The organism is Sulfuritortus calidifontis (genome assembly GCF_003967275.1).
In the GTDB taxonomy this organism is placed as follows: Bacteria; Pseudomonadota; Gammaproteobacteria; order Burkholderiales; family Thiobacillaceae; genus Sulfuritortus; species Sulfuritortus calidifontis.
This window is the reverse complement of the sequence record NZ_AP018721.1, coordinates 2,463,003-2,520,363: the sequence shown is the minus strand read 5'-3', so window position 1 is coordinate 2,520,363 and position 57,361 is coordinate 2,463,003. Positions and strand designations below refer to the sequence as shown.

Annotated in this window: 49 protein-coding genes (2 of these 49 only partly in view); 33 read left to right on the top strand and 16 right to left on the bottom strand. The window is 66.5% G+C overall.

Features of this window, described 5'->3' with window-relative positions; translation table 11 throughout:
• From EL388_RS12700 to grxD, 9 genes are all read right to left on the bottom strand, one after another.
• Window positions 1–384, bottom strand: partial view of a CheR family methyltransferase gene (locus EL388_RS12700; RefSeq protein ID WP_126463754.1) — the start only. Its footprint begins 483 nt before the window's first position; the window shows 384 of its 867 coding nt (coding positions 1–384); the start codon lies at window positions 382–384; the stop codon falls past the left edge of the window.
• 85 nt (window positions 385–469) lie between these two features.
• A complete protein-coding gene (locus EL388_RS14370) occupies window positions 470–3,277 on the bottom strand; it encodes a methyl-accepting chemotaxis protein (RefSeq protein ID WP_165919141.1) in 2,808 nt (935 codons plus the stop codon).
• An 86-nt stretch (window positions 3,278–3,363) separates the two neighbouring features.
• Window positions 3,364–5,706 carry a methyl-accepting chemotaxis protein gene (locus tag EL388_RS14365; RefSeq protein ID WP_126463753.1) on the bottom strand — a complete coding sequence of 781 codons (2,343 nt, stop codon included), beginning with the start codon at window positions 5,704–5,706 and terminating at the stop codon, window positions 3,364–3,366.
• A gap of 13 nt (window positions 5,707–5,719) precedes the next feature.
• Complete coding sequence (locus tag EL388_RS12675) at window positions 5,720–6,205, bottom strand: chemotaxis protein CheW (protein ID WP_126463752.1); 486 nt, start codon at window positions 6,203–6,205, stop codon at window positions 5,720–5,722.
• Window positions 6,206–6,219: 14 nt separating this feature from the next.
• Window positions 6,220–8,550, bottom strand: coding sequence for a chemotaxis protein CheA (gene cheA, locus EL388_RS12670; protein WP_126463751.1), 2,331 nt, complete (start codon window positions 8,548–8,550; stop codon window positions 6,220–6,222).
• A gap of 39 nt (window positions 8,551–8,589) precedes the next feature.
• Window positions 8,590–8,955, bottom strand: coding sequence for a response regulator (locus tag EL388_RS12665; RefSeq protein ID WP_126463750.1), 366 nt, complete (start codon window positions 8,953–8,955; stop codon window positions 8,590–8,592).
• 32 nt (window positions 8,956–8,987) lie between these two features.
• On the bottom strand, window positions 8,988–9,767 hold the full coding sequence (locus EL388_RS12660; RefSeq protein WP_197721789.1) for an IS1595 family transposase: 780 nt from the start codon (window positions 9,765–9,767) through the stop codon (window positions 8,988–8,990).
• Window positions 9,768–9,824: 57 nt separating this feature from the next.
• Entirely contained in the window at window positions 9,825–10,991 is a 1,167-nt protein-coding gene (locus EL388_RS14440) for a methyl-accepting chemotaxis protein (protein WP_126463749.1), read from the bottom strand.
• Window positions 10,992–11,230: 239 nt separating this feature from the next.
• Complete coding sequence (gene grxD, locus EL388_RS12650) at window positions 11,231–11,545, bottom strand: Grx4 family monothiol glutaredoxin (RefSeq protein ID WP_126463748.1); 315 nt, start codon at window positions 11,543–11,545, stop codon at window positions 11,231–11,233.
• 343 nt (window positions 11,546–11,888) lie between these two features.
• Here grxD and EL388_RS12645 point away from each other — a divergent pair, with 343 nt between their 5' ends.
• From EL388_RS12645 to EL388_RS12630, 4 genes are all read left to right on the top strand, one after another.
• A complete protein-coding gene (locus EL388_RS12645) occupies window positions 11,889–14,507 on the top strand; it encodes a PD-(D/E)XK nuclease family protein (RefSeq protein ID WP_126463747.1) in 2,619 nt (872 codons plus the stop codon).
• A 118-nt stretch (window positions 14,508–14,625) separates the two neighbouring features.
• Entirely contained in the window at window positions 14,626–19,080 is a 4,455-nt protein-coding gene (gene gltB / locus EL388_RS12640) for a glutamate synthase large subunit (RefSeq protein ID WP_126463746.1), read from the top strand.
• 4 nt (window positions 19,081–19,084) lie between these two features.
• Window positions 19,085–20,488: an FAD-dependent oxidoreductase gene (locus EL388_RS12635; RefSeq protein ID WP_126463745.1), complete on the top strand. Its 1,404-nt coding sequence runs from the start codon at window positions 19,085–19,087 to the stop codon at window positions 20,486–20,488.
• A gap of 92 nt (window positions 20,489–20,580) precedes the next feature.
• Window positions 20,581–21,306, top strand: coding sequence for a DUF3108 domain-containing protein (locus EL388_RS12630; RefSeq protein ID WP_126463744.1), 726 nt, complete (start codon window positions 20,581–20,583; stop codon window positions 21,304–21,306).
• A 3-nt stretch (window positions 21,307–21,309) separates the two neighbouring features.
• Here the strand turns inward: EL388_RS12630 and EL388_RS12625 are convergent, their stop codons facing one another.
• The 5 genes from EL388_RS12625 to gpmI are packed head-to-tail and all read right to left on the bottom strand — an operon-like array spanning window position 21,310 to window position 26,697.
• Window positions 21,310–22,059, bottom strand: a complete 750-nt coding sequence (locus EL388_RS12625; protein WP_126463743.1) for a HesA/MoeB/ThiF family protein — start codon at window positions 22,057–22,059, stop codon at window positions 21,310–21,312.
• Window positions 22,060–22,096: 37 nt separating this feature from the next.
• Window positions 22,097–22,492, bottom strand: a complete 396-nt coding sequence (locus tag EL388_RS12620) for a hypothetical protein (protein ID WP_126463742.1) — start codon at window positions 22,490–22,492, stop codon at window positions 22,097–22,099.
• A gap of 28 nt (window positions 22,493–22,520) precedes the next feature.
• Window positions 22,521–23,912 carry a S41 family peptidase gene (locus EL388_RS12615; protein WP_126463741.1) on the bottom strand — a complete coding sequence of 464 codons (1,392 nt, stop codon included), beginning with the start codon at window positions 23,910–23,912 and terminating at the stop codon, window positions 22,521–22,523.
• 23 nt (window positions 23,913–23,935) lie between these two features.
• A complete protein-coding gene (locus EL388_RS12610) occupies window positions 23,936–25,105 on the bottom strand; it encodes a murein hydrolase activator EnvC family protein (protein ID WP_165919142.1) in 1,170 nt (389 codons plus the stop codon).
• An 8-nt stretch (window positions 25,106–25,113) separates the two neighbouring features.
• Window positions 25,114–26,697 carry a 2,3-bisphosphoglycerate-independent phosphoglycerate mutase gene (gene gpmI, locus EL388_RS12605; protein ID WP_126463739.1) on the bottom strand — a complete coding sequence of 528 codons (1,584 nt, stop codon included), beginning with the start codon at window positions 26,695–26,697 and terminating at the stop codon, window positions 25,114–25,116.
• A gap of 134 nt (window positions 26,698–26,831) precedes the next feature.
• Between gpmI and EL388_RS12600 the strand changes: the two genes are divergently transcribed.
• From EL388_RS12600 to EL388_RS12560, 9 genes are all read left to right on the top strand, one after another.
• Window positions 26,832–27,146 (top strand): ArsR/SmtB family transcription factor, encoded by a 315-nt coding sequence (locus EL388_RS12600; RefSeq protein WP_126463738.1) that lies wholly within the window; start codon window positions 26,832–26,834, stop codon window positions 27,144–27,146.
• 401 nt (window positions 27,147–27,547) lie between these two features.
• The gene (locus tag EL388_RS12595; RefSeq protein WP_126463737.1) at window positions 27,548–28,879 is read left to right on the top strand and encodes a TolC family protein; all 1,332 of its coding nucleotides are present in this window, start codon (window positions 27,548–27,550) and stop codon (window positions 28,877–28,879) included.
• A 14-nt stretch (window positions 28,880–28,893) separates the two neighbouring features.
• On the top strand, window positions 28,894–29,913 hold the full coding sequence (locus EL388_RS12590; protein ID WP_165919143.1) for an efflux RND transporter periplasmic adaptor subunit: 1,020 nt from the start codon (window positions 28,894–28,896) through the stop codon (window positions 29,911–29,913).
• A 15-nt stretch (window positions 29,914–29,928) separates the two neighbouring features.
• Entirely contained in the window at window positions 29,929–33,213 is a 3,285-nt protein-coding gene (locus EL388_RS12585; RefSeq protein WP_126463735.1) for an efflux RND transporter permease subunit, read from the top strand.
• A gap of 86 nt (window positions 33,214–33,299) precedes the next feature.
• Window positions 33,300–33,524, top strand: coding sequence for a YgaP family membrane protein (locus EL388_RS12580; RefSeq protein ID WP_126463734.1), 225 nt, complete (start codon window positions 33,300–33,302; stop codon window positions 33,522–33,524).
• 15 nt (window positions 33,525–33,539) lie between these two features.
• Window positions 33,540–33,950 (top strand): rhodanese-like domain-containing protein, encoded by a 411-nt coding sequence (locus EL388_RS12575; protein ID WP_126463733.1) that lies wholly within the window; start codon window positions 33,540–33,542, stop codon window positions 33,948–33,950.
• Window positions 33,951–34,001: 51 nt separating this feature from the next.
• Complete coding sequence (gene grxC / locus EL388_RS12570) at window positions 34,002–34,259, top strand: glutaredoxin 3 (protein WP_126463732.1); 258 nt, start codon at window positions 34,002–34,004, stop codon at window positions 34,257–34,259.
• A 75-nt stretch (window positions 34,260–34,334) separates the two neighbouring features.
• Window positions 34,335–34,796: a protein-export chaperone SecB gene (gene secB / locus EL388_RS12565; protein ID WP_126463731.1), complete on the top strand. Its 462-nt coding sequence runs from the start codon at window positions 34,335–34,337 to the stop codon at window positions 34,794–34,796.
• 21 nt (window positions 34,797–34,817) lie between these two features.
• Window positions 34,818–35,807: an NAD(P)H-dependent glycerol-3-phosphate dehydrogenase gene (locus EL388_RS12560; protein ID WP_126463730.1), complete on the top strand. Its 990-nt coding sequence runs from the start codon at window positions 34,818–34,820 to the stop codon at window positions 35,805–35,807.
• 309 nt (window positions 35,808–36,116) lie between these two features.
• On the opposite strand, the gene EL388_RS12555 is transcribed toward EL388_RS12560, so the two are convergent.
• Window positions 36,117–36,581: a tRNA (cytidine(34)-2'-O)-methyltransferase gene (locus tag EL388_RS12555; RefSeq protein ID WP_126463729.1), complete on the bottom strand. Its 465-nt coding sequence runs from the start codon at window positions 36,579–36,581 to the stop codon at window positions 36,117–36,119.
• Window positions 36,582–36,636: 55 nt separating this feature from the next.
• Here EL388_RS12555 and EL388_RS12550 point away from each other — a divergent pair, with 55 nt between their 5' ends.
• The 18 genes from EL388_RS12550 to EL388_RS12465 all read left to right on the top strand — a co-directional run bounded on the left by EL388_RS12550 (window position 36,637) and on the right by EL388_RS12465 (window position 55,104).
• Complete coding sequence (locus tag EL388_RS12550) at window positions 36,637–38,340, top strand: GspE/PulE family protein (RefSeq protein WP_338057660.1); 1,704 nt, start codon at window positions 36,637–36,639, stop codon at window positions 38,338–38,340.
• Between the two features lie 6 nt (window positions 38,341–38,346).
• Entirely contained in the window at window positions 38,347–39,570 is a 1,224-nt protein-coding gene (locus tag EL388_RS12545) for a type II secretion system F family protein (RefSeq protein ID WP_126463728.1), read from the top strand.
• 107 nt (window positions 39,571–39,677) lie between these two features.
• Window positions 39,678–40,127 (top strand): type II secretion system protein, encoded by a 450-nt coding sequence (locus EL388_RS14355; protein WP_126463727.1) that lies wholly within the window; start codon window positions 39,678–39,680, stop codon window positions 40,125–40,127.
• Window positions 40,124–40,546 (top strand): GspH/FimT family pseudopilin, encoded by a 423-nt coding sequence (locus tag EL388_RS12535; RefSeq protein ID WP_165919144.1) that lies wholly within the window; start codon window positions 40,124–40,126, stop codon window positions 40,544–40,546. Before EL388_RS14355 ends, EL388_RS12535 begins: the two co-directional genes overlap by 4 nt.
• On the top strand, window positions 40,536–41,042 hold the full coding sequence (locus EL388_RS12530; RefSeq protein WP_126463725.1) for a type II secretion system protein: 507 nt from the start codon (window positions 40,536–40,538) through the stop codon (window positions 41,040–41,042). Before EL388_RS12535 ends, EL388_RS12530 begins: the two co-directional genes overlap by 11 nt.
• A complete protein-coding gene (locus tag EL388_RS12525; RefSeq protein WP_165919145.1) occupies window positions 41,026–41,877 on the top strand; it encodes a prepilin-type N-terminal cleavage/methylation domain-containing protein in 852 nt (283 codons plus the stop codon). Before EL388_RS12530 ends, EL388_RS12525 begins: the two co-directional genes overlap by 17 nt.
• Entirely contained in the window at window positions 41,867–42,292 is a 426-nt protein-coding gene (locus tag EL388_RS12520; RefSeq protein WP_126463723.1) for an agglutinin biogenesis protein MshP, read from the top strand. The genes EL388_RS12525 and EL388_RS12520 overlap by 11 nt, the downstream gene beginning before the upstream one ends.
• 2 nt (window positions 42,293–42,294) lie before the next feature.
• Window positions 42,295–45,504 carry a DUF6701 domain-containing protein gene (locus EL388_RS12515; protein ID WP_126463722.1) on the top strand — a complete coding sequence of 1,070 codons (3,210 nt, stop codon included), beginning with the start codon at window positions 42,295–42,297 and terminating at the stop codon, window positions 45,502–45,504.
• Window positions 45,505–45,546: 42 nt separating this feature from the next.
• Complete coding sequence (locus EL388_RS12510) at window positions 45,547–46,458, top strand: type IV pilus biogenesis protein PilM (RefSeq protein WP_126463721.1); 912 nt, start codon at window positions 45,547–45,549, stop codon at window positions 46,456–46,458.
• Window positions 46,455–47,105, top strand: coding sequence for a PilN domain-containing protein (locus tag EL388_RS12505; RefSeq protein ID WP_126463720.1), 651 nt, complete (start codon window positions 46,455–46,457; stop codon window positions 47,103–47,105). The genes EL388_RS12510 and EL388_RS12505 overlap by 4 nt, the downstream gene beginning before the upstream one ends.
• Window positions 47,102–47,740: a hypothetical protein gene (locus EL388_RS12500; RefSeq protein ID WP_126463719.1), complete on the top strand. Its 639-nt coding sequence runs from the start codon at window positions 47,102–47,104 to the stop codon at window positions 47,738–47,740. Before EL388_RS12505 ends, EL388_RS12500 begins: the two co-directional genes overlap by 4 nt.
• Window positions 47,725–48,078 (top strand): hypothetical protein, encoded by a 354-nt coding sequence (locus EL388_RS12495; RefSeq protein ID WP_126463718.1) that lies wholly within the window; start codon window positions 47,725–47,727, stop codon window positions 48,076–48,078. Before EL388_RS12500 ends, EL388_RS12495 begins: the two co-directional genes overlap by 16 nt.
• The gene (locus EL388_RS12490; RefSeq protein WP_126463717.1) at window positions 48,075–49,763 is read left to right on the top strand and encodes a secretin N-terminal domain-containing protein; all 1,689 of its coding nucleotides are present in this window, start codon (window positions 48,075–48,077) and stop codon (window positions 49,761–49,763) included. Before EL388_RS12495 ends, EL388_RS12490 begins: the two co-directional genes overlap by 4 nt.
• Complete coding sequence (locus EL388_RS12485; RefSeq protein WP_126463716.1) at window positions 49,763–50,596, top strand: ExeA family protein; 834 nt, start codon at window positions 49,763–49,765, stop codon at window positions 50,594–50,596. Before EL388_RS12490 ends, EL388_RS12485 begins: the two co-directional genes overlap by 1 nt.
• A complete protein-coding gene (locus EL388_RS14350; protein ID WP_126463715.1) occupies window positions 50,593–51,627 on the top strand; it encodes a tetratricopeptide repeat protein in 1,035 nt (344 codons plus the stop codon). Before EL388_RS12485 ends, EL388_RS14350 begins: the two co-directional genes overlap by 4 nt.
• Before the next feature lie 62 nt (window positions 51,628–51,689).
• On the top strand, window positions 51,690–52,988 hold the full coding sequence (gene gshA, locus EL388_RS12475) for a glutamate--cysteine ligase (RefSeq protein WP_126463714.1): 1,299 nt from the start codon (window positions 51,690–51,692) through the stop codon (window positions 52,986–52,988).
• An 8-nt stretch (window positions 52,989–52,996) separates the two neighbouring features.
• Complete coding sequence (gene gshB, locus EL388_RS12470; protein ID WP_126463713.1) at window positions 52,997–54,073, top strand: glutathione synthase; 1,077 nt, start codon at window positions 52,997–52,999, stop codon at window positions 54,071–54,073.
• On the top strand, window positions 54,064–55,104 hold the full coding sequence (locus EL388_RS12465) for an FAD:protein FMN transferase (RefSeq protein WP_126463712.1): 1,041 nt from the start codon (window positions 54,064–54,066) through the stop codon (window positions 55,102–55,104). The genes gshB and EL388_RS12465 overlap by 10 nt, the downstream gene beginning before the upstream one ends.
• Here the strand turns inward: EL388_RS12465 and EL388_RS12460 are convergent.
• Window positions 55,037–55,657, bottom strand: coding sequence for a TlpA family protein disulfide reductase (locus EL388_RS12460; protein WP_126463711.1), 621 nt, complete (start codon window positions 55,655–55,657; stop codon window positions 55,037–55,039). The genes EL388_RS12465 and EL388_RS12460 overlap by 68 nt on opposite strands.
• On the opposite strand from EL388_RS12460, the gene EL388_RS12455 reads away from it, so the two are divergent.
• Complete coding sequence (locus tag EL388_RS12455; RefSeq protein WP_338057659.1) at window positions 55,645–57,210, top strand: THUMP domain-containing class I SAM-dependent RNA methyltransferase; 1,566 nt, start codon at window positions 55,645–55,647, stop codon at window positions 57,208–57,210. The genes EL388_RS12460 and EL388_RS12455 overlap by 13 nt on opposite strands.
• Window positions 57,211–57,265: 55 nt before the next feature.
• Window positions 57,266–57,361: the start of a bifunctional diguanylate cyclase/phosphodiesterase gene (locus EL388_RS12450; RefSeq protein WP_126463710.1), read on the top strand. It continues 3,036 nt past the right edge of the window; the window shows 96 of its 3,132 coding nt (coding positions 1–96); it begins with the start codon at window positions 57,266–57,268; the stop codon falls past the right edge of the window.

Genomic DNA, 57,361 nt, shown 5'->3' with positions numbered 1-57,361 from the left:
GATCGAATAGGGCTCCTCGCCGGTCGACGAGGCGCAGCACCAGATGTTGATCGGGCGCTCGCGCCGCTGCTTGAGGAAATCCTTGAGGATGGTGAAGTGGTGTGCCTCACGGAAGAACGAGGTGAGGTTGGTGGTCAGGGAATTGACGAAGGCCTCCCATTCGGCCTCGTCGTTGCCCCTGAGCAGCGCCAGATAATCCTGGAAGGTGGTCAGGCCGGTCGCCCGCAACCGGCGGGCGAGGCGGCTGTAGACCATGTCGACCTTGGCATCCGACAGGCTGATGCCGGCATGCGCATAGATCAGCTTGCGCACCTCTTCGAAGTCGCGCTGGGTGAAATCGAACTCGCGGTCTGCCCGGTTGCCGGGGAAATTGCTGATCGCCATGGCTTAGCTTCGCTAGCAATAGGTTCGAATCGATACGAGCTGTCGGGCCAAGGCCTTGGCCCGACAGCGACTGGGTGCGGCTAGCTCAGAACTCCTGCCATTCATCCTCGTCGGTGGCGGCCGTGGCGGGACGGGAGGCCGGCCTGGGCGCGGGGCGGGACGGCTGGGGCGCCCGGGTCACGGCCTGACGCGGGGCGGCCAGGCTGCCGGCACCGCCGCCGACCTTGAACACCGCCACCGCCTGGGCCAGGCCGTCGGCCTGGTCCTGCAAGGACTCGGCGGCAGCGGCCGCCTGCTCGACCAGGGCGGCGTTCTGCTGGGTCATCTCGTCCATCTGGGCCACCGCCGCATTGACCTGCTCGATGCCCTGGCTCTGCTCGGTCGAGGCCGCGTTGATCTCGGCCATGATGTCGGTCACCCGCTTCACCGACTGCACGATCTCCTGCATGGTGTTGCCGGCCTGCTCGACCACCTTGTAGCCGGCATCGACCTTGTCCACCGAGTCGTTGATCAGCTGCTTGATCTCCTTGGCGGCGGCCGCACTCCTCTGGGCCAGATTGCGCACCTCGCCGGCGACCACGGCGAAGCCGCGACCCTGTTCGCCGGCCCGGGCCGCCTCCACCGCCGCGTTCAGCGCCAGGATGTTGGTCTGGAAGGCGATGCCGTCGATCACGCTGATGATGTCGGCGATCTTGCTCGAGCTCTCGGAGATCGCGCTCATGGTCTGCACCACCTCGCCCACCATCTCGCCGCCCTTGACCGCGATGTCGGAGGCACCCTGGGCCAGCTGGTTGGCCTGGCGGGCGTTGTCGGCGTTCTGTTTCACCGTGCTGGTCAGCTCGTCCATGCTGGAGGCGGTCTCCTCCAGAGAAGAGGCCTGGCTCTCGGTCCGGCTCGAGAGGTCGGCGTTGCCGGTGGCGATCTCGCGGGCGGCGGTGTTGATGGCGTCGGTCGCCTCGCGAATCTGGCCGACGATCTCGCGCAGGCGCGAGCTGGTGGTGTTGGCGCTGTCCTTGAGCTCGGCGAACAGGCCTTCGTAGTCGCCTTCCATCTGGCGGGTCAGGTCGCCTTCGGACAGGGCCTTGAGCACCTCGGCCACGTCGTTCATGCCGCGCTCGGAGGTCTCGACCAGCTTGTTGATGCCCTCGGCCAGTTGCAGGAAGAAGCCTTCCTTGCCGGCCGGGTTCAGCCGGCGGCTGAAGTCGCCGGCCGCGGCGGCGTTGACCAGCTCGGCCACTTCCTTCTCCACCGCCACTTCGGCCGTGCGGTCGGTCCACTCGGCCACGGCGCCCAGGCGCTGGCCGCGCTCGTTGATCACCGGGCTGGCGCGCACCACCATGCTGCGCGGACCGATGGTCAGCGCCGCGCTGTGGGTGCCGTTCAGGTTGGCCAGTAGCTGGGCTTGGTGGGCCGGGTTCTTGTGGAACACGTCGATGTTGGTGCCGACCAGGGTCTTGGCCGAGAAGTTGGGCAGCTGCTTCTTGATGTCGTCCTCGGCGCGGGACAGGATGTCGACCACCGACTTGTTCACGTAGATGATCTTGCGCTCGGTGTCGGCAATCATCACCCCAGTGCTCACGTTGTCCAGACCAATCTTGATCCGAAGCGCCTCGTCGGCGACGCGCTGGGTCTCGGCCACGTCGAAGCCCATCTTGGTCTGCATCGAACGCAGGGCGTTGAGCACGCTGCCGACCTCGTCCTCGTGCTCGATCTCGATATGGTTCTTGTAGTTGCCGCCGGAGATGTTGTTGAACACCTCGACTGCGCGGTTGAGCGGCCGGGTGATGACGCGGATCAGGATCGCGCCCATGGCGACCAGCAAGGTCAAGCCTAGGACGATGGCGGCGATGCTCAGGTTTCGGATCGTGGCATAGCGCTCGCCGGAGGCCTCATGGGCGGCGTTGGCAGCTTCGAGCTGCCGGTCGATCAGGCCATTGATGCTCTTGCGTACCGGTTTGAATAGCTCGTCGAGCTTGCCATAGAGCTGGCGCGCTTCGTTGATCTGGCCTGCGCGCAGGGCTTCCATGGTCGGCCGCAGGCCTTCCTTGACGAAACGTGTCCGATCGGCGGCGAACTGCTCGGCCGCGGTCCTCTCCTCCGGTGGCCGGTCGACGGCCATGTAGGCCTCCCAGGTTTTGTTGATCTCATCGATCCGCTTTTCGGTGTCGGCCAGGTGACTGCGGACGCTCTCGGGGCTGGGGTCGAGCAGGGTCTCGGCCATGTTCAGCCGGTTGTTGACCAGGTTGCGCGTGATTCGATCGAGTTGGCCGAGGGCGATGGTGTGGTCCTCATAGACACCGCGCAGATCCTCGTTTGACTGGTTGAGGCCGAACAGGCCGAGGCCGCCGACCGCGAGCAACAGCAGACTGGCCAGACCGACCATGCTGGCCAGGCGGCCCTTGATGCTGATGTTCTTGAGCAGCTTGAGCCTGGACAGCGGGGTGTTCTTCTCGACCCGGCCGTGCACCACCTTCCAGGTTTTTTCGCCGGCCTTGATCGAGGCGTAGATACGGCTGGCCGCTTCGATCTGCTGCGGGGTGGGCTTGCTGCGTACCGACATGTAGCCGACCACCTGGCCGCCTTCGCGGATCGGCGCGGCGTTGGCCAGCACCCAATAGTGGTCGCCGTTCTTGCAACGGTTCTTGACCATGGCGGTCCAGGGCATGCCCTTCTGCAGGGTCTCCCAGAGGTCGGCGAAGGCCTCGGGCGGCATGTCCGGGTGGCGCACGATGTTGTGCGGCGCACCGATCAGCTCTTCTTCGGTGAAGCCGGAAACTTCGAGGAAGTCCTTGTTGATGTAGGTGATGATGCCGCGCGTGTCGGTCTTGGACACGATCATGTGATCGTCGCGCAGGACATATTCCCTTCCGGTGACTGGCATGTTGACGCGCATGGTTTCCTCCTCGGTTTAAGCGATTTGCCCGGCCCGTGTCATGCGGCAGGGCGAGCGATATTCGGGTTTCCGGTTGTCGGGCATGTTCAGAACTCCTGCCATTCATCCTCGTCGGTGGCGGCCGTGGCGGGACGGGAGGCCGGCCTGGGCGCGGGGCGGGACGGCTGGGGCGCCCGGGTCACGGCCTGACGCGGGGCGGCCAGGCTGCCGGCACCGCCGCCGACCTTGAACACCGCCACCGCCTGGGCCAGGCCGTCGGCCTGGTCCTGCAAGGACTCGGCGGCAGCGGCCGCCTGCTCGACCAGGGCGGCGTTCTGCTGGGTCATCTCGTCCATCTGGGCCACCGCCGCATTGACCTGCTCGATGCCCTGGCTCTGCTCGGTCGAGGCCGCGTTGATCTCGGCCATGATGTCGGTCACCCGCTTCACCGACTGCACGATCTCCTGCATGGTGTTGCCGGCCTGCTCGACCACCTTGTAGCCGGCATCGACCTTGTCCACCGAGTCGTTGATCAGCTGCTTGATCTCCTTGGCGGCGGCCGCACTCCTCTGGGCCAGATTGCGCACCTCGCCGGCGACCACGGCGAAGCCGCGACCCTGTTCGCCGGCCCGGGCCGCCTCCACCGCCGCGTTCAGCGCCAGGATGTTGGTCTGGAAGGCGATGCCGTCGATCACGCTGATGATGTCGGCGATCTTGCTCGAGCTCTCGGAGATCGCGCTCATGGTCTGCACCACCTCGCCCACCATCTCGCCGCCCTTGACCGCGATGTCGGAGGCACCCTGGGCCAGCTGGTTGGCCTGGCGGGCGTTGTCGGCGTTCTGTTTCACCGTGCTGGTCAGCTCGTCCATGCTGGAGGCGGTCTCCTCCAGAGAAGAGGCCTGGCTCTCGGTCCGGCTCGAGAGGTCGGCGTTGCCGGTGGCGATCTCGCGGGCGGCGGTGTTGATGGCGTCGGTCGCCTCGCGAATCTGGCCGACGATCTCGCGCAGGCGCGAGCTGGTGGTGTTGGCGCTGTCCTTGAGCTCGGCGAACAGGCCTTCGTAGTCGCCTTCCATCTGGCGGGTCAGGTCGCCTTCGGACAGGGCCTTGAGCACCTCGGCCACGTCGTTCATGCCGCGCTCGGAGGTCTCGACCAGCTTGTTGATGCCCTCGGCCAGTTGCAGGAAGAAGCCTTCCTTGCCGGCCGGGTTCAGCCGGCGGCTGAAGTCGCCGGCCGCGGCGGCGTTGACCAGCTCGGCCACTTCCTTCTCCACCGCCACTTCGGCCGTGCGGTCGGTCCACTCGGCCACGGCGCCCAGGCGCTGGCCGCGCTCGTTGATCACCGGGCTGGCGCGCACCACCATGCTGCGCGGACCGATGGTCAGCGCCGCGCTGTGGGTGCCGTTCAGGTTGGCCAGTAGCTGGGCTTGGTGGGCCGGGTTCTTGTGGAACACGTCGATGTTGGTGCCGACCAGGGTCTTGGCCGAGAAGTTGGGCAGCTGCTTCTTGATGTCGTCCTCGGCGCGGGACAGGATGTCGACCACCGACTTGTTCACGTAGATGATCTTGCGCTCGGTGTCGGCAATCATCACCCCGGTGCTCACGTTGTCCAGACCAATCTTGATCCGAAGCGCCTCCTCCGCCACCCGCTTGGTTTCGGCCAGGTCGAAGCCGACCCGGATGTGCAGGGCCTTGAGCGCCGACAGCGCGTGGCCGACCTCGTTGTCGGCGCCGGCCAGGGTGGCGACGTCCATGTGGCCCTGGGAGATCTGGGTCATGTCCTTGACCGCCTTGGCCAGGGGTCGGCTCACGTCGCGATAGGCCCAGATGCCGATCAAGGCGCCTGCGGCCAGGCTGATGGCGTTCAGGGCGATGGCGGTCATGCCATCCAGCAGCAGGCTGGACAGCAAGGGCAGGCCGCCGGTGATGGCGATGAGCGCGATCAGGCGTGCCTTCAGCGAGGAGGTGGTGATCCGCCGCCAGATCACGGCCGGGACGCGGGCGGAGACCACGGCGCCTTCCAGGACCATGACCTTGCCGGCGCGGCCATCGCGCACGGCGCGGTAGATGGCCTCGGCCGCGGCGATCTCGGCATCGCTCGGGGCGGTGCGCACCGAGATGTAGCCGGCGATGCTGTCGCCCTGCCAGATGGGGGCGGCGTTGGCTCGCACCCAATAGTAATCGCCGTTCTTGCAGCGGTTCTTGACCAGTCCGCTCCAGGGCTTGCCTTTCTCCAGGGTGGTCCAGAGGTCGGCGAAGGCCGGGGGCGGCATGTCCGGGTGACGCACGATGTTGTGCGGGGCGCCGATCAGTTCCTGTTCGGTGAAGCCGCTGATCTCGACGAAGGTCGGGTTGACGTAGGTGATCAGGCCCTTGCGGTCGGTCGTGGAGACGATGAATTCGCCGGGGCGCAGCTTGTGCTCGACGTTGGTGACAGGAAGATTGGTGCGCATCGCGGTCTCCTGCTCAGCTCGCAGCGGCTTCTTCGACCAGGGCCATGTCCTGGCTGGTCATGAGCTTTTCGATGTCGACCACGATGATCATTCGCTGATCGAGGGTGCCGAGGCCGATAATGTAGCGGGCATCCAGGGTGGAGCTGAAGTCCGGCGCGGGACGCAGGGTGTCACTGTTCAGCTGGATGACGTCGGAGACACCGTCGACCACGATGCCGACGATGCGGTTGGCCACATTGAGGATGATGACCACGGTGAACTGGTCATAGGTCGGCTCGCCCAGGTTGAACTTGATCCGCAGGTCGATGATCGGGACGATGACGCCGCGCAGATTGATCACGCCCTTGAGGAAGGCCGGGGCATTGGCGATGGTGGTCGGCGCCTCGTAGCCGCGAATCTCCTGCACCTTGAGGATGTCGATGCCGTACTCTTCCTTGCCCAGGACGAAGGTGAGGTATTCGCCCGAGGCGGCGGCCATGCTCTGTTCCATCTGTTCCATAGCGCTTCCCCGATTTAGGCGGCCAGCTGGTTCTGGCCGTATTTCCTGCGGTTGATCTGCAAGCCCATGCGGGCGACGGCGGCGATGTCCAGGATCAGCGCGACCCGGCCATCGCCCATGATGGTGGCGCCGGAAACGCCGGGCACCTTGCGGTAGTTGCTCTCCAGGCTCTTGATCACCACCTGGTGCTGGCCCAGCAGCTCGTCGACGAACAGCGCCGCCTTGCCGTTTTCGACCTCGACCACCATGACGATGCCGCGGGTCGGGTCGTCCAGCGCGCGCTCCAGGTTGAACACGGCGCCGAGCGGGATCAGCGGCAGGTATTCGCCGCGGATGTGCACCACGCGGCCTTCGCCGGCGATGGTCTTGATGTCGTCGGCGGCCGGTTGCAGCGACTCGATCACAAGGGTGAGCGGCACGATGTAGGTCTCGTCGCCGACCCCGACCGACATGCCGTCGAGGATGGCCAGGGTCAGTGGCAGACCGATCACGGTGCGGGTGCCGAAGCCCTCGGCCGAGTGCAGTTCGACCTTGCCGCCCATGCCCTCGATGTTGCGCTTGACCACGTCCATGCCGACACCGCGGCCGGAGACATCGGTGATCTGTTCGGCGGTGGAGAAGCCGGGGGCGAAGATGAGCTGCCAGACCTCCTGGTCGGGCATGTTATCGTGCACCGCCAGACCGCGCTCCTTCGCCTTGTTCAGGATGCGCTCGCGATTGAGGCCGGCGCCGTCGTCGATGACCTCGATGATGATATTGCCGCCCTGATGCGCGGCCTTGAGGGTGATGGTGCCCTTGGCCGGCTTGCCGGCGGCCAGACGTTTTTCCGGTGTCTCGATGCCGTGGTCCAGGCTGTTGCGCACCAGGTGGGTCAGCGGGTCGGCGATCTTTTCGATCAAGCCCTTGTCCAGCTCGGTGTTCTCGCCCAGGGTCTTGAGTTCAACCTGTTTGCCCAGCTTGCCGGCCAGATCGCGCACCACCCGCGGGAAGCGGGAGAAGACCGTGCTCATCGGCAGCATGCGGATCGACATCACCGATTCCTGCAGGTCGCGGGTGTTGCGCGCGAGCAGGTCGATGCCGGCCAGGATGCGCTCGGCCTCGACCGGGTCCAGATGCTGGGTCGACTGGGCTAGCATGGCCTGGGTGATCACCAGCTCGCCGACCAGGTTGATCAGCTGGTCGACCTTTTCGACCGAAACCCGGATGCTGGATTCGGCGCTGCTGGTCGTGCTGGTCTTGTCGGCCTCGCGCCGGCCGGTCTTGGCCACCTCCACGCTTGGGTTGTCGCTGGCGCGGCGGCCGGCCTGGCTGGCTGGCGGCGCGGCAGGTGCGGTAGCCGGTGCGGCCGGCGCCGGGCTGGCGGACGCACCGCCGGCACCGGGGGCATCGAGAAACAGGCCGAAGCCTGCCTCTTCGTGGACAGCAGCCGGCGCATTGGCCGGGGCGCCCGGCGCGGCGTCGAAGAAGCCGTAACCCTCGGTGGCGGTTGCGCTCGCCGGTGCGCCGGGCGCCTCGTCGAAGAAACCAAAACCTTCAGTTTCAGTGGAGGCTAATGCCGGCGCAGCCGGCGTTACGCTGGTACTAAATCCTTCGCCGGCGCCGGCCGGCTCGTTGGCGATCTCCACGAAGAAGCCGTAGCCCTCGTCCTCGGCAGCGGTTGCCGCAGCGTCGACCGGGTGAATGGCGATATCGTCGCCGGAGGCGTAGAAGTCCAGGGCATCGCGCAATTCGGCCGGCTGCTTGTCGGTGGTCAGCAGCGCAACCAGGCGGGGATCGGCGGGGGTCGGGCGATGCTCCACCTCGATCGCGGCCAGTTCGCCCAGGCCGGCGATCAGGTTGTCGATGGCCTGCTCGTTGCCTGCCAGCTCAAGGGCGAGCGGGCATTCGATGCGGTAGTGGCAGACCGGATGTGCGGCCGCCATGGGGCTGGATGCGGTTTCGCTGGCGGCGGGCGTTTCGTCGCTGGCCAGGTGTTCGAGTCGCTGACAGACGTCTGCGATGGCCGCCGGATCGGCCTCGGGGCCGCCCTGATGGTGTTCCAGTTGCGCCCGCAGCACATCGCCGGCAGTCAGGAAGGCGTCGACCATCTCCGTGGTCGGTTGCAGTTCGCCCTTGCGCAGGCGGTCGAGCAGGGTCTCCAGGACATGGGTCACCTCGGTCATGTCGGTGAAGCCGAAGGTGCCGCTGCCGCCTTTGATCGAGTGGGCGGCCCGGAAGATGGCGTTGAGGTCGTCGAGCGAAGGGGCGTCCACGTCGAGCGCGAGCAGCAGGCTTTCCATATTGTCCAGATGCTCCTTCGCCTCTTCGAAGAAGACCTGGTAGAACTGGCTCATGTCGATGGCCATCGCCGTCCTCCCTGCCAGTGAATTTTGTTGGGCGCGAACTCAGCCGATCACTTTTTTCACGACGTCCAGCAGCTTTTGCGGGTCGAAGGGCTTGACCAGCCAGCCGGTGGCGCCGGCCGAACGGCCGGCCGTTTTCATGGCGTCGGACGACTCGGTGGTCAGCACCAGGATGGGCGTCGATTTGTACTGGGGCAGGCCGCGCAGGGTCTTGATCAGGGTGATGCCGTCCATCTTCGGCATGTTCTGGTCGGTCAGCACCAGGTCGGCGGCCTTGGTTTTGGCCTTGTTCAGGCCGTCCTCGCCGTCGACGGCCTCGACCACTTCGTAGCCGGCGCTTTTCAGCGTGAACGACACCATCTGGCGAATGGATGCGGAATCGTCAACGGTCAGTACGACTTTGCCCATGGCTCACCTCTCTCTATAACTTTTGGTAATTCCTAACGAATCTGGACCAATTTTGGGCTGATATCCTGGATGCTGGTGGTCTTGAGAAGCTTGACCAGCAAGGGTTTCAGGTCATCAGTCCGGTGGTTGAAACGGTAACAAACTTCCCCAAGGTAAAGATGGAAGTATTTGCGAGGCACTCCCCGGTAAGGATACAACCAGTTCTTGGCATAGCTCCAGAAGCCCTCGATGCCGTTGATATGGTCCCGCCCCACCGGCTTGCCTTTCTCCTTGCGGATCACCACGTGCTCACCCCGCAGCTTCAGTGTCGCGTAAGCTTGCCACTCGTCGGTGTAGTACAACGCGCCCTCCCGGGTATGGGCCTGGATGTGGCGCATCACCTCTGCCCGGCTGTGAGCCGCGATCGGCATCGCCTTGACTTGGCCGTTGCGCTTGACGATGCCAAACACGATCACTTTGCCGACCGCACCCCAGCCCCGTTTGCCGTGCCGAGCCCCGCCAAATGTGGTCTCGTCGCATTCGACCGCCCCGGCAAAGGGTTCTCGGAACTCCTCCGCCCACGCCATGCAAGCACGCACCAGCCGGTAAAAGCGTTCGATCGCCGGCGCACTGGCCAAGGCGCCGAAGCGCTGCCGGTAAACCGGCACGCCCCAAACGAAGCGACGCAGCAGTTCGTGCTTGGTGGCGTCGCTCAGCCGGCTGGCCGACCACGCGCTACGCCAGCGAAAGCGATGGCCGCAGCGTTTGCATTTGTGGCGGCCATCAGCCAACTGATACAGTCGACTGTAGCCACAACCAGGGCATTTCTTCATGACCAAATCCTTCCAGATTTGGTCCAGTTTGGTTAGGTATTACCTAACTTTTTGGCTTTAGAACAGTTCGACCTCGCCCGAGTCCATGCTGCCCTGGCTGACCGGGTTGAGCCGGGCGCGATTGCGCTCCAGGGCTTCGTAGGCGCGGTTGCGGGCGTTGTGGAAGGCCTCGGGATTGCCGACGTTGCGTACAGCTTCATCGGCACTCAGGGCCATTTCCTGAATGGTGTGGATGCGGCCCAGGGTATGGGCGAGCAGCTGGCTGGTCATGTCCTGGAACTGCAGGGCGGTGACGGCATCGTTGACCAAGGTGGCGACCTCATCGGCATGCCGGTGGATCCGTTCGGCCGCGTCTGCGGTGTTCGAGCTCATCGCCTCGACATGGTGCAGGGTGTCCTGCACGGTCTGTTTCGACTGCAGGGCGAAGTTCATGTCGGTCGAGGCGACGGCATAGATGGCCTCGTGCGCGCCGGCCAGGGAGTTTTCGACCTGGGCCATGCGGTCGCGGATCTCGTGGCTGAACTGGTTGGTGCGCAGGGACAGGTTGCGCACCTCGTCGGCCACCACGGCGAAGCCGCGGCCTGCCTCGCCGGCCCGCGCCGCCTCGATCGAGGCGTTTAGCGCGAGCAGGTTGGTCTGCTTGGCGATGCCCTCGATCTCGCCCAGGATGCCCTGCATATAGGCCACCTGATTGCTGATCGAATCCATGGTCTCGACCAGGCCCATGGCCAGCTTGCTGGTGTTCAGGGTGTTGTCGACGAAGGACTCGAGGGTGTTCGAGGTGTTCTGGATGAAGGCGTGGAAATCGATCTTGTTGTCCGGCCCCTCGGTGGTGCTCTGGGTGATCGACAGCGTCAGCTCGTGCTGGCTCCGGACCAGCCGGTTGATGCCGCTGAAGTTGTTGATCAGCCGCTCGATCGCCTCGGCGAGCAGGACGCTGACGCGGTTCAGTTCATCGGTGCTGGCCTGGCAGAGGGCGCTGAATTCGGCATTCAGGCTGTGGACCAGGGCCTGGGCCTCGGTGTCGTCGACGACCGGAGAGCCGGCGGCGGTTTCCTCGCGTGACGAGGTCGCGCTGCGGCGCAGCCAGAAAATGCCTGCCAGGCCGATGGCAGCAATGACCAGAACGCGCCAGAGCGGCACCTCGATGAACCAGGCGGCCGCGCCCAGCGCGGCCAATCCGAGCGCGGCGATGGTCGTCCCGGATGTTGTGATGGATTTCAAAAATGGCCCCTCGCCTGTGATGTTGGTTTCAGCCGTTAAGTTTCTTTGTTTGATTGGCGGCTGACAAGCATCTGGCGTAAGGGCGTTTGCCTAGTATCGCTACGTAGTGGCTATTTCGTTGAAATATGCTGTCCGCGTCGATTTCGCCAGGCAACGTGTCTGGTGCCCGGGGCGGATTGATGGATGCAAGGCAAGGTGTGCCGCCAGTTGATAGAACGGCCATCGACTGGCAGCGTAGCTTATTGTGCGGCGGCCAGCAGTTTCTGCAGTTCGCCTGACTGGAACATCTCGCGCATGATGTCGGCGCCGCCGACGAACTGGCCCTTGATGTAGAGCTGGGGGATGGTCGGCCAGTTGGCGTACTGCTTGATGCCTTCGCGAATCTCCTGATTCTCCAGCACGTTGACCGAATAGAAATCGCCGACGCCGCAGGCCTTGAGGATCTGGGCCGCGGTGGCCGAGAAGCCGCACTGCGGGAATTGCGGCGTGCCTTTCATGTAGAGCACGACCGGGTGGCTGGTGACTTGTTCGTGGATGACGTCTTGGATGCTCATGTGTTTCGACCTCTGGCTAAAGCTGATTAATTTAGTCGGGTAATTATATGGGCGGCCAGTGGGGCTATGCAACGCCTGCCCGTTTCTCTCGTTTCCCGGGCTAATAACCATTTGACAGGCTCGGTTAATATTTCGTACATTGATATCGCAATTTCCGGAATGCCATGCATTCCACCAAGTCCCGGCGGTCGTTTTGAGCCATCTGGCGACCGCTAGGCATGTTGGCCAAGGGCTTGTATAGGCTGGCCGACACCCTCCTCTCTTCACCCCGGCCTGGCCGGGGTTTTTTTTAGCTCCGCTCGTTTTGCCTGCCGAGTTGCGGCTGCCCTGCAATAATGCGTCCATGCCGACCGCTGCCTATGTCTCCGCCGTCCGCGAGTTTCTCGAATTCGAGGCAGGGCGGGCGCCCGACTTCTCCGCGCTGACCGTGCTGGTGCCGCACTACGCGGCGGCCCAGGGGTTTCTCGCCGGGCTCAAGACGGCCCTGGCCGGCCGCGTCGTCCTGCCGCCCCGCTTGTTGACCCTGCCGGCGCTGGCCGTCGGCGTGCCCGGCCGTGCTGCGGCCGAGCCGGACAGCCGGCGCCTGGTCGAGATCTACAGTTTCCTCCGCCGTACCGGCCGCCTGCAGGAGCGGCAGCTCTGGCCGGCCGCCGTCGAACTGGCTGGCTTGATGCGGGAGTTGAGCGACAACCAGCTTGCCCTGCCCGCCGACTATGCCGAATTCCGCAGCCGGCTGGAGGCGGCCTATCGGCGCCGGCTCAACGCGACCCTGGGTTTCGAGGCCCGACTGGCGCATGAGCTTTGGTATGCCTTGCAGCAAGGCGGCCGGCCAGACAGTGGTCGCGATTATGCGGAGCGCCTGGCCTGTCTGGCCGAGCGCGCCGCGCTGCCGCTCTACCACTTGCCTCTGCCCGGCCTCTCGGCCATGGAGCAGGGTTTTCTCGAACGCTATGCGGTGCGGCAGCCGGTGCGCGGACTTGCCCTGCCCCTGGCCTATCCGGAACGGCAGGCCGTGCTCGATGCGGCCTGGGTAGGGGGTGAGGCGGCGGCTGCGGCCATCGGCCCGCTGACGGATGACCTGGTCCTCTATGGGGCGGCCAGCCTGGAGGCGGTGGCGGTGGCGGCCGAACTGCAGATTCGTCGCTGGCTGGCCGAGGGCCATGAGGCGATCGGCATCGTCGCCCTCGACCGGGTGGCGGCCCGTCGCCTGCGCGCCCGATTGGAGCGTCATGACATCCTGGTCCAGGACGAGACCGGCTGGACCTTTTCCACCGCGGCGGTGAGCCATGTGCTCGACCGCTGGTTCGGTCTGCTCCAGGACGACTGCTATTACCGCGACCTGCTGGATTTCCTGAAGTCGCCCTTTGTCTTCGCCGACCTGGCGCCAAAGGTCCTGCCGGCGGCCGTGGCCGAACTGGAGCTGGCCCTGCGCCGGGCCGGGGTGGTCGAGGGTTGGGGGCGTTTCCAGCAACTGGCGAGGCAGGCGAATTTGGCCGGGGTCGAACCCCTGCTCGAGCGCATGCAGGCGGCGCGCCGCTTGTTCACCGGCCAGCGCCTGCCCCTGGCCGAATGGCAGCAGCGCCTGCTACGGGCCTTCGAGCAGCTCGGCGTGCGTCGGGCGCTCGAGGCGGACTGGGCCGGCGGCCAACTGCTCGCCCTGCTGCGGCGGTTGCAAGGCGAGCTTCAGGGAGATGCCGCGCCCTATCGCTTCGCCGAATGGCGGCGTTGGCTGATGCTGCAGCTGGACCAGGCCACCTTCGTCGATGCCCGGGTCGAAAGTCCGGTCCGCTTCACCCATTTGCGCGCCGCGCGGCTGCGTGAATTTAATGCCGTGCTGATCCTGGGTGCCGATGCCGGCCACCTGCCGGAGACGGTATCGCCCGGCCTGTTCAACCAGGCGGTGCGCCGGGAGCTCGGCCTGCCCGGCCAGGCCGAGCGGGAGTCGGAGCTGCAGGCTGCGCTGGCCGATGTGATCGGCCGCACGCCGCGGGTGGCGGCGACCTGGCAGGCCGAGCGCGACGGCGAGCCGCTGGCGCTGAGCCCCTGGCTGGAGACGCTCGATCTCTATCATCGCGCCTGCTTCGGGGTGAGCTTGAAGCGCTCGCCCCCGGCCCTGGTCGAGCCGGCCGCCGAGACGGCGTTGTCTGCGGCCGAGGTTCCGGCCCCTCTTGCCGATCGCCTGCCCGAGCGGGTGACCGTCAGCGGCTGGCAGAGCCTGGTCGATTGCCCTTACCGCTTCTATGCCCGGCACCTCTTGGGCCTGAACGAGCTGGACGAGGTGGCGGAGGAAATGGATAAGCGGGAATATGGCACCTTGATCCACGCCGCTTTGGCGAAGTTCCACGAAGATCACCCCGTGTTGGCCGATTTCGATCGGGCGACCCTGGCGGCCGACCTGGCCGGCGCCGTGGAAGAGGCCTTCGCCGAGGCCGGGCTGACGTCGTATCTGGCCGAGGCCTGGCGTCTGCGCTGGCAGCGGCGGCAGGCGGCCTATCTCGACTGGGCCCTGGCCTGGGAGCGGGCCGGTCACCGCTTTGCCAAGGCCGAGGCCAAGACGGCACTGGCGGTGGGGGTTGGCGACGCGGAGATTCGACTGGAGGGCCGGCTGGATCGGCTCGACCGCGCCGCGGACGGGCTGGCCGTGCTCGATTACAAGACGCAATCCAAGGCCAGCCTCAGCGCGAAGCTCAAACGGCCGGGCGAGGATGTGCAACTGCCTTGCTATGCCTGGTTGACCGAGGCGGTCGAGGCCGGCTTCGTCACCCTCGACGAGGACAAGGTGACGGTTCTGGCCTGGCAGGAGGGGCTGGCCGAGGCGGCCGCGGCCGAGGCCGCCCGCTTCCAGGCGGTGTTCGCCGCCCTGGCCGGGGGTGCTGCCCTGCCGGCCCAGGGCGCCGGCCCGGTCTGCGACCGCTGCGAGATGCGCGGCCTGTGCCGGCGCGACCATTGGGCGGGCCAATAAGCTATCCGCCTAGCCGTCTGCCCCGGAAAACCCGATCCAGCGCCAAGGTTGGCGGGGCGGGCGGATACAGATAAAATTTCCGCCCTTTATCCAGAGTTTCCGGGTTTTTAAAAACAAAATGGCAGATCGACAAGGTTGGCTTGAGGGCACGCTTTATAGCCCTAACTTCGAGCAGGACAGTTGCGGCTTCGGTTTGATTGCGCAACTCGATGACAAGGCCACGCATTGGCTGGTGCAAACGGCGATTTCCTCGCTGGCCTGCATGACCCACCGCGGCGCCGTTGCCGCCGACGGCAAGTCGGGCGACGGTTGCGGTCTGCTGTTCAAGAAACCGGATTCCTTCCTGCGCGCCGTGGCCGCCGAGGCCGGCTTCAAGCTGACCGAGCGTTATGCCGCCGGCCTGGTCTTCCTCAACCGCGACGCGGCGCTGGCCAAGCGCGCACGCGATCTGCTGAATGCCGAACTCAAGGCCGAGGGCCTGATCGTGGCCGGCTTCCGCAACGTGCCGACCGATGAGTCAGCCCTGGGCGAATATGCCAAGAAGTCGCTGCCGGTGATCGAGCAATTGTTCGTCAACTGCCCGGACAGCATCGATGCCGAGATCTTCGAGCGCAAGCTCTACATCGCGCGGCGCAAGGTGGAAAAGGCGGTTGCCGGCGACGACAAGACCTTCTACATCCCGACCCTGTCGGCCCGGGTGATCTCCTACAAGGGCCTGGTCATGCCGGCCTATCTGCCGGTGTTCTACCCGGACCTGAACGACGAGCGCTTCGCTTCCTCGCTGGCCGTGTTCCATCAGCGCTTCTCGACCAACACCTGGCCCGAGTGGCGCCTGGCCCAGCCCTTCCGCTACCTCGCCCACAACGGCGAGATCAACACCGTGCAGGGCAACCGCAACTGGGCCCGCGCCCGCGAGCAGAAGTTCGAGTCGCCCTTGATCCCGAACATGGCCGACGTGCGGCCCATGGTCGGCACCAACGGCTCCGATTCGATGAGCTTCGACAATATGCTGGAAGGCCTGCTCATGGGCGGCTCCAGCCTGTTCCGTTCCATGCGCCTGATGGTGCCGCCGGCCTGGCAGAACGTGACCAACATGGACCCGGACCTGCGCGCCTTCTACGAATACAACTCCATGCACATGGAGCCGTGGGACGGTCCGGCCGGCATCGTCATGACCGACGGCCGCTACGGCGTCTGCATGCTCGACCGCAACGGCCTGCGCCCGGCCCGCTACGTCATCACCAAGGACCGCTACGTCACCATCGCCTCCGAGATCGGCGTCTGGGGCTACAGCCCGGACCAGGTCGTGGCCAAGGGCCGGGTGCGTCCGGGCCAGATGGTCGCGGCCGACCTTAAGACCGGCAAGTTCCTGCTGCCCGAAGACATCGATCAGCAACTGAAGAGCGCCCATCCCTACCGTGACTGGCTCAAGCAATATGCCACCCGCCTGGAACTGGGGCCCGAGCAGGACGCCGACTGCCCGCAGCTCGACACACCCAGCCTGAAGACCCAGCAGAAACTGTTCAACGTCAGCTTCGAGGAACTGGACCAGGTGGTGCGCGTGCTGGCCGAGGACGGCCAGGAGGCGATCGGCTCCATGGGCGACGACACGCCCATGGCGGTGCTGTCGCAGAAGGTGCGCTCGCCCTTCGACTACCTGCGCCAGCAATTTGCCCAGGTCACCAACCCGCCGATCGACCCGATCCGCGAGGCCATCGTGATGTCGCTCAACACCGTGTTTGGCCGCGAGCGCAATCTGTTCGAGCAGACCGCCGACCACGCCCACCGGCTGGAAGTCGCCTCGCCGGTGCTGTCGCACGACAAGTTCGTCGCCATCACCACCCAGGCCGATCCCGCCTACGCTGCAGTCACGTTCGAGTTGAACTACGACCCGAGCGCGACCAACCTCAAGGCCGCGCTCTCGACGCTGGCCGGCGACGCCGTCGCCGCGGTGAAATCCGGCAAGGTCGTGGTCGTGCTGTCCGACCGCAAGATCACCAAGGATCGCCTGCCCATCCCGATGTTGTTCGCCGTCGGCGCCGTGCACCATGCCCTGACCGATGCCGGCCTGCGCTGCGACGCCAACATCGTGGCCGAGACCGGCAGCGCGCGCGACCCGCACCAGGTCGCCGCCCTGATCGGTTATGGCGCCACCGCCGTCTATCCCTACCTGGCCTACCAGAGCATCGCCGAGATGGTGCGCTCGGGCGAGGTCAAGCTGCCGCTGTACAAGGCCCTGGCCAACTACCGCAAGGGCATCGACAAGGGCCTGTACAAGGTGATGTCCAAGATGGGCATCTCCGCCATCGCCAGCTATCGCGGCGCCCAGCTGTTCGAGGTGGTCGGCATGCACGAAGAGGTGGTCGACATGTGCCTCAAGGGCACCACCTCGCGCATCTCCGGCGCCAACTTCGCCGACTTCGAGCAGGATCTGAAAAAGCTCGCCCGTGCCGCCTTCAACCCGATGCGCATGATCCCGGCCGGCGGCCTGCTCAAGTTCATGCACGGCGAGGAGTACCACGCCTACAACCCGGACGTGGTGCAGACCCTGCAAAAGGCGGTGCAGACCGGTTCCTACGAGGCCTATCAGGAATACGCCGCGCTGGTGAACAACCGGCCGGTGGCCATGCTGCGCGACCTGATGAAGGTGAAGGAGGCGGCCCAACCCATCTCGGTCGACGAGGTCGAGCCGATCGAGGCGATCCTCAAGCGCTTCGACTCCGCCGGCATGTCGCTCGGCGCGCTGTCGCCCGAGGCGCACGAGGCCCTGGCCGAGGGCATGAACCGCATCGGCGGCCGGTCCAACTCCGGCGAGGGCGGCGAAGACCCGGCCCGCTATGGCACGCTCAAGATGTCCAAGATCAAGCAGGTCGCCTCCGGTCGCTTCGGCGTCACCCCGCACTATCTGGTCAACGCCGAGGTGCTGCAGATCAAGATCGCCCAGGGCGCCAAGCCGGGCGAGGGCGGCCAGCTGCCCGGCGGCAAGGTGACCGAACTGATCGCCCGCCTGCGCTGCACCAAGCCCGGCATCTCGCTGATCTCGCCGCCACCGCACCACGACATCTATTCGATCGAGGACCTGGCTCAGCTGATCTTCGACCTGAAGCAGGTCAACCCGCAGGCCCTGGTCTCGGTCAAGCTGGTGGCCGAGCCCGGCGTCGGCACCATCGCCGCCGGCGTGGCCAAGGCCTATGCCGACCTCATCACCATCTCCGGTTACGACGGCGGCACCGGCGCCAGCCCGCTGACCTCGGTCAAGTACGCCGGCACCCCGTTCGAGCTGGGCGTGTCCGAGGCCCAGCAGGTGCTGCGCGCCAACGGCCTGCGCGGCCGGGTGCGAGTGCAGGCCGACGGCGGCCTGAAGACCGGCCTGGACGTGATCAAGGCAGGCATCCTCGGTGCCGAGTCCTTCGGTTTCGGCACCGGCCCCATGGTCGCCCTGGGCTGCAAGTACCTGCGCATCTGCCACCTGAACAACTGCGCCACGGGTGTCGCCACCCAGGATGAGACCCTGCGCAAGAAGCACTTCATCGGTCTGCCCGACATGATCGTGAACTACTTCACCTTCGTCGCGCGCGAGACCCGCGAGTGGATGGCCAAGCTCGGCATCAAGCGGTTCGAGGACCTGATCGGCCGCACCGATCTGCTCGAACTGCTGGAAGGCGAGAGCGACAAGCAGCACAAGCTCAAGCTCGACCTGCTGCTCTCCCAAGGTTCCATCCCGGCCGAGGAGCCGCGCTTCTGCGTCGAGAAATCCAACCCCTCGTTCGACAAGGGCGAACTGGCGGAGCAGATGGTCAAAGACGCCATCGAGGGCATCAAGGCCAAGCGGCCGCAGAAGCTGGAATACGCCGTGCGCAACGTCAACCGCTCGATCGGCGCCCGGCTCTCGGGCGAGATCGCCAAGGCCCACGGCGCCGACGGCCTGCCCGACGATTGCCTGCACATCAAACTGAACGGTTCGGCCGGCCAGAGCTTCGGCGTCTGGAACCACAAGGGCCTGACCCTGGAGATCGAGGGCGATGCCAACGACTACGTCGGCAAGGGCATGGCCGGCGGCCGCCTGATCGTCTATCCGCCCAAGGGTTCGGCCTTCGAATCGCACCGCGCGGCCATCGTCGGCAACACCTGCCTCTACGGCGCCACCGGCGGCGAGCTGTTCGCCGCGGGCACCGCCGGCGAGCGCTTCGGCGTGCGCAACTCCGGTGCCCATGCCGTGGTCGAAGGGGCAGGCGATCACTGCTGCGAATACATGACCGGCGGTTCCATCGTGGTGCTGGGCGAGGTCGGCCTCAACCTGGGTGCCGGCATGACCGGCGGCTTCGCCCTGGTGTTCGACGAGCAGGCGCAACTGGCCAACCGCTACAACAACGAGCTGGTCGACATCAACCGGATCAACGACGAGAAGACCGGCGAGTTCCGCGCCTTCCTCAAGGGCCGTCTGGAGAAGCACCTGCTGCACACCGGCAGCGCCCGCGCCCGTTGGATGTTGGAAAACTTCGACGATGTGGTGAACCGCTTCTGGCTGGTCAAGCCGAAGGCGCTGACCCTCGACAGCTTGCTCAAGGACTAATGCGATGTCTGACGTTTTTCAGTTTTTGAAAATTGCCCGCCGCGACGGGGCCAAGACCCCGGCCGAGGTGCGTCGCGTCGAGTTCAAGGAGATCTACGCCCAGATGGACGCCGACCAGGCCAAGGAACAGGCCGGTCGCTGTCTGGCCTGCGGCAATCCCTATTGCGAGTGGAAGTGCCCGGTGCACAACTACATCCCCAACTGGCTCAAGCTGATCGAGGAGGGGCGCATCAATGAGGCGGCCGAACTGTCGCACCAGACCAATTCCCTGCCCGAGGTCTGCGGCCGGGTCTGCCCCCAGGACCGCCTGTGCGAGGGCGCCTGCACCTTGCAGCAGGGCAACTTCGGCGCCGTCACCATCGGCCAGATCGAGCGCTACATTTCGGAGACCGCCTTCGCCCAGGGCTGGCGCCCGGACATGAGCCAGGTCACAGCCACCGGCAAGCGGGTCGCCGTCATCGGCGCCGGCCCCGCCGGCCTGGGCTGCGCCGACGTGCTGGCGCGCAACGGGGTCAAGCCCGTGGTGTTCGACCGCTACGAGGAGATCGGCGGCCTGCTCACCTTCGGCATCCCCGAGTTCAAGATGGAAAAGGGCGTCATGTCCCGCCGGCGCGAGATCTTCGAGGGCATGGGCATCGAGTTCCGCCTGAACACCGAGGTCGGCAAGGACGTACAGATGGCGGACCTGCTCAAGGAATACGACGCCGTGTTCATGGGCATGGGCACTTACACCTACATGAAGGCCGACATCCCGGGCGAGGACCTGCCGGGCGTGATGCCGGCGCTGCCCTTCCTCATCTCCAACGTGAAGCATTGCCTGGGCTACAAGCAGGACGAGTTCATCGACATGAAGGGCCTGCGCGTGGTGGTGCTCGGCGGCGGCGACACCGCCATGGACTGCAACCGCACCGCCATCCGCCAGGGCGCCGCTTCGGTCACCTGCGCCTACCGCCGCGACGAGGCCAACATGCCCGGTTCCAAGCGCGAGGTGGCCAACGCCAAGGAAGAGGGCGTGCAGTTCCTGTGGAACCGGCAGCCGGTCGAGATCGTGGGCAACGGCAAGGTCGAGGGCATCAAGCTGGTGACCACCACCCTGGGTGAGCCCGATGCCCGCGGCCGCCGCTCGCCCGTGGTCGTGCCCGGCTCGGAAGAGATCGTGCCTTGCGACCGGGTGCTGGTCGCCTTCGGCTTCCGGCCCAATCCGCAACCCTGGTTCGCCGAGTTCGGCATCGGCACCGACCAGGGCGGCCGCGTGGTCGCCCGCGGCCAGAAGCACGCCTACCAGACCGCCAACGAGAAGATCTTCGCCGGCGGCGACATGGTGCGCGGCTCCGACCTGGTGGTCACCGCGGTGTTCGAGGGCCGCGAGGCGGCCAAGGGCATCCTGGAGTACCTCGGCGTCTGGTAATCAGAACCTGCATCAGACCAAGACGAACCCCGCCGCGTGCGGGGTTCGTCTTTTCTGGGCACAATGGGGTGCATAAACCGAGGGAGGAACCCATGCGCATCGTCTTCGCCGTCTTCATGCTCTGCGCCTTGCCCGCCTGGGCGACCACACCGCCGCAGGGCTTTGTCGCCCGCTATGAGCTGAGTCTTGAATCCATGCCCTTGGGCGAGACCGAGCGCAAGCTGGAAAAGCTTGCCAGCGGCGACTACCTCTATTCGACCCGGACGGTCGCCACCGGCGTCGCCGCGATCCTGATGAAGGACCGTATCGTCGAGCAGAGCCGCTTTCGCTTCATCAAGGGCCGGTTCGAGCCCTTGGACTATCAATACCAGCGCAGTGGGGGCAAGAAGACGAAATCGAGCAACGCGCAGTTCGACTGGCAGGCCAAGCAGGCGAATGGCAACCACAATGGCGAGGCCTGGCAGCTCGCGATCAAGCCGGACGTGCTTGACCGGCTGCTCTATCAACTGGCGGCGACCTACGACATGCAGAAGCAGCGCAAGCGCTTCAGCTATCAGATCGCCGACCGCGGCGAGTTGAAGACCTACGATTTGACCGTGGCCGGCAACGAGACCTTGGACACCCCCTACGGCCGCCTGCCGACCGTGAAATTGCAGCGGATCGAAGGCGACTACGAAACCAGCCTGTGGCTGGCCAAGGCGCTGTCCTATCTGCCGGTGCGCATCGAGCACACCGAGGACGGCAAACGCTATCGGGCCGAGCTCAAGGCCTTGTCGGGGCTTGCCCTCCCGGCCCAGAAAAAACCGGCGGCGCGCTAAACGCTATTTGGTCATGCAAACCGCGCACTGGCCGTCTTTTTTCAGCTTGATCGTCCGCCACTCGGCATCGAGGGCGTTGTAGAGCAGCAAGCGGCCGCTCAGGCTGCGGCCGATCCCCATCAGCAGCTTCAAGGCCTCGGCGGCCTGCATGGCGCCGACCACGCCGACCAGCGGCGCGAATACGCCGAATTCGGCGCAGCGCATCTCCGACTCTTCCGCGTGTTCCGGAAACAGGCAGGCATAGCAGGGTGCCTCGCCCTGGCGCAGGTCGAACACGCTGACCTGGCCGTCGAAGCGCACCGCCGCGCCTGAGACCAGGGGTTTCTTGTGCTGCACGCAGGCGCGGTTGATGGCGTGGCGGGTGGCGAAGTTGTCGCTGCAATCGAGCACCACCTCGGCCTGGCCGACCAGCTCCGCCAGCCGTGCCCCGGCCAGGCGCTCGGCCAGGGGCTCGATCATCGCATCCGGATTCATCGCCCGCATCCGACGGGCGGCGGAAGCGGCCTTGTTCTCGTTCAGGCTCGCCATGTCGTGGGCGATCTGGCGCTGCAGGTTGGTCAACTCGACCTGGTCGGCGTCGGCCAGGGTGATGCGGCCGACACCGGCGGCGGCCAGGTAAAGGGCCGCGGGCGAGCCCAGGCCGCCGGCGCCGACGATCAGGGCATGGGCGCCGAGCAGCCGGTCCTGGCCTTCGACGCCGATCTCCTGCAGCAGGATGTGGCGGGAATAATGGAGGAGCTGGTTGTCGTTCAATGCGGTCGTGCAGCCGGCGGGCGCGGGATCAGATTAATTATTTGTACTGCCGCCATTCGGTAGGCGTGGCGTCGTGGTCGCCATGCGGCCGTTTCTGCCAGGCGTCGACGTGGGGCTGATAGCGCTTGGTCGGCGTGGTCGGTCGGATCAGGTTTTCGAGCTGGGTGCGTTCGCAGTAGAAAACCAAGGCGTGCTTGAGCCGGATATACAGGGTGTAATGGAGGTGAAAGCCCTGGGCCTCCAGGCCGGTCAGCAGACCCTCCAGGGTGTAGTCGGTGACCGGGTATTCGATCTCGACGGTCTGGTGGTCGATCTGCTGGGCGCTCAGGCCGGGCAGTCCTTCGAGCACCTGCAGGGCCAGGGCGATCTGCCCCGTGGGAAAGGGTGCGAACACGATTTCGCGGCGCTTCTGGATCTCCAACGGGGTGTTCATGCTGCCCTCCGTCTCTGGCTAGCCGGTGCTAGCGTTGCTGCAATAGGTGCAATCCCTTCAGCAGGATCAAGGCCTGGTTGAACTGGTAGTCGTGCTTCGACACGATCTCGGCCGGATCGAACGGCGCTTTCTTGTCGCTCTTGTCCTTGCCGGCATCCTTCTTGTCGGTCTTCGGTTTTTCCGGTTTCGCTGTCTGCTCCTGGCCGTTGGCAAGGTGGCGTTCGAGGTCCGATTCGTGCAATTCCATGCCGGCCTCGTTGGCGCTGATCGTGGCCTCTTCCACCGTGATGTCGGGGGTGATGCCCTTGGCCTGGATCGAACGGCCGTTTGGCGTGAAATAGCGCGCGGTGGTCAGCTTGATCGCTGTGCCGTTGTTGAGCGGCAGAATGGTCTGGACCGAGCCCTTGCCGAAGCTCTGGGTGCCGACGACCAGGGCGCGCTTGTGGTCCTGCAGGGCGCCGGCGACGATCTCCGAGGCCGAGGCCGAGCCGCCGTTGACCAGGACGACCATGGGCACGCTGCGGGTCCAGGCCGGCAGGTTCTTCAGATAGTCGGCCTCGCCGCCGCGCAGATAGTGGTCGCGCCGAACCGAGAGCTGCATCTTGGCCTCCTCGGTGCGGCCCTCGGTGTAGACCACCAACTGGTCCGGCTTGAGGAAGGCGCCGGCGACGCCGACCGCGGTGTTGAGCAGGCCGCCTGGATCGTTGCGCAGGTCGAGCACCAGGCCCTGGAGCGCGCCCTTGTTGCTCGCCTCCAGATCCTTCAGGGCCGCGACCAGGTTGTCGCCGGTGTGTTCCTGGAACTGGGTGACGCGGACATAGCCGTAGCCCGGCTCGACCAGCTTGTGCTTGACGCTCTTGATCTTGATCACCGCCCGGGTGAGGGTGATCACCAGGGGCTTGCTGTCGCCCTTGCGCAGGATGGTCAGCACGATATCGGTGTTGGGTTTGCCGCGCATGCGTTTGACCGCTTCGTTCAAGGTCATGCCCTTCACTGGCGTGTCGTCGAGCTTGATGATCAGGTCGCCGCTCTTGAGGCCGGCGCGATAGGCGGGGGTGTCCTCGATCGGCGAGACGACCTTGACGAAGCCGTCTTCCATGCCGACCTCGATGCCGAGGCCGCCGAATTCGCCTTGGGTACCGACCTGCAGTTCCTTGAACGCCTCGGCGTCGAGATAGGCCGAGTGCGGGTCGAGGCCGGAGAGCATGCCGTTGATCGCCTCGGTGATCAGCTTTTTGTCTTCTACCGGCTCGACGTAATCGCTCTTGATCTTGCCGAAGATCTCGGAGAAGGCGCGCAGGTCCTCGATCGGCAGCGGCTCGGGCTCGCGCTCGGCGATGGCCGAATAGTTCAGGGTGAGCGCCGCGCCGATCAGCGCGCCCATGGTGATGAGGCCGATTTGTTTCAACTTGCCGGACATGCTGTGCTCTATCCCACTGATCGCTATTGGACCCAGCTTAAGGGGTCGAAGGGTTTGCCCTGGTGCCTGAGTTCAAAATACAGGCCGTGCTCGGACTGGCCGCCGGTGTTGCCGACCGCGGCCACCACGTCGCCGGCCCTGACGCTGTCGCCCACTTGTTTATACAGACTTTCATTATTGCTGTATAGGCTGAGGAAGCCGTCGCCGTGGTCGACCACCAGCAGGTTGCCGAAGCCGCGCAGCCAGTCGGCGAAGGCGACCCGGCCGCTGGCCACGACCCGCACCCCCTGGCCCTCCGGCGCCCGGATGAAGACGCCCTTCCAGGACGGCCCGCCGCCTTCGCGGGCCTGGCCGAAGCGGGCGGTGATGGTGCCGGCCACAGGCAGCGCCAGCCGGCCCTTGAGCTTGGCGAAGTCGAGACCGGCCAGGCTGGCGTCGGGTACCTGGCTGGTCTTGCGTCCGGGGGCGGTCAGGGTCTTGGCCGGCTTCAGCGCGAGCCGGCTCAGGCGTTCGATCAGCTGGCTCAGGCGTTTCTCGTCGCGGACCAGGCTGGCGACTTGTTTGCGCTGTTGCTGAATCTGCTGGGACAGGCTGGTCAAGACTTCTTGCCGCGCCTTCTTCTCTTTTTCCAGATCCTTGCGCTGCTGTAGACGCTCGCCCTTCACCTTCTCGATTCGGTCTTTGCGTTCTTCGGCTTGGCGCTGCAGGGCATCCAGGCGGTCAAGGCTGGCCTGGTGGTTGCGGATCAGCTCGGCGCGAGCCCGGCCGATGTGGCGGTAATACTCGAGATCGCGCGCCGTCTCGCCCGGGCTCTTGCCGCTGAGCAGTAACTTGAGCGCATCGGCATCGCCCTGCCGCTGGTGCTGGCGCAAGAGTTCGGCCAGGCGGGCCTGCTGGTTGTCGAGACCGCGCTGGGTCTGGCGGATATTGCCCTGGATGTCCTTGAGTTCCTCGCTCAGGCCCTGTTGGCGCTGATCGAGTTCGCGCAGGGCGCGGTTGACGTCACTGATCCTGCGTTCGGACTGCTTAAGCGAATCGGCCGCCTCGGCTCGGTCTTCCTTGGCCTGCTCGATCTCTTTCTTGAGCTGGTCGATGCGACCGCGCAGCTCCTTGAGTTCGCGCTGCCTGGGGTCGGTGGCCGCGAGGGCCGTAGTGGCGAAGAGCGTGCAGAGGAGGAGGGTCCCGAGCCGCACGGTCACCACTAGGATTGGGCTGCCCTGGGAGCGGGCGCCGCCGCCTCGCTGTCGAACTCGATCAGCGGGTGGCCGGTCATTTCCATCGGCTGTGGCAGACCCATCATCCTGAGCAGGGTCGGGGCGACGTCTTCCAGGGCGCCGTGGTCGGCGACCTTGGCCGGGCGGCCGATGTAGAGGAAAGGCACCAGGTTGGTGGTGTGGGCGGTGTGGGCCTGGGTGGTGAAGACGTCGAGCATGGTCTCGGCGTTGCCATGGTCGGCGGTGATCAACACCTCGCCGCCGATACCGCGCATGGCCTCGACCACGCGACCCAGGCACTGGTCGATCACCTCGATCGCCTGCTTGGCGGCGTCATAGATGCCAGTGTGGCCAACCATGTCGGCATTGGCATAGTTGCAGATGATGGCGTCGAACTTGCGGCTCTCGATGGCGGCGATCAGCTTGTCGGTCACCTCATAGGCGCTCATCTCGGGCTTGAGGTCGTAGGTGGCGACGTCGGGCGAATTGACCAGAACCCGTTCCTCGCCGGGATAGACGGTTTCCTGGCCGCCGTTGAAGAAGTAGGTCACGTGCGGGTATTTCTCGGTCTCGGCGATGCGCAACTGGTGCAGGCCCAGGCTGGAGACATATTCGCCGAAGCCGTTCTTGATCCGCTCCGGCGGGAAGGCCACGGGCACGTCGAATTCGCTGCTGTAGCTGGTCAGGGTGCAGAAATCCGACAGTTGGGGCACGTATTCGCGGTCGAATTCGGCGAAACCAGGCTCGATGAAGGTGCGGCAAAGCTGCCGGGCCCGGTCCGAGCGGAAGTTCATGAAGGCGATGGCGTCGCCGTCTTCCATGCGCACGGGCTGGCTGCCGGCCGGCACGACGGCGGTGGCCTTGACGAACTCGTCGGTCTCGCCGCGGGCATAGGCCATCTCCAGCGCTTCGAGCGCGCTGCCGGCCTGGTAGGGGGCGCGGCCCTGGGTCAGGAGGTCGTAGGCGGCCTTCACCCGCTGCCAGCGGCGGTCGCGATCCATGGCGAAATAGCGACCGATGACCGAAACGATGCGGCCGGTCTGCAGTTTTTCGGTCTTCTCCTGCAGGCGCTTGATGAAGGCCTCGGCGCTCTTGGGCGGAGTGTCGCGGCCATCGAGGAAGATGTGCAGATAGACCTTTTCCAGTTTCTGCCGGGCGGCCAGTTCCAGCATGGCGTGGATGTGCTGCTCGTGGCTGTGGACGCCGCCGTCCGAGAGCAGGCCCAGGATATGCAGTGCCGTGCCGCGCGCCTTGGCTTCGGCGATGCTGTGCTTCAGCGCCGGGTTCTCGAAGAAGTTGCCGGTCTGGATCGAGCGCTCGATGCGGGTGAATTCCTGGTAGACCACGCGGCCGGCGCCGATGTTGAGATGGCCGACCTCGGAGTTGCCCATCTGGCCGCGGGGCAGGCCGACGGCGGCCTCGGAGGCCTGAATCAGGGTATGCGGAAACTGCTGCCAGTATTTGTCCCAATTGGGCTTGCTTGCGTTGGCGATGGCATTGAACGGGTCGGCGGCCCGACAACCGAAGCCATCGAGGATGATCAGCAAAACAGGCTTTACGGCAGGAGGCATTAGATGATTTTTTTAACTCGGTCTGACATTTTTTTCGGAAGGTATTTTAGTATATTTGAATACTGTTTGCGATAGGCTTACACTGTAAAAACAGAGGGCCAAATAATCAGGGATAGCGGCACGGAGCAAAAGCCATGAGCGAAGCGAGCGAATTGATTCAGAAAGACGAGCATATCGAGCAAGCCTCCCGTGCCCTGAAGGCCATGTCCCACCCCTTGCGCCTGAAGATTCTTTGCGTTTTGGGTGACCGCGAGGTCAGCGTGCAGGAAATCGTCGACAGCGTAGGCACCTCCCAAAGCAACATCTCCCAGCATCTGGCCATCCTGCGCGACAAGGGTGTCCTGCGCACCCGCAAGGACGCCAATCGCGTCTACTACCGCGTCGGCGATACCCGCACCCTGCAACTCATCAGCATGATGCGCGACGTCTTCTGCGCCTTCGCGCGCTGAGTCGCTGGCGTTTCTTCCCCGGAGCCGTTAGGCTAAGAGCCTGTCTCATAAAATCCTGTGGAGCGCGTTGCCGTCAGAAACGGATGGATGCAAGGCGTGGTGCGCGGGCAATGGTCGTTCCATTGCCAAGCGCCGCAACGCGGCAGACGCCGTTTCTGACGGCAACCCTTCGGGATGGGGCGATTTTGCCACAGGCCTTTGTCGCGCCCCGCTTGTTTGGAACGACCAAACCGCGCGTTGCGCTTCGCGGCCTGCGTCAAAATCGCCGCCATCGCGCCCATAGGATTTTATGAGACAGGCTCTAAGACCCGCTGCGCCGTTGCACCCTGTCCTGAATCGGCAATACTGAAGAAGGTTTGCGGGCGTATTCGCGCCTCGTGCGTTAAAAGAACAAGGTGGCTATGACCAGACCGTTTACCCTGATCGCCCTGGCCGTGACGGCCCTGGGTTGGCAAGCGGCCCGGGCCGAAGCGCTCAGCCTCAGCCAGGCCATCGAGGCCGCACTCAACCAGAATGCCAGCCTGGCCGTCAGCCAGGCCCGGGTCGGCCAGGCCGAGGCCGCCCTGCGCCAGGCCGAGGCCGCCCGCTGGCCCAATCTGGGCTTGGCCATGAGCGCCTCGCGCACCAACGATCCCCTATCCGCCTTCGGCGCCAAGCTTGGCCAGCGCGCGGTCAGCGCGGCGGATTTCCAGCCGGCCGCGATGAATCACCCCGGCGACGTCGACAATTTCAATACCCGGCTCGAGGTGCAGGTGCCGCTCTATACCGGCGGCCTGCTCAGCAGTCAGATCGACCAGGCCCAGGCCCGCTCCCAGGCCGCCCGGCTGGGTGATGCCTCGACCCGCCAGCAGGTCATCCAGCAAGTCACCCTGGCCTACCAGGGGGTGCACACCGCCCGTGCCTATATCAAGGTGGCGCAACAATCCAAACAGGCGGCCGAGGAGGCCCTGCGGGCGACCGAGCGCCTGCATGCCGAGGGCATCGCGATCAAGAGCGATCTGCTCTCGGCCCGGGTCAACCTGGAAGAGGCCAAGCTCAAGCTGGCCGAGGGGCTGCGCCTGGAATCGGGCGCCCTCGACCGGCTGAAGACCCTGATCGGCCGTCCGCTGGCCGAGCCGATCGAGGTGGGCGCCGAGACCATGCCCGCCGGGTTGGCCGGTGAAGAGGCGGCCCTGCGCGATCAGGCCCGGGCCGAGCATCCTGATCTCAATGCCCTGCGCCACGAGCGCGATGCCGCCCGGGCACGGATCGCGGCGGCGCGCGCCGGCGGTCGGCCACAGCTGAGCCTGATGGGTCGCCAGGAGTGGAACGACAAGACTGCGGGTTTTGATGCCTCGTCCTATACCGTTGCCGGCGTCCTGTCCTGGCGCCTGTTCGATGCCGGGGTGACCGGCGCCGCGGTCGACCAGGCCCGGGCGGCCGAGCTCGAGGCCGCCGCCCGCCTGCGCCAGGCCGAGGAAGGAGTGGCCTTGCAGGTGGCCGAGGCCCGGCGCCTGGCCCTGGAGGCCGAGGCGCGCATCGCCGCGCGCGAGGCGGCCGTGGCCCAGGCCGAGGAGGCCCAGCGGCTGATGAAGAAGCGTTATGAGAACGGCATCATCAATCTGGTGGAATTGCTCGCCGGCCAGGCCCAGCTGGATCGCGCCCGGGCCGACCTGGTGGCGGCCCGCCATGACCTGGTGGCGGCCCGCACCGAGTTGCGGCGGGCGGTGGGCGTTTTGAGCGTGGAGCCATGATGAAAGCGACAACGATGAACAAATGGCAGGGTGGCCTGCTGGCCGCTTTGTTGTTCGGCAGCCTGGTCGGTTGCGGCGGAGGCGAGCAGCCTGGCCAGGCCGCCCCCGGCAAGACGGTGAAGGCCGAGATCGGCGTGGTCCGGGCAAGCCGGGTGGCCGAGCAATATCCGGCGCCGGCGACCCTGGTCGCGCTGGAATCGGTGCCGGTGGCCTCGCGCATCATGGGCTACATCCGGGCCATCGACGTGGTCGAGGGCCAGGCGGTCAAGGCCGGCCAGCGCCTGTTCACCATCGACGCCACCGACGCCAGGAGCCAGGCCGACCAGGCCAATGCCGCCTTGGCCGACGCCAAGGCCAATTTCGATCGCTTCGCCAACCTGTACAAGGACGAGGCGGTCAGCCGCCAGCAGTACGAGAAGATGAAGCTGGCCTACGACCAGGCGCGCGCCGCGGCCGACAGCGCCAACAACCAGCTGCGCTACGCCGTGGTCGTCTCGCCCATCGCCGGCGTGGTCACCCAGAAGCTGGGCAATGCCGGCAGCCTGGCGAGCCCGGGCCAGCCGGTGGTGGTGGTGGAGAACCCCGCCCGCCTGCAGGTGCAGACCCAGGTCGGGGAGGAGGTCCTGCGCCAGATCAAGCCGGGCGATGTCGTGCCGGTCGAGGTCGATGGCATGAGCGGCGTGGTCGAGGCCCGGGTCGCGCGCATCTCGCCGGCGGCCGACCCCGTCTCCCGCACCTTCCTGGTCAAGCTCGACATCGCCGCGCCGGGCCTCAAGAGCGGCCTGTTCGCCCGGGCCCTGTTCAAGATGGGCGAGCGCGACGGCCTGCTGGTGCCGAAGAACGCCCTGGTCGAGCGCGCCGGCATCGTCGGCCTGTTCGTGGTCGATGCCCAGGGCATGGCCCATTTCCGCATGGTGCGCACCGGGGCCGAGCACAACGGCCAGGTCGAGATCCAGGCCGGTCTGTCGGCCGGCGAGCGCATCGTCGTCAACGGCGCGGACAAGCTGGAATCCGGCGACCGCGTGCAGGGCTGAGGCGAGGACTGAACAATGGATGAACCCCGCCGCCGACGCAGTGACATGAACATCGCCGGCAAGCTGGCCGGGGCCTTTCTCACCTCCAAGATCACGCCGCTGATGATCCTGGCCCTGTTCCTGACCGGGGCCCTGGCCTTGTATCTGACGCCGCGCGAATACAACCCGCAGATCGTGGTGCCGGCGGCCAACATCATGGTGGCCAAGCCGGGCGCCTCGCCCGAGGAGATCCACAACCTGATCGTCCGCCCGCTCGAGGCGATCATGCATGCCCAGTCCGGCGTCGACCACACCTATGGCTATGCCGCCAACGACGTCGGCGTGGTCACGGTGCAGTTCAAGGTCGGCCAGGACCAGGAGATCAGCCTGGTCAAGCTCTACAACCAGCTGGTGCAGAACTGGGACAAGATCCCGCCGGGCGCGATGGAGCCGGTGGTGCGGCCGATCAACGTCGACGACGTGCCCATCCTCACCCTCACCCTGAGCTCGCGCACGCACGACGACCACGAGGTGCGCGAGGTGGCGGCGCGCCTGCTGGAACATCTGCGCAATGTGCCCGGCGTCTCCTTCACCCAGGTCATCGGCGGCCGCACCCGCGCCATCAATGTCTGGATCGACCCGGCCCGGCTGGCCGCGGCCCAGCTCAGCCTGGAGCAGGTCGATCGCATGCTGCGCGGGGCCAATGTCTCGGCGCCGCTCGGCCAGGTGGTCAGGGACAACCTGAGCCGTCCCCTGCGCCTGGACGGTTTCCTCGGCTCGGCCCGCGAGGTGGGCGATATCGTGATCGGCGTCGCCCACGGTCGGCCGGTCTACCTCAAGGACGTGGCGCGGATCGAGGACGGCGGGGCCGAGGCGGAAGAGGCCTCCTGGATCGCCTTCGGTGCCGGCGCGGCGGGCAAGTCGAAGAGTCCAACGCCTGCGGTAACCATCGCCATCGCCAAGCGAGCGGGCGAGAATGCGGTGGTGGTCTCGCGCGCCGTGCTCGACAAGCTGGAGGCGCTCAAGCGCCAGGCGGTGCCGCAGGGCATCGAGATCACCGTCACCCGCGACGACGGCGAGCGGGCCAACGCCGCGGTCAACCTGCTGGTCGAGCACCTGGGCATCGCCATCGTCAGCGTGGTGCTTTTGATGTGGTGGTTCCTCGGCTGGCGCGAGGCGGGTATCGTCACCATGACCATCCCGCTGATCCTGTTCATCGTGCTGGCCGTGGGTTACTTCACCGGCCAGACCATCAACCGCATCACCCTGTTCGCCCTCATTCTGGCCCTGGGCCTCCTGGTCGACGACTCCATCGTGGTGATCGAGAACATCCACCGCCATCTGCATCATGGCAAGGCCAAGGCCGAGGAATTCGGACGCACACTGCTCCTGGCGACCAACGAGATCGGCAATCCGACCAACGTGGCCACCCTGACCGTGATGCTGGCTTTCATCCCCATGGCCTTCGTCACCGGCATGATGGGCCCGTTCATGCGGCCGATCCCGATCAACGTGCCGGTGGCCATGCTCGCCTCGCTGTTCATCGCCTATGCCGTGGTGCCCTGGGCGGCCAATCTCTGGCTCAAGGGCAAGGCTATGCGCGAAATGGCCGACCGGCCTTGCATGGAGGAAAAGGACAGCGAACCCAACGACCCCTTGCGCCGGGCCTATCTGGCGGTGCTGCGGCCGTTCATGGACGATGCCCGCCGGCGCAACGCCTTCTTCGGCATCGTCCTGGCCATGCTGGGCGCGGCCATGGTCATGCCGGCCTGGCAGTTCGTCCGCCCCGCCGGCATGAACGGGCCGCTGTCGCTATTCGGCGTCGAGCTCAAGATGCTGCCCAACGACAACACCAACACCCTGCTCTTGCAGATCGACATGCCGGCCGGCACCGCCCTGGCCGGCACCGACCGGGTGGTGCGCGCCGTGGGCGAGGCGATCGCGCCCAATCCCCACATCGTCGACTTTCAAGCCTTCCTCGGCCAGCCGGCGCCGATCGACTTCGCTGCCCTGGTTCGCGGCGACATGGTCAAGCGCGGCGAGAATCTGGCCCAGATCCGGGTCAATCTGGTCGACAAGCATGACCGTTGGGCTTCCTCGCATGACATCGCGGCCCAGATCGACAAGGCCCTGAAGCCGGTGCGCCAGGCTTATCCCCAGGCCAAGCTGAAGATCTACGAGACCCCGCCGGGGCCGCCGGTGCCCTCGCAGATCCTGGCCGAACTCTATGGCCCGGATTACGACAAGCTGCGCGCCGCCGCGACGGAAGTGTCGGCCGCCTTCGGCCAGATCTACGGCCTGATCAACGTCGACGACTCGGTCACCGCCGACGTCGACAGCTATGAGGTCAAGGTCGATGCCGAGCGGGCCATGCTGGCCGGGGTGGCGCCGGGCCAGGTGGCCAAGCTCTTGCGCGACTATGTCTCCGGTTTCGCCATCGGCACCCTGCACGAAGACGGCGCCCGCGAGCCGATCGAGATCAAGGTGCGCCTGCCGCGCGCGCTGCGCACCACGCCGGAAGCCCTGATGGCGCTCAGGGTGAGCAATCCCCAGGGCGTGCAGATTCCGCTGGGCGAGCTGGCGACGGTGACCCGCGTGGTGCAGGCCAAGCCGATCTACGGCCGCGACCAGCACTCCATGGTGACCGTGGGCGGCGAGATGCTGACCTCGAGCCCGGTCTATGCCGTGCTCGCCCTGGACCAGATGCTGGACGAGGTCCGGCTGAAGACCGGCGTCGCCTTCGCCACCGGCAACATGGGCTTCGTCGAGGCCGAACCGCGCGACGTCAAGGACTACACCCTGCTCTGGGGCGGCGAGATGCGGCTGACCCTGGATGTCTTCCGCGACCTGGGTTCGGCCTTCATCGTCGCCCTGATCCTGATCTATCTGACCCTGACCGCCTATTACAAGTCGTTCATGCTGCCGCTGATCGTGATGGGCGCCATCCCGCTCACCCTGATCGGCGTCTTCCCCGGCCACTGGGCGACCGGCCAGGCCTTCACCGCCACCTCCATGATCGGCGCCATCGCCCTGGCCGGCATCGTGGTGCGCAACTCGCTGCTCCTGATCGACTTCATCCTCGACTACCGCGCCAAGGGGTACGACCTGGACGAGGCGGTGATGGAGGCGGGCGCGGTGCGCTTCAGGCCCATTCTGCTCACGGCCCTGGCCATCATCGCCGGCTCGGCGATCATGATCACCGACCCGGTGTTCGGCGGTCTGGCGGTGTCGCTGATCTTCGGCACCTTCGCCTCGACCGCCCTGACCCTGATCGTGATCCCGCTGTTCTATCTGCTCTGGCAGCGGCGGGTACCGGCCTGAGCCGAGCAGCCCGGCCGGGGTTGCAGACCGGCCGGGCCGCCCCCATGTAAAATCCCGTTCTTGAACCCGTTAATAGGAGTGTTCCGATGACCATCGAACGCATCATCCGCAGCATGGCCGGCTTCATGACCCTGCTGTCCCTGGCCCTGGCCCATTTCCTCGGCCAGGTCGACCTGACCCAGGTCTCCTGGCTCTGGCTGACCGCCTTCGTCGGCCTCAATCTGTTCCAGTCCGGCTTCACCGGGCTATGCCCGCCGGCGGCCCTGCTCAAGAAGCTGGGCTTCAAGGAAACCGGCTCCTGCTGTTCCTGAGGACGCCCGCCAGTCATGGAATTCATTCAACAGAATATCTGGACGGTGCTGCTGGCCGTGATGTCCGGCTTCATGCTGGTGATGCCGAGCTTCCGCCGTTTCAGCGGGGTCAAGCAGATCGGCCCGCAAGAGGCGGTGCTGCTGATGAACCACGACGAGGCCCTGGTGCTCGACGTGCGCGAGCAGTCCGAATTCTTCGACGGTCACATCGCCAAGGCCAAGCACATCCCGCTGGGTGCCCTGGCCAAGCGGCTGGACGAGCTGGAGAAGTACAAGGACAAGCCGGTGGTCGCGGTCTGCCGCAGCGGCAGCCGCTCTGGCATGGCCTGCGGCACCCTGCGCCGCGCCGGCTTCCAGAACGTGCACAACCTCGACGGTGGCATGATGGCCTGGGAACGGGCCGGCCTGCCCAAGGAGAGGAAGTAGGCAGGGACGCTGCCCGTCCCGCGCTCCCCATCTGAAGAGAAGAGAACCGTTATGCCCCACGTGAAAATGTATTGCACCGGCGTCTGCCCCTACTGCGTCATGGCCGAAAAGCTTTTGAACAAAAAGGGCGTGACCGAGATCGAGAAGATCCGGGTCGATCTCGACCCCCAGCAACGGGAAGAGATGATGCGCATCACCGGCCGGCGCACGGTGCCCCAGGTCTTCATCGGCGAGCGCCATATCGGCGGCTTCGACGATCTGTCGGCGCTCGATGCCGAGGGCGGCCTGGACCCCCTGCTCGCTGCCTGAAACTGGCCGGCCGACGGTCGGGCTGTCATGACCAAGCGGCTATAATGGGCCGCTTCTTTTCATTCCAGGACCATCATGAGCGACAACGAACAAGGCCAGGCCGCCGCCCCGGTTTTCAGCATCGAGAAGATCTACGTCAAGGACCTGTCGATCGAGGTGCCCAACGCGCCCCAGGTCTTTCTGGAGCAGGGCGCGCCCCAGATCAACATGGAGATCGCCACCCAGATCGACGCCCTGGAGACCGGCATCTACGAGTGCCGGCTGACGGTGACCGTCACCGCCAAGGCCGAGGACAAGGTGTATTTCCTGGTCGAGGTGCGCCAGGCCGGCATCTTCCGCATCCAGGACGTGCCGCAGGAGGCCTTGGAGCCGACCCTGGCCATCGCCTGCCCGAACATCCTGTTCCCCTACGCCCGCGAGGCGGTGGCCGACGCCACCGTGCGCGCCGGCTTCCCGCCCATCCACCTGCAGCCGGTCAACTTCGAGGCCCTCTACCTGCAGCAGAAGCAGGCCCAGGCCTCGGCGCAGGTCAACTGATCGACGGATAGCGGAGCCGCGGTGAAGATCGCCGTCTTGGGGGCGGGTGCCTGGGGCACCGGGCTGGCGGTGCGCTGGGCCGGCTCGGCCCAGGTGACGCTCTGGGCACGCAACCCCGAACATCTGGCCGCGATGCGGGCGAGCCGGTGCAATGAGCGCTATCTGCCGAATGTCGCGTTGCCCGAAGCGCTCGGCCTCGCCAGCGATCTTGCCGAGGCGGTGCGCGGTGTCGATTACCTCGTGGCCGCCGTGCCGAGCGCGGGTTTTCGCGGCTTGCTCCAGCAATTGGCCGAGCTCCGTTGCCGGCTGCCGCTGGTCTGGCTGTGCAAGGGCTTCGAGGCGGGCAGCATGAAGCTGCCGCATGCGGTGCTGGCCGAGGCCTGGGCCGGGCGCGGCCCGGCCGGCGTGCTGTCCGGCCCCAGTTTCGCCCAGGAGGTGGCGGCCGGCCAGCCGGCGGCCCTGACCCTGGCCGCTGCCGACGAGGCCTTCGCCCGCCGGGCGGCCCAGGACCTGCACGCCCCGGCCCTGCGCCTCTATTCCAGCAGCGACGTGATCGGGGTCGAGATCGGCGGGGCCCTGAAGAACGTGATCGCCATCGCCGCCGGGGTCAGCGACGGCCTCGGCTTCGGCCACAACGCCCGCGCCGCCCTGGTCACCCGCGGCCTGGCCGAGATGACCCGGCTCGGCCTCAAACTGGGCGGCCGGATGGAGACCTTCATGGGCCTGTCCGGCCTGGGCGATCTCATCCTCACCTGCACCGGCGACCTCTCGCGCAACCGCCAAGTCGGCCTGCGCCTGGCCCAGGGCCAGAGCCTGGAGGGCATCCTGCGCGAGCTGGGCCATATCGCCGAGGGCGTGACCACCGCCCGCGAGGCCTGCCGCCTGGCCGGCGAGCTGAGCATCGAGATGCCCATCGCCGATGCCGTGCGCCGTCTGCTCGATTCCGAGCTGACGCCGAAGGAGGCGGTGGCGGCCCTGCTCAACCGCGAACAAAAGGACGAGGGGGTTTAACAGGCCGTTGAAAAACTACTGCGGTGGGCCATCTGCGGCGTTGCGCGGTGCTCGCTCCCTCGCCTATCTATTTGATATGTGGCTACGCCGAAACTCACTTCGTTCGTTTTCTCGGTCGCTGCGCTCCGTGCGCCTTGCATCTGGCCATCCTCGCTACGTTTTTCAACGGCCTGTTACCCCCCTGGCAGCCCGCGCCCCGCAGAGGGCATGACACCCTGCCCGTATTTATCGTGCGGCGCGTTTGCCCCCTCACCCCTGCCCTCTCCCCGCAGGGGAGAGGGGGACGCGGTGCCGCTGCGCGGCGCTGCCTTAACCGCCGCCGACAAAGCCATTCCGGCGCCAGGCCTCGAACACCGTCACCGCCACCGCGTTGGACAGGTTGAGGCTGCGCTGGCCCGGCCGCATCGGCAGGCGGATGCGGTTTTCTTCGGCGATCTTTGCCAACACCTCCGATGGCAGGCCGCGGGTCTCCGGCCCGAACAGCAGCACGTCGCCCGGCTGATACGCGACCTCGGTGTAAAGCGTTTGCCCGCGGGTGCTGAAGGCGAACAGGCGCCTGCCGGCGAAATGGGCCCGCGCCGCGGCCCAGTCCTTGTGCAATCGCAGGTCGGCGTATTCGTGATAGTCGAGGCCTGCCCGCCGCAACTGCTTGTCTTCCAGGGCGAAGCCCAGGGGTTCGATCAGGTGCAGCCGGCAGCCGGTGTTGGCGGCCAGGCGGATGATGTTGCCGGTGTTGGGTGGAATCTCGGGTTGGAACAGCAAAATGTCGAACATCGCTTGAGCTTGCGGCGCTGAGCCGATAAGTTACGAAGATTGGCATGAAAGGGGAATGATGGCACGGCCGGAGAAGATCCGACTCGGTGATGTGCTGGTGGCGCAGAAGGTGATCTCGCAGGCCCAGCTTGCCGACGCGCTCGACCGCCAGCGCCAGAGCGGGCGCAAACTGGGCCGAGTCCTGGTCGAGAACGGTTACGCCAGCGAGGAGCAGATCTCGATGGCGATCGCCCGCCAGATGAACATCCCCTTCGTCGATCTGCGCCGCATCCAGGTCAAGCCCGACATCGTCCGCCTGCTGCCCGAGCAGACCGCCCGCCGCTTCCGCGCCGTGGTGCTGGAGAACCGCGACAGCGGCGTGCTGGTGGCCATGGCCGATCCCACCGACATCTTCGCTTACGACGAGATCGTCCGGGTGCTCAAGAAAACGGTCGAGCTGGCGGTGGTGACCGAGAGCGCGCTCGGCCAGTTCATCGACGGCGTCTACCGCCGGACCGACGAGATCAGCGAGTTGGCGCGCAGCCTGTCCGAGGAGCTGGGCAGCGAGGCGATCGACATCAGCCAGCTCGCCAGCACCGGGGCGGCCGAGGATGCCCCCGTCGTGCGGCTGCTGCAAAGCATCTTCGAGGATGCCTTGCAGGTCGGCGCCTCCGACATCCACATCGAGCCTACCGACATCCGGCTGCAGATCCGGGTCCGGATCGACGGTGTGCTCCATGTCTCGACCGAGGCCGACCGCCGCATCGGCCCGGCCCTGATCCAGCGCCTGAAGCTCATGGGCGAGATGGACATCGCGGAAAAGCGCCTGCCGCAGGACGGCCGTTTCGTGGTCCGTGTGCAGCAGAAGCAGATCGACGTGCGCCTCTCGGTCATCCCCGTCCAGTATGGCGAGTCGGCGGTGATGCGCCTGCTCGCCGGCGGCGGCGAGGTGACTTTGGAGAACACGGGCATTCCGGCCGAGACCCTGGAGCGCTTCCAGCGCCTGATCCACCGGCCCAATGGCCTGGTCCTGGTCACCGGCCCGACCGGCAGCGGCAAGACCACCACGCTCTACGGCGCCCTGTCCGAGCTGAACAGCCCCGAGGTGAAGATCCTCACCGTCGAGGACCCGGTCGAATACCGCCTGCCCGGCATCAACCAGGTGCAGGTGGCCGAGAAGATCGACCTCACTTTCGCCCGCGCCCTGCGCGCCTTCCTGCGGCAAGACCCGGACGTCATCCTGGTCGGCGAGATGCGCGACCAGGAGACCGCGCTGATCGCCCTGCGCGCGGCGCTGACCGGCCACCTGGTGCTGTCCACCCTGCATACCAACGACGCCGCCTCGGCCGCCGCCCGGCTGATGGACATGGGGGCGCCGCCTTATCTCTTGGCCAGCTCGTTGATCGGCATCATGGCCCAGCGTCTGGTGCGCAAGCTTTGCCCCATGTGCGCCGAGGTGATGCCGCTCACGCCGACCGAACGGATCTGGCTCAAGCCCGAACTGGACAAGGGCTTGAGCGCGGAGGGGTTCAAGCGCGGTCGCGGCTGCCCGCATTGCAACTTCACCGGCTACAAGGGCCGTCAGGGCGTGTTCGAGCTCCTCGAGATCGACGCCACCCTGGCCGGCCTGCTCAATTCCGGCAACACCAAATTGTTCTATGAGGCGGCCAAACGCAAGCTGGCTGGCCGCACCTTGCACGACGAAGCCGTACGCCTGGCGGTCGAGGGGGTCACCAGCGTGGCCGAGGCCATGCGCGCCGCCCACCAGTCCGAGGATTGACCCGGCATGCCGGCCTTCGCCTACAAGGCGCGCAACAGCCGGGGCGAGCTGCTGACCGGCCGGCAGGAAGGGACAAGCCCCGAGGCGGTGGCCGACGAGCTTGCGCGCTCAGGTCTGATCCCGGTCGAGGTGAGGCCGGCCAAGGCGACGGGCGAATTCAAGCTCAGCCTGCCCAAGCTGCTCGGCGACAGGGTGAGCGACCTCGATCTGATGTTGTTCGTGCGTCAGATGAACAGCCTGCTCAAGGCCGGGGTGCCGATTCTGCGGGCGCTCACCTCGCTGGCCGATTCCGCGGTGAAGCCGGCCCTGCGCAATGTGCTCAACGGCATCAGGGAAGGCCTGGCGGCCGGCCGCGAGCTGTCGGTCAGTCTGCGCCGCTACCCCAATGTCTTCCCGGATTTCTTCGTCAACATGGTGCGGGTGGGGGAGACCACCGGCCGGCTGGAGGAGGTCTTCCTCCGTCTCTATCACCACTACGAGTTCGAGATCGACATGCGCGAGCGGGTGAAGGGGGCCCTGCGCTATCCGGCCTTCGTCGTCGTCGCCATCCTGGCCGCCATCGTGGTGATCAACGTCGTGGTCATTCCGGCCTTCGCCAAGGTCTATGCCCAGGCCAAGGTCGAATTGCCGCTGCTCACCCGCATCCTGATCGGTACTTCCGACTGGATGGTCCACTGGTGGCCGCTGCTGTTGGGTCTGCTGGTACTGATCGTCATCGGTTTCCGGCTCTGGGTCGGCACCCCGGCCGGGGCCTATCACTGGAGCCGCCTCCTGCTCAAATTGCCCATCGCCGGCAAGATCGTGCACAAGGCGGCGCTCGCCCGTTTCGCCAAGAGCCTGGCCGTGGGCCATGCCAGCGGCCTGCCCATCACCCAGAACCTGACCAGCGTCGCCCGGGTGGTCGACAACGTTTATCTCGCCAGCCGCATCGAGCAGATGCGCGACGGCGTCGAACGGGGCGAGAGCCTGACCCGGGTGGCCGCCGCCGCTGGCGTCTTCACCCCGGTGGTGCTGCAGATGCTGGCGGTGGGCGAGGAGACCGGCGACATCGAGCGTCTTCTGAACGAGGTCGGCGACATGTACCAACGCGATGTCGAGTACGAGGTGAAGGCCCTGTCCGACCAGATCGAGCCCATCCTGATCGTGGTCATGGGCATCCTGGTGCTCATCGTCGCCCTGGGTGTCTTCCTGCCGCTGTGGGATTTGGGCAAAACCATGCTCAGGCGCTGAGCTTCCCCCTAAAGTTTTCTCGTTTTTTCGCCGATTACGTAGATATACTTACAACTGCTTGCAGCAGCCTGGCGGTAGCCAACACCACTTCTGGAAGGAGTCAGAACATGCGTACCCAGCAATCCGGTTTCACCCTGGTCGAACTGATCATGGTCATCGTCATCATCGGCATCCTGGCCGCCGCGGCCCTGCCGCGCTTCGCCAATTTGCAAGGCGATGCTCGACACGCTAAAGGCCAGGCCATTCTGGGGTCGGTGCGCTCTGCCTCGAACATCGCCCATGCCCAGGCGCTGGCGCGCAACATCGTTAACGGCAATATCACGATGGAAGATACAAACGTGGCCATGGTCAGCGGTTATCCTGCGGCTTCCGGTGGCATCCTCGCTGCCGCAAACATCAATGCTGCCACCGACGATGTAACGACCACTTTGTCGGGTGGCACTCAAATGATCATCCAGATCAATGGCGCGCAGAATCCTGCAAATTGCCAGATTACGTATACCGAGGGCACCCCGCCGACCATCACCTACAACGGCTCCGCTGACAACTGCTTGTGACCGGTCGTGAATCGGGCTACAGCCTGATCGAACTGGTCGGTGTCCTCGCCCTCCTGGGGATACTGGCCGCGGTCGGGCTGTCCCGCTTCACCAGCACCGAAACCTTCGCCGCCCGCGGCTTTTACGACGAGGCGGCGAATTTTTTGCGCTATGCCCAGAAGCAGGCCATCGCCCGGCATGGGGCGGTCGCCGTCCAGCTCATCGGTAACGGCCTGAGCCTGCAGGGGGCGCCCGGTCCCGCCGGCGAGGCCCCCTACCAGATCGCGGCACCCGGTGGCGTCAGCCTGGCGGCCACGGTGTCCAGCCTGAGTTTCGATGCGCTCGGGCGCCCGAGCACCGCCGCCGTGTTCACCTTCACCGAGCAGGATGGCCTGGTCCGGTCGCTCACCGTCCATGCGGAAACGGGCTATGTCCAATGAGCGCGCTTCCCTGATCCGCCGGCAACCGCCCGCCTGCGCCAAGCAGTCCGGTGTCAGCCTGGTCGAACTGATCCTGTTCATCGTCATCGTCGGCATCGCGGTGGCGGCCGTGCTCCAGATCTATGGCGTCACCGCCCGGGCCAATGCCGATCCCCTCCTGCGGCGCCAGTCGCTCGCCATCGCCCAGGCCCTGATGGAAGAGATCAGCTACAAGGCGGCGAGCAATCCGCCCGGCGGTTTTACCGGGCCCTGCACCCCGGCCAACCGCTGGCTGTTCGACGATGTGGTCGATTACAGCGGCTTTTCCCTGGCCGGCATCGCCGATCTGACCAACGTGCCGATCTCCGGGCTGGAGAACTACCAACTGAACGTCGCGGTGGTTTCGGCCGCCTTCGGGCCGGTGCCCATTTCCGCCGGTCTGCGCATCACCGTCACCGTGACCGATCCGGTCGGCGAGTCCACGGTGCTGGAGGGTTATCGTGCCAGCTACCCTTAGGCGGCGTGCCGGCGGCTTCAGCCTGATCGAGCTGATCGTGGTCATGGTCATCGTCGGCCTCCTGGCCGGCATGATCGCGCTGTTCATCGTCAACCCGGTGCGCGGCTATCTCGACTCGAGCCGGCGCGCGGTGCTGGTCGATATCGCCAACACCGCGCTCATGCGCATGGCGCGCGATGTGCGCCTGGCCCTGCCCAACAGCGTGCGGGTGCGGCAGAACGGCGGCGTGTTTTATCTGGAATTTCTCCTGCTCGACGGCGGCGGGCGTTATCGGGAGCAGATCGGCGCGGCCGGCGACGACCCGCTCGATTTCGCCACCCGGGGGGTCAGCACCGACACCCGCTTCGACCTGCTCGGCCCGCCGATCAGCATGGCGGCCGGCGCGGAAATCGTCATCTACAACCTGGCGCTCGATGCCGACACCGACGCCTACCAGGGCGGCAATCGCCGCGCCTACACTGGCACGCTCGGCACGGTGAGCCGGATCGATTTCGCCGCGGCACCGGGCGGGGCGCCCTTCCCCATGGAATCGCCCGCCCGCCGCTTCCATGTCGTGCGCAGTCCCGTCACCTATGCCTGCAATCCGGCCACCGGCGAGCTGCGGCGTTATGCCGGCTATGGCATCGGCGCGGCCCAGCCGGCCGACCAGGCCAGCCCGCCCCTGAGCACCGCCGGCAACAACAATCTGTTGGCCAGCAAGGTGAGCCGCTGCCGCTTCGCCTATGTGCCGGGGGCCTCGGAGACGCTGGGCCAACTGACCTTGTGGCTGGAGCTGACGGACGAAGGCGAGTCGGTCAGTCTGTATCGCGAAGTGGTGGTGAGCAATGAGCCGTAAGCAAACCGGTTTCGTGCTGCCGGCGGCCATCTTTCTGCTGGTGGTGCTGGGTGCGCTGGCGGCCTATTTGACAAATGTCACGCGGATCAATCTGGCGATGAACAATCTGGAACTGGAAGGCGAACGCGCCTATTGGGCGGCCCAGGCCGGGGCCGAGGCCGGCATCTACCAGGCGGCCGTGCTCGGCCTGTGCGTCACCCAGGACATCGCCCTTGCCGGGGAGCTCAACCGCTTCGTCGCCACGGTGAGCTGCAGCCAAACCAACGCCAACGAGGGCGGGCAGCCGGTCCGCCTCTTCCAGATCACCAGCGTGGCCTGCAACGATCCGGCGGCCGCCAGCCCGCGCTGCCCGAACGGGGCCTCGGTTTCGGCCGAATACGTCGAGCGCCAGGTCGGCGCCATGGTGGAAAACTGAGCATGCGCTGGATCCGCCGGCTTTCCCTCTTCGCCGTCGTCGGCATGCTCTGGGCCGGCGCGGCGCAGGGCGCCATCAGCCTGGTCGGCACCACCTCGGCCACGACCGCCATCAATGGCTCCAATTCGATCACCCTGAGCTATCCGGCGGGGCTGGCCGCCGACGATGTGCTGATCGCCCAGGTGGCGGTGCGGGGCAACCGCACCATCACGGCGCCGGCGGGCTGGAACCAGATCAGCCGGGTCAACAACGGTTCGACCCTGACCCAGGCCATCTTCTGGAAGCTGGCCGGCGCCAGCAATCCGCTCAGCGAGGTCTGGCGCTTCAGCAACTCCGGCCGCGGCGTCGGCGCCATGGCCGCCTATCGGGGGGTCGATCCCTTCACGCCGATCGACGCCTTCTCCGCCCGGACCAATGCCAGCAGCGCCAGCATTACCGCCAATTCGGTCACGCCCACGGTGAGCGGCGTCTGGCTGGTCGGCCTCTTCGCCCATGCCCGCGGCGGCGTCAGCCTCACGCCGCCGGCCACCATGATCGAGCGGGTGGAGCAGGTGCTCACGCCCAGCCCGGCCGGCAACGGCATTGCCCTGGAGCTGGCCGACGAGGCCTATGCCGGCGGCACGGCGCCGACCGGCAACCGGGTCGCCACGGCCAGCGCGGCGGCGGCCAACATCGGCCATCTCCTGGCCTTGCGGCCTGCCACCCTGGGGCCGGCCAGTCTGCTGGCGGACTACCGCTTCGATGAATGCGCCTATACCGGCGCGCCGGGCGAGGTCATCGACAGCACCGGCAATTACCCGGCCACCTCAAGAAACGGCCTGACCACCAGTGTGCCGGGCAAGATCCAGCGCATGGCCAACTTCGATACCTATGGGCGCTGGGTCTCGGCCAGCATCCCCATCGGCACCAGCTGGACCTTGAGTGCCTGGCTCTATCTGCCCATTGTCACCACCCATCGCTATCACGTCCTGGCCTCGGTGGCCGGCGGTGGCGATCTGATGTTTCTGGATCGTGACAACAATTACCGCTGGGGGGTCTATGCGTCGGGCGCCTCGAGCACCGGCAGCTTCCAGTTCGGCACCCTGGCGGCCGGGTGGCACCACGTGTTGTTGCGCGCCAACGGCAATGTCACCCAGCTGTTCGTCGATGGTCTCTATCGCGACCAGGTCAATCGCAAGGCGGCGGGCAACCTGACCTATCTGGGCACCTCCTACGACAATGTCGACACCAGCGCGGCCCAGGGCATCGGCACCCCGGTTGACGAGATGCGCCTGTACGCCGGGGTTCTCTCCGGCGCGCAGATCGCCAGCCTTTATGCCAACCAGAATGCCGGGCTCAATGCCGACGGCACGCCGCGCGCGCCGGTGAACTGCCCGGTGATCGGCCAGCCGCGCGAGTTCAACGCCTGCGAGGTGAGCACGCCCGCCTGCGTGCCGGTCCCGGGCACGATCGACCCCCTCGCGGCCTATGCCAACCTGCATACCAAGCGGCGTGGCGTGGCCGGCTATCAGCTCGACCTGGTGCGTCTGCGCAGCGACGGCACCCTGTCCGATCGTTTCGACGGCGACGTGGACATCCGGCTCTATGCCAACGCCAATCCGGTCGAGGTCATCGACGGCTTCAACTGCCCGGCCAGCCAGACGGCCATCATCAACCTCGGGACCGTGCGCTTCGACAACGGCCGGGCCCGGGTCACCCTGCCGGCCTTTGCCACGGCCTATCGCGACGTGCGGGTGCGCTTCGAGTGCAGCCGGCGCGAGTGCGGTAGCGCCGTCAACGCCTGCTCCAGCGACCGCTTCGCGGTGCGGCCGGATGCCCTGTCGGTGACCACCGATCGCAATGCCGATCCGATCGGCACCAGCACCAGCGCCACCGCCTATGCGGCCGGCGCGCCATTCGTCATGACCGCGGCCGGCGGCGCCGGCTACAACGGCGTGCCCAGCCTCGACCCGGGCCAGGTCGAGGCCCATGCCGGCGCCCTGGTGACGGGCCAGCTCGTGGCGGCCTTCACGGCGGGCGATGCCGGCGGCAACGCCATCGCCAACAGCGCGACCTACTCCGAGGTGGGCTATTTCCGGCTCGGGGCCCAGGCCGTGTACGACGCGAACTTCACCCTGGTCGATCAATATCCCCTGGTCGGCTGCAGCAACGGCTTTGCCAACCCCGCGCCCGGCGCCGGCCTGCCCGGCTGCAAGTTCGGCAATCCCGCCACCACGCCCTATTTCGGCCGCTTCCGGCCGGATCACTTCAAACTGAGCGGCGGCGCCCATACCCCGGCCTGCGAGGCCGCGGGCAAGACCGCCTTTACCTATCTGGGCCAGGAATTCGGCATCGACTTCAGCCTGACCGCCAACAACGCCAGCGGCCTGCGTACCTACAACTACAAAGACGGCTTCGCCAAGCTGGCGCCGACCAGCGTGGCCGCCTTCAATTTCGCCCCGCTCAATCTGGCGCCCGATGACGTGGCCGCGCGCCTGGCGCTGCCGGCCGCGCTGACGGGTGACTGGTCGGACGGCGGGCAGGCCGACTTCAGCGGGCTGTTCCGGGTACGCCGCCTGGACGGCACGGTGAGCAAATCGGACGGGGCCCGGCCGGTGCGGCCGGACGGCCCTTATCCCGATTTCAAGCTCACCGCGCGGCCGGTCGATGGCGATGGCGTCACCCTGCTACCGGCCGATCTGGATGCCGATACCGATGCCACGCCGGGCAACGACCATCAACAGATCGCCGGCGGCCTCTTGCGCTTCGGCCGCCTGCGCCTGGCCAACGCCACCGGTTCCGAGCGTCTGGCCCTGCCGATCCAGGCCAGCGTGCAATACTGGGATGGCACCGGCATGGTGACCCACGGCGACGACGACTGCAGCGCGATCCCGGCGCTGGCGGCCGTGGCCCAGACCTCGCCCCTGAGCCCCGGCCTGACCTTCTATCCCGAGTCGGGCGTCAACCAGCTGGCGGCCGGGGAGACGGCGCCGCTGCTCAACCCGCCGCCGATCGCCGACGGCCTCTTTTCGCTGACGCTCAGCGCCCCGGGGGCAGGTAACTTCGGCTATCTCGATCTCGTGCTCGATGCCCCGGCCTGGCTCAAGTACAACTGGGACGGCATCGACCAGGCGACGGATGGCGACTGGCTGGACGACAACCCGCGCGCCCGCGCCGCCTTCGGCAAGCGCCATGGTTCGGAGCGGGTGATCCTGCGGCGGGAACTGTATTGATATGATGCCGACCATGACCGGACACCGCCGTCCCAACCAACCATGAAATGGCTCAAGCGCACCACACATGACCATGGCCTGGCCGTGCTGACGGCGTTCTGTCCCGGCAGCGCCGTGGCCCTGCGATTGGAGCAGGCGGGCAGCAAGTTCCGCGTGGCGAGCTTTGTCCTGCACGAGGTGCCGGTGGCCACCGCCGATGTCCTGGGCCGGCTGGCCGACGAGGCCGGCCTGCGCAAGAGCCCGCTGATCGCCCTGCTGCCGCCGGACAGCTATCAGGTGCTGATGCTGGAGTCGCCCACGGTGCCCGAGGATGAGCTGCGCAGCGCCGTGCGCTGGAAGCTCAAGGACATGCTCGACTACCACATCGACGATGCCGTGTTCGACCTGCTCAAGGTGCCGGGCGGGGGCGGCGCGCGTCTGTCCTATCTCTATGCCGTCACCGTGCCGGCCCAGGCGGTGCGGGAGCTGATCGCGCTGTATCGCGCGAGCGGCCTCGGGCTGGAGGTGATCGACGTCGACGAGACCGCCCAGCGCCATATCGCGGCGCGGCTGGAGCCGCCGGGCTATGCCGTCGGCCTCTTGCATGTCCACGGCGAGCGGGGGTTGCTGACCTTCACCTTCGAAGGCGAGCTGGTCCTCGCCCGCCGCATCGACCTGCGCGGTGTGCCGCAGGACGAAGTGGCCGAGCGGGTGGTGCTGGAGGTGCAGCGTTCGGTCGATTATTTCGACCGCCAGTTTCATGCCCTGCCCATGTCCAGGCTGTATCTGGCGCCGATGGCCGATGGCGAGGAGCTCTACCGGCAGTTGCACGAAAACCTGAGCCTGCCGGTCGAGCGGCTGGACCTCGGCCTGATCTTCGATTTCAACAGCCATGCCGATCTGCAGCGGCCGGCCACCCAGGCCCAGGTGTTCCATGCCCTGGGCGCGGCGATGCGGGAGTGGGCCGGGTCATGAGCCAGCAGATCAACCTCTATCAGGCCGAGTTCCGCCCGCGCCAGGTCGTGTTCCCGGCCGCCGGCATGTTGCGCGCGGCCCTGCTTTGGCTGCTCGGGCTGGCGGCGATCTATGGCTACGGCGCCTGGCAGTTGCATGACACCCGGGATGCCATGCTGCAGCTGGAACATCGGGTGCAGGCGATCGAGCAACGGGTCGAGGCCCAGCGCCGGCAGCAGGACGGCGGCAAGAGTGCCGCTGAACTGGTCCAGCAGGCCGAGGCGGCCGAGGCCAAGCTCAAGGCCCTGAACAATGCCGCGGCGGCGGTCGAGGCCGGGGCGATCGGTTCGGACAAGGGCTGGTCCGGCCACTTTCACGCCTTTGCCCGGGCCGTGGTGCCCGGTGTCTGGCTGACCGGCTTCCAGATCGGCACGCGAGGCGAGATCGCCAAGCTTTCCGGCCGGGCCCTGGATAGCGAGGGGCCGGCCCGCTTTCTGCATGGCCTGCGCGAACAGCACCTGTTCCAAGGTTTGCAGTTCTCCTTTCTGCAGATCGCCAAGGGCGGCGAAGGGCGCCACCTCGATTTCACCTTGCAGGCACAGGTCGAGCCGGCCCAAGCAATAACCCAGACGAAGGCACCTGCCCCGGCAACGGAGGCCAGGCCATGAAGACCTGGTCGGACCTGGCGGCCAAGATCGACGGGCGGACCACCCGCGAGCGGGTGATCCTCTTCCTCATCCTGCTGGCGGCGCTCTACGCCCTGGCCGACCTGGCCCTGTTTACGCCACAGGCGCGCGAGCGCAAGCAGATCGAGCTGAAGATGACCGAATATCGTCGCCGCATCACCCTGAGCGAGGATGTGCTCAATCAGGCCGTGGCCCGGGCCGACCCGGCGGCCCTGGCCCGCCAGCGGCTGGAGGCGGCCCGGCAGGTGCTGGCGGCGCGGAGCAAGGCCCTGGAGGGGCTGTCCAGCCGCCTGATCCCGCCGCAGGAGATGCCCAAGCTCTTGCAGGCCTTGTCCCAGCGGCAGGCGGATATCAGGCTGGTGAGCCTGCGCACGCTCCAGGCCGAGGCAGTCGGCGCCCTGGCCGCGGCGCAGCCGGGCGGCTTGTACCGGCACGGGGTCGAACTCACGCTGGAAGGCAGCTATGCCGGTTTCGCCGCCTACCTGGAGCGGGTCGAGCGCCTGCCTTACGGCGTCTATTGGGGTGGCCTGGAGCTGGATGCCACGGCCTATCCGAAGCTGACCATGAAGCTCACCCTCTACACCCTGAGTCAGGACAAGGCATGGCTCGCCGTGTGATTCTGGCCTTGGCAGCCATGGCCCTCTCCGGTTACGCTCTAGCCGATTTGGCCGATCCGACGCGGCCGCCGAGCGGTGTCTACGAGGCCAAGCCGGGCGAGGCCGATCTGCAGCCGGAACTCGTGGTCAGCAGCGTGATCCTGCGCCCGGGCGCCAGCTACGCCTTGGTCGGCAGGCGGGTGGTCCGGGTCGGCGACCCGCTGGGCGAAGGCCGGGTGAGCCGGATCGACGAGCAGGGGGTCTGGGTCAAGACCAAGGACGGCATGCAGCAATACAAGCTGCTGCCCAGCGTAGCCAAGCGGCCAGCCGAGCAACAGGGGAAACCAGGAAAGCGATGACAAGCAAGCCGAGCACACAGACCGAAAAAAGGCTGTGGCCCCTTTTCGGTCTGTGCCTGTCGCTCCTGGCCGGCTGCGCCCCGGTGCCGCCTTCCCCCGCCTTGCAGCCCATCCAGCAGGAGATGCGTCAGGCGACTCAGCCGTCCAAGCCCGAGCGCTTGCCGGCCGCGGTCGAGGCGGCCCTGTTGCCCGATCCGACCCTGGCTCTGCCCAAAGAGGTGGCCCGACCGTTGGAGCCGCGCTTCGACCTGGTGGTGAACAACGCACCGGCTGCCGAGGTGTTCATGGGCATCGTCTCCGGCACCCGCTACAGCATGCTGCTCAATCCCCAGGTGGCCGGCAGCATCAGCGTCAATCTCAAGGACGTCACGGTGATCGAGGCGATGGAGGCGATCCGCGAGCAGTACGGCTATGACTTCCGCGTCGATGGCAGCCGCATCTTCGTCCAGCCGCTTACCCTGCAGACCCGCTTCTACGCCATTTCCTACCTGCCCGGGCAGCGCCAGGGCAGTTCGGAGATGCGGGTCATGTCCACCGTGCTGACCGGGAGCGGTGGCACCGGCGGCACCGGCACCACGACGGCCGGCACGGGCAGCACGAGCAGCGGCACGGGCGGCTCCAGTGGCGGCACCACCAGCATCGAGACCAGCCACCTGAGCACCCGGCTGCAAAGCAATTTTTGGGGCGAGCTGCAGGCCTCGGTCGGCCTCCTGATTGGCTGCACCACCGGTGCCACCGGCGCCAATGTCGCCGTGAGCTGTCCGGAGGGCCGCAGCATCGTGGCCAGCCCGCACACCGGTCTGCTCGCCATCCGCGCCTTTCCCGCCGAGCACCGCCTGGTGGCCGACTATCTGCGTGCGGCCCAGCTCACGGTCGATCGCCAGGTGATGATCGAGGCCAAGATCATCGAGGTCACCCTGAACGAGGGGGCGCAGTCGGGCATCAACTGGAGCTACGCCAAAGGCAGCTTCAGCCTCAGCAAGGGCGACGGTCTGCCGACAAACAACAGTCGCATACCCAGCGGCTTCTTTACCCTGGGCCTGATCACCAACACCTTCGAGGCCCTGTTGCAATTCCTCGAAACCCAGGGCACGGTGCACGTGCTCTCCAGCCCACGCATCTCCGCCATCAACAACCAGAAGGCGGTGCTCAAGGTGGGTACCGACGAGTATTTCGTCACCGGGGTGAGCACCACCACCACCACCGGCACCGCCACCACCACGACGCCGAGCGTCACCCTGTCGCCCTTCTTCTCCGGCATCGCGCTCGACGTCACGCCGCAGATCGACGGTCAGGACAACATCATTCTCCACGTGCATCCCTCGGTGACCACGGTGACCGAGGTGACCAAGCAGATCGAGATCTCCGGCCTGAACTCCACGCTGCCGCTAGCCTCGAGCAACGTCTCCGAGACCGACAGCATCGTCCGCCTGAAGGATGGCCAGATCGCCGCCATCGGTGGTCTGATGAAGGTCGAGGCGCGCGATTACGGCAGCAAGATGCCGGGGGCGGGCGATGTGCCGGTGGCCCGGATCCTGTTCAAGAACAGCAACCTTACCCGGGTCAAGAGCGAGCTGGTGATCCTGCTCAAGCCGAGCATCATCCGCAACAGCGGCGATTGGGTGGATAATGCCAAGGATGCGATGCAGCGTATCGACCAGATGATCGTGGCGCCGAAACCCTGATGTATCTCGAGCATTTCGGACTGCACGAATATCCCTTCGGGCTGACGCCCGACACCAGCTATTTCTTCCCCGGCGTCGGCGCCCAGGCGGCGCTCAATACCGTGCTGGTGGCGCTGGAGAACGGCGAGGGTCTGATCAAGATCGTCGGTGAGCCCGGCTCGGGCAAGACCATCCTCTGCCGCTACCTGCTCAACCGCATGGAGGGCAGCCGCTTCGCCACGGCCTACATCCCCAATCCCAACCTGTCCTCGGCGGCGCTGACCCAGGCCCTGCTCAACGAATTCGGCGGCGGCTTTCGCCGCAGCCTGACCTACGGCCTGACCAAGGCGCTGGAGGTGCGGCTCTTGGAGCTGGCGCACGAAGGCAAGCGGGCGGTGGCGCTGATCGACGAGGCTCAGGCCATGCCGATCGAGAGCCTGGAGGCCCTGCGTCTGATCACCAATCTGGAAACGGAAAAGAGCAAGCTTCTGCAGATCGTGCTGTTCGGCCAGCCCGAGCTCGACGACAAGCTGGCCGACCCCTCGGTGCGCCAGATCCGCAGCCGCATCGCCTTCCACGACCACATCACGCCGATCAACGCCGGCGAGCTGCCGGCCTATCTTGGCTACCGGCTCAACCGCGCCGGCGCGGCGCGGCCCCTGTTCACCGCCGGCGCCATGGGCAAGCTGCACAAGATGAGCCGCGGCCTGCCGCGCTACATCAACATCCTGGCGCACAAGGGACTGATGCTGGCCTTCGGCGAAGGTCGGCACGAGGTCGATGTCCGCCATGTCCGCCTGGCCGGCAAGGACACCCCGGGCGTGCGCCTATCCCTGTGGGATCGCCTGCGATGAGCGTGATCAACCGGGTGCTCAAGGACCTCGACCGCAACCGGGCCCTGTCCGGCACGCCGAGCGGGGTGCGCGCGGTCGCCAGCCAGCGGCCGGGCTCGGTCTGGGTCTGGATCCTCCTGGCGGCGCTGCTCCTCGCGGCGGCGGCGGCCTTCCTGCTCAAGCGCTATCCGGCGCCCCCTGCGGCACCGGCGCCGCAGGCTCAGCCGGTCGCCGTCGTGCCGGCACCGGTCGTTGCCCCGGCACCGCCGGCCGAGACCGAGCCGCCGGAGGGGGCGATCATGCCGATGCCCCCCATGCCGCCTCAGCTGCCGCCGGCCGTCGAGGCGCCGCAAAAGCCGCCGGCAGCGAAACCGCCGGCGCAGAAGCCGCAGGCCAAGATGGCGGCCGCACCCGCTGCCGCCGAGCCGTCGCTGCCGCCGGCCGGCCGGCCGAAGATCGTCAAGGAGCCGAGCCTCGCCTCGGCGCAGGACATCGCCCATGCCGCCTTCAATGACGCCAAGCGGCTGATCGAGCAGGGGCGCATGCGCGAGGCGATGGACAAGCTGAATCTGGCCCTGACCCAGCAGCCCGGTCATCTCCTGGCCCGGCAGACCCTGATCGCGCTCTTGATCGAGCAGGGCGAGGTGCTGCGCGCCGAGCTGTTGATTCGCGAAGGGGCCGCCCTGCACCCCGGCGAGATCTGGTTTGCCAAGGCCAGTGGCCAGCTGCTGGTGCGCCAGGGCAATTACACCGGCGCTGCCGCGGTGTTGAAGGATGGCTTGAGCCATGGCGGCGCCGATGGCGAATACTGGTCCTTCCTGGCCGGTGTCTACAACAAGCTGGGTCGCATGGAGGAGGCGGCCCAGGCCTATCGCCAGGCCGTGCGCATGAAGCCGGACAATGGCACCTGGTGGGTGGGCCTGGCCGTGGCGCTGGAACGCCTGGGCCGCAAGGGCGATGCCCACACCGCCTATCAGCAGGCCTATCGCAGCCGGCTCACACCCGAGCTGAAGGACTTCGTCAGCCAGAAGATCGCCGAGCTCGGCGGTTGATAGTGCTGTGCCGCCTCAAGCGGTAAACTCGAAGACCAAAATCACGGAATCGCTGGGGTTGCATGGTCCCTCATCTCACCACCGCCTTGACCGGCCCGCTACTCGACCTGGAGAAGCAGGTGCTCGCGTCCATGCCGCGCATCGAGCAGTGGTTTCGCCGGCAGTGGCTGGAGCACTCGGCGCCGTTCTACAGCTCGGTCGACCTGCGCAACAGCGGCTTCAAGCTGGCCCCGGTCGACACCAACCTGTTTCCCGGCGGCTTCAACAATCTGAACCCGGCCTTCATGCCCTTGGCGGTGCAGGCGGCCCAAGTGGCGGTGGAGAAGATGTGCGCCACCGCCCGGCGGCTCCTGTTGATCCCCGAGAATCACACGCGCAACCTGTTCTACCTGCAGAACGTCGCGTCCCTGGCGGCCATCCTGCAGCACACCGGTCTCGAGGTGCGCATCGGCAGCCTGATCCCGGACCTCAAGGAACCGCTCAAGATCGACCTGCCCAGCGGCGACAGCCTCCTGCTCGAACCGGTGGTGCGCGAGGGGCGGCGGGTCAAGGTCGGCGACTTCGACCCTTGCGCCGTGCTGCTCAACAATGACCTCTCCGCCGGTCAGCCAGAGATATTGAAAGACCTCGACCCGGCCCAGACCCTGATGCCGCCCCTGCATGCCGGCTGGTCGACCCGGCTCAAGTCCAACCACTTCCGCGCCTATGCCAGGCTGGCGCAGGAGTTCGCCGAGCTGATCGGCATCGACCCCTGGCTGATCGACCCCTATTTCGCCACCTGCGGCGAGGTCGATTTCTTCGCCCGCCAGGGCGAGGAATGTCTGGCCTATCACGTCGGCGCGGTGCTCAGCCATATCGAGGCGAAGTACAAGGAATACGGCATCGACAAAGAGCCTTTCGTCATCGTCAAGGCCGACGCCGGCACCTACGGCATGGGCATCATGACCGTGAAGAGCGCGGACGAGGTGCGCGAGCTCAACCGCAAGGAACGCAAGAAGATGGCGGTGGTGAAGGAGGGGCTCAGCGTCAGCAACGTGCTGGTGCAGGAAGGGGTGTACACCTTCGAGACCATCAACGAGGCGGTGGCCGAGCCGGTGATCTACATGATCGACCATTTCGTGGTCGGTGGCTTCTATCGCGTGCATACCGGCCGCGGCGCCGACGAGAACCTGAATGCCGCCGGCATGCACTTCGTGCCCCTCGCCTTCGAGGAGCCTTGCAGCCTGCCGGATGAGACCGACCGGCCCGACGCCCCGGTCAACCGCTTCTATACCTACGGCGTGCTCGGCCGCCTGGCCGCGCTGGCGGCGGCGATCGAGTTGGAAGAGACGGCGCCGAACCCGCGCCTGCCGCAGTACTGAGGTTCGAGATGCAGATACTTTTCGTCGCCGACCCGCTGGCCAGTTTCAAGATCCGCAAGGATTCCACCTTCGCCATGATGCAGGCGGCCGCGGCGCGCGGCCACGAACTCTGGGCCTGCGAGCCCAAGGACTTGGCCTGGCGTGACGGCAAGCTCATGGGCCGGGTGTTCCCGCTCGAACTCACCTCCCCCCCTCAATCCCCCCCGCTTGCGGGGGGGAAGCCTGTCCCATCATCCCCGCTTGCGGGGGGGATGCCTGTTCCATCATCCCCGCTTGCGGGGGGGGAGCCTGTTCCATCATCCCCCCCACTTGTGGGGGGGAAGCAAGGGGGGGCATGGTTTGCCGCCGGCAATCACGAATGGCGCCGCCTGAGCGAGTTCGACGCCGTGCTCATGCGCAAGGACCCGCCGTTCGGTCAGGAATATCTCTACGCCACCTATCTGCTGGAGCTGGCGGAGCGCGAAGGCGCCCGCGTGTTCAACCGGCCGCAGTCATTGCGCGATTTCAATGAAAAGCTGGCCATCGCCCGCTTCCCCCGGTTCATCGTGCCCACCCTGGTCAGCAGCCGGGCCGAGGAGATTCGCGCCTTTCTCGCCGAGCAGGGCGACATCGTGCTCAAGCCGCTCAACGCCATGGGCGGCGCCTCGGTCTTTCGCATGCGGCCGGGCGACGCGAACATCGGCGTGATCATCGAAACGCTCACCCAGCATGAAACCACCACGGTGATGGCCCAGCGCTACATCCCGGAGATCAAGGATGGCGACAAGCGCATCCTGATCATCGACGGCGAGGCGGTGCCCTATTGCCTGGCGCGCATCCCGGCGCCGGGCGAGACCCGCGGCAATCTGGCCGCCGGCGGCACCGGGGTGGCCCGGCCGCTTTCCGAGCGCGACTGGCAGATCGCCCGTACCCTCGGGCCGCAGCTCAAGGCGGCCGGCCTCTTGCTGGTCGGCTTGGATGTCATCGGCGACTGGCTGACCGAGGTCAACGTCACCAGCCCGACCTGTTTCCGCGAGATCATGGACCAGACCGGCTTCGACGTGGCCGGTGCCTTCCTCGACGTCCTGGAGCGCGCATGCGCCTGATCCGGCTGTTGTTGTCGCTGTGGCTGCTGGCGCTGTTGGCCGCTTGCGGCGAGGCGCCGCCCTACCGGCAGCAGGCCTATGTCTTCGGCACCCTGGTCGAGATCAGCATCTACGGCGAGGATGCGGACAAGGCGCAGGCGGTCACCGCCCAGGTGCTGCGGGACTTCGACCGGCTGCACGGCATGCTGCACGCCTGGCAGCCGGGCGCGCTGGCCCGGGTGAATGAGCTCATCGCCCAGGGGGCGACCGACGTCTCCACCTCGCCCGGCCTGATCCCGATCCTGCAGGACGCCGCGCGCCACGCGGCGCAATCCGATCATCTGTTCAATCCGGCCATCGGCAATCTGGTGCGGCTCTGGGGCTTTCACGCCGACCGCTTCGAGGGCAACCGCGTGCCCGATCCGGCCCAGATCGAGCGTCTGGTCAAGGCCGCGCCGACCATGGCCGACCTCGAGCTGGCAGGCTATACCGTGCGCAGCCGCAACCGCGCGGTGCGCATCGACCTGGGCGGCTATGCCAAGGGCTACGCCCTGGATCTGGCGGCGGCCTATCTGAAAAGCCAGGGGGTGCGCAACGCCCTGATCAACATCGGCGGCAACGTGCTGGCCCTGGGCCGGCACGGCACGCGGCCGTGGCGGGTCGGCATCCAGCACCCGCGCCGGAGCGGGGCGATCGCCCTGATCGATCTGAATGACGGCGAGGCGATCGGCACCTCGGGCGATTACCAGCGCTATTTCGAGGTGGGCGACAAGCGCTACTGCCACATCATCGATCCACGCACGGGCTGGCCGGTGCAGGGTGTGCAGGCGGTGACCGTGCTCGCGCGCGGGCCGCAGGCCGGGGTGCTATCGGATGTCGCGAGCAAGCCCCTGTTCGTCAGCGGCGCCGCCGGCTGGCGCCAGCAGGCCGAAAAGCTGGGCGTGCGCGAGATCATGTTCATCGACGGCGCGGGCCGGATCAGCGTCACCGCGGCGCTGGCCCCGCGCCTGCAATGGCAGGCGGGCGCGCCGGCCGCTCCGGTCGTGCCGTAGGCTGCGCGACCGGAGCCGACGAATCAGGGCGTTCCGCGAGCAGGGGCAGCACCAGTTCCTCCAGCCGCGCCCGGTGCACCTGGCCGCTGATCTTGTGCCGGATGACGCCGCGCCGGTCGATGACGAAGGAGGTCGGCACCTTGTCGACGCCGCCGAACTGCTGGCTGGTGCCGGCGAGCGCCAGCGGTGCCGGGAAGCTGTAATCCTTCTCGCGCATGAAGGCATCGACCTCGGCCTGGTTTGCGTCCAGGCTCAAGGCCAGAATCTCGAACCCTTCGTGCTTGTGCGCCTGATAGAAGGCCTGCATGGCCGGCATTTCGTGCCGGCAATAGGGACACCAGGTGGCCCAGAAATTGACCAGCAGCACCTGGCCGCGCCAGGCCGACAAGGGCTTCTCCCCTGCCGGTGTGCTGATGTTGACCTCGGGTGCCGGCAGGTGCAGGTGGTCGACCGAGGCCGGCGGCCGGAACCAGAAGTAGACGATCAGCCCGATCAGCAGTAGGGTGAGCCCATTCGCCTTGAGTTTTTGCAGGAACCAACTTGTCTTCGTCATCTTCGTCCAAACGCAAGGTCTTGCGCATCATCAAGCAGGACAGCGAATCCACCCCGGAAGTTTCGGCCCCGGCCAAATCGCGGCGGCCGGTGCGCGGCAGTCATCTGCCGCTGCGCCAGCGGCGGGCCCTGAAGGGTAGCGATTTGCCGGAGCCGGTGGAAGAGCCGGTGGCGCGCGTGGATAAAGCGGCCGGGCCGGCGGCGGATCAGTCGCGCCGCCGTGGCCGGCCGAAGGCGGGGCCCCAGACGCATCCGCCCCGCAGCGGGCAAGGGGCGCGCCATGAGGAGGGTGTCGAGCGCAAGCTGCGCTCGGGGCGCGACGCAGCGCGGCGCCATCCGGTTCGCGGCGACAAGGAGCGCGAGCAGAGGCGGCCGCAGCCTGCGCGCAAGGCGGCCGCCGGCCCGCAACATTTCTTCGTCGCCGGCCCGCGCGGTCTGGAGCAGGAACTGGCGCGGGAGCTCGCCGAACTTGGCACGGAGGCGGTCGAGGCGGGTTCCGGCGGCGTCAGGTTTACCGGCGAAATCGCCCAGGCCTGGAAGATCAACCTCTGGTCGCGCCTGGCCATTCGCGTGCTGCAGCAGGTGGCGCACGGACATTACAAAAACGAAGACGATCTCTACCGGGCCGCGCGCGAACTGCCCTGGCCCGAGTGGTTTCCCCTCGGCCGCACCATCGCCGTCACCACGGTCGCCCATCGCTGTCCGCTCAAGAGCCTCAACTTCGCCTCGCTCAAGATCAAGGATGCGGTGTGCGACCGCTTCCGCGACCTCACCGGCGCACGGCCCGATGTCGATGCCCGCACGCCCGACGTGCCCATCCTGCTCTACCTGACCGAGGACAGCTATACGCTCTACCTCGACCTCACCGGCGAGCCGCTCAACCGCCGCGGCTACCGGGTGCAGGCAGCCAAGGCACCGCTCAACGAGAACCTGGCCGCCGGCATGTTGCGCCTGGCGGGTTGGACCCCAAAGATGCCGCTGCTCGACCCGATGATGGGCGGCGGCACCATTCTGTTGGAGGCGGTGCTGATGGCACTGAACATCGCGCCAGGGCTCAGGCGCCACTTCGCCTTCGAGAACCTCAACAGCTTCGATCGGGTCGAGTGGGCGCGGCTGCGCAAGAACGCCCAGGCCGAGCAGAAGGAAAAACGTGCGCTGCCGATCTATGGCTGTGACATCGACCCGCGCATGGTCCATGCGACCGAGACCAATCTGCGCGCAGCCGGCCTGCTCGAATGCGTCACCCTGCGCGAGGCCGATGCCCTGGAGGTGGAAGCGCCGGCGCGGGTCGGCGTTATCGTCAGCAATCCGCCCTACGGCGTGCGTCTCGAACACGAGGACATGGCCGCTTTCTACCAAGGCCTGGGCGACAACCTCAAACGCCGATTCGCCGGCTGGAATGCCTACCTGCTCTCGGCCGATGTCGAACTGGCCAAGCACATCGGTCTCAAGGCAAGCCGACGCACGCCGCTGTTCAATGGCCCGTTGGAATGCCGGTTGTATGAATACCGCATAGTGAGCGGACAGATGCGGCGTCCACGCGCGCCGGCCTGAGTCACATCCAATCGCGCTGCTATCATGCAGGGTCATTGTGACCCGGCTTTCTGAAATGCACGCGCTCACCGTCAACCCGCGCACCTCGCTCAAACCCTATCTGGGTGTGCTCGTGACGGTCCTTTTCGGCGGCGCGCTGACTGCCTGGACG

What these genes read in the sequence shown, in the direction of transcription:
- EL388_RS12520 (WP_126463723.1), top strand. Translation starts at nt 41,867, where the DNA reads ATGAGCCGTAAGCAAACCGGTTTCGTGCTGCCGGCGGCCATCTTTCTG.
- EL388_RS12635 (WP_126463745.1), top strand. Translation starts at nt 19,085, where the DNA reads ATGTCTGACGTTTTTCAGTTTTTGAAAATTGCCCGCCGCGACGGGGCC.
- EL388_RS12575 (WP_126463733.1), top strand. Translation starts at nt 33,540, where the DNA reads ATGGAATTCATTCAACAGAATATCTGGACGGTGCTGCTGGCCGTGATG.
- EL388_RS12665 (WP_126463750.1), bottom strand. Translation starts at nt 8,955, where the DNA reads ATGGGCAAAGTCGTACTGACCGTTGACGATTCCGCATCCATTCGCCAG.
- EL388_RS12460 (WP_126463711.1), bottom strand. Translation starts at nt 55,657, where the DNA reads ATGACGAAGACAAGTTGGTTCCTGCAAAAACTCAAGGCGAATGGGCTC.
- gshA (WP_126463714.1), top strand. Translation starts at nt 51,690, where the DNA reads ATGGTCCCTCATCTCACCACCGCCTTGACCGGCCCGCTACTCGACCTG.
- EL388_RS12485 (WP_126463716.1), top strand. Translation starts at nt 49,763, where the DNA reads ATGTATCTCGAGCATTTCGGACTGCACGAATATCCCTTCGGGCTGACG.
- EL388_RS12495 (WP_126463718.1), top strand. Translation starts at nt 47,725, where the DNA reads ATGGCTCGCCGTGTGATTCTGGCCTTGGCAGCCATGGCCCTCTCCGGT.
- EL388_RS12550 (WP_338057660.1), top strand. Translation starts at nt 36,637, where the DNA reads ATGATGGCACGGCCGGAGAAGATCCGACTCGGTGATGTGCTGGTGGCG.
- EL388_RS12600 (WP_126463738.1), top strand. Translation starts at nt 26,832, where the DNA reads ATGAGCGAAGCGAGCGAATTGATTCAGAAAGACGAGCATATCGAGCAA.
- EL388_RS12505 (WP_126463720.1), top strand. Translation starts at nt 46,455, where the DNA reads ATGAGCCAGCAGATCAACCTCTATCAGGCCGAGTTCCGCCCGCGCCAG.
- EL388_RS12465 (WP_126463712.1), top strand. Translation starts at nt 54,064, where the DNA reads ATGCGCCTGATCCGGCTGTTGTTGTCGCTGTGGCTGCTGGCGCTGTTG.
- gltB (WP_126463746.1), top strand. Translation starts at nt 14,626, where the DNA reads ATGGCAGATCGACAAGGTTGGCTTGAGGGCACGCTTTATAGCCCTAAC.
- EL388_RS12530 (WP_126463725.1), top strand. Translation starts at nt 40,536, where the DNA reads ATGTCCAATGAGCGCGCTTCCCTGATCCGCCGGCAACCGCCCGCCTGC.
- gpmI (WP_126463739.1), bottom strand. Translation starts at nt 26,697, where the DNA reads ATGCCTCCTGCCGTAAAGCCTGTTTTGCTGATCATCCTCGATGGCTTC.
- EL388_RS12595 (WP_126463737.1), top strand. Translation starts at nt 27,548, where the DNA reads ATGACCAGACCGTTTACCCTGATCGCCCTGGCCGTGACGGCCCTGGGT.
- EL388_RS12510 (WP_126463721.1), top strand. Translation starts at nt 45,547, where the DNA reads ATGAAATGGCTCAAGCGCACCACACATGACCATGGCCTGGCCGTGCTG.
- EL388_RS14350 (WP_126463715.1), top strand. Translation starts at nt 50,593, where the DNA reads ATGAGCGTGATCAACCGGGTGCTCAAGGACCTCGACCGCAACCGGGCC.
- EL388_RS12675 (WP_126463752.1), bottom strand. Translation starts at nt 6,205, where the DNA reads ATGGAACAGATGGAACAGAGCATGGCCGCCGCCTCGGGCGAATACCTC.
- EL388_RS12580 (WP_126463734.1), top strand. Translation starts at nt 33,300, where the DNA reads ATGACCATCGAACGCATCATCCGCAGCATGGCCGGCTTCATGACCCTG.
- EL388_RS12555 (WP_126463729.1), bottom strand. Translation starts at nt 36,581, where the DNA reads ATGTTCGACATTTTGCTGTTCCAACCCGAGATTCCACCCAACACCGGC.
- EL388_RS12515 (WP_126463722.1), top strand. Translation starts at nt 42,295, where the DNA reads ATGCGCTGGATCCGCCGGCTTTCCCTCTTCGCCGTCGTCGGCATGCTC.
- secB (WP_126463731.1), top strand. Translation starts at nt 34,335, where the DNA reads ATGAGCGACAACGAACAAGGCCAGGCCGCCGCCCCGGTTTTCAGCATC.
- EL388_RS12585 (WP_126463735.1), top strand. Translation starts at nt 29,929, where the DNA reads ATGGATGAACCCCGCCGCCGACGCAGTGACATGAACATCGCCGGCAAG.
- EL388_RS12630 (WP_126463744.1), top strand. Translation starts at nt 20,581, where the DNA reads ATGCGCATCGTCTTCGCCGTCTTCATGCTCTGCGCCTTGCCCGCCTGG.
- EL388_RS14365 (WP_126463753.1), bottom strand. Translation starts at nt 5,706, where the DNA reads ATGCGCACCAATCTTCCTGTCACCAACGTCGAGCACAAGCTGCGCCCC.
- grxD (WP_126463748.1), bottom strand. Translation starts at nt 11,545, where the DNA reads ATGAGCATCCAAGACGTCATCCACGAACAAGTCACCAGCCACCCGGTC.
- EL388_RS12645 (WP_126463747.1), top strand. Translation starts at nt 11,889, where the DNA reads ATGCCGACCGCTGCCTATGTCTCCGCCGTCCGCGAGTTTCTCGAATTC.
- EL388_RS12615 (WP_126463741.1), bottom strand. Translation starts at nt 23,912, where the DNA reads ATGTCCGGCAAGTTGAAACAAATCGGCCTCATCACCATGGGCGCGCTG.
- EL388_RS12590 (WP_165919143.1), top strand. Translation starts at nt 28,894, where the DNA reads ATGAACAAATGGCAGGGTGGCCTGCTGGCCGCTTTGTTGTTCGGCAGC.
- EL388_RS12490 (WP_126463717.1), top strand. Translation starts at nt 48,075, where the DNA reads ATGACAAGCAAGCCGAGCACACAGACCGAAAAAAGGCTGTGGCCCCTT.
- EL388_RS12620 (WP_126463742.1), bottom strand. Translation starts at nt 22,492, where the DNA reads ATGAACACCCCGTTGGAGATCCAGAAGCGCCGCGAAATCGTGTTCGCA.
- EL388_RS14355 (WP_126463727.1), top strand. Translation starts at nt 39,678, where the DNA reads ATGCGTACCCAGCAATCCGGTTTCACCCTGGTCGAACTGATCATGGTC.
- cheA (WP_126463751.1), bottom strand. Translation starts at nt 8,550, where the DNA reads ATGGCCATCGACATGAGCCAGTTCTACCAGGTCTTCTTCGAAGAGGCG.
- EL388_RS12545 (WP_126463728.1), top strand. Translation starts at nt 38,347, where the DNA reads ATGCCGGCCTTCGCCTACAAGGCGCGCAACAGCCGGGGCGAGCTGCTG.
- EL388_RS12500 (WP_126463719.1), top strand. Translation starts at nt 47,102, where the DNA reads ATGAAGACCTGGTCGGACCTGGCGGCCAAGATCGACGGGCGGACCACC.
- grxC (WP_126463732.1), top strand. Translation starts at nt 34,002, where the DNA reads ATGCCCCACGTGAAAATGTATTGCACCGGCGTCTGCCCCTACTGCGTC.
- EL388_RS12660 (WP_197721789.1), bottom strand. Translation starts at nt 9,767, where the DNA reads ATGAAGAAATGCCCTGGTTGTGGCTACAGTCGACTGTATCAGTTGGCT.
- EL388_RS14370 (WP_165919141.1), bottom strand. Translation starts at nt 3,277, where the DNA reads ATGCGCGTCAACATGCCAGTCACCGGAAGGGAATATGTCCTGCGCGAC.
- gshB (WP_126463713.1), top strand. Translation starts at nt 52,997, where the DNA reads ATGCAGATACTTTTCGTCGCCGACCCGCTGGCCAGTTTCAAGATCCGC.